Origin of the sequence: Paenibacillus sp. XY044, from assembly GCF_002257645.1 — a bacterium.
Lineage (GTDB): Bacteria > Bacillota > Bacilli > Paenibacillales > Paenibacillaceae > Paenibacillus_AQ.
Window position 1 is genome coordinate 508461 of sequence record NZ_NQMO01000002.1, and the last position, 57671, is coordinate 566131.

Genomic DNA, 57671 nt, shown 5'->3' on the forward strand with positions numbered 1-57671 from the left:
CTGGATGAAGCGGTATAGCGATATCATTATAATAACGTAAGCCTTGGTGCCCGAAATGGCCCCGGGCTTTTTTTGTATTCTGGAGGTCCTTCAGGTATCGTTTTCCATGCTTTAATTTTGCTGCAGAGCTGTATAAATTCCAGGGGTCTTCACATACTACACAAGGGCAAAGCGGTTGGAGAGATCCCAGCAGATTTGCCTGACAGACAAGCCTATAGGGAGGTGAACCTACATGGTGCAAAAGAAACAAAGCAGCAACTTTAAAACGCCAAACCAAAAGTTTGACGAGGAGTTTGCCGAAATCGGAAACGAAAGCGCAACTTCCACGCAAAAGCAAAAAACACAAAGCAGCAACTTCAAAACACCTAACCAAAAGTTTGACGAAGAATTCAAACAAAACGATCAACAATAATCATTCTTTCGTCAATTTTACTAAAGCACCCGCTGAGAAGCGGGTGTTTTAATTTATATAAGAAAGCATTTCGTTGCCTGTCTTCTAGAAATACATCGATGGACATTTCCTATGTGGAATAAATTGGAATATACCTCGGTCCAGGGACCGAGAACAGGATCATTCCGCCGCCGCTGTCGGCCAGGCCGCCTTTATTGTACACTGATATCAGATTCGCAAGCGATGCGAACTTGATGGGTATATGAACAATGGAGTTAAAGGAGATATGGTTATGCAAAAAAAATGGGTGGACCGCCTTTTTGGAGGCCTGGTGCTGATCGCCATCGGAGTTGTGTTCTTGTTGAACCAGCTCGGCTATATCGATGTCAGCTTCTGGGGGCTCATCGGAGACTACTGGCCAGTGATTCTGGTTGTCTTGGGGCTCAAAGAGCTGGCGAAGGGCCGGCGCTCGTTCTTTGGCGGAGCTATCATGCTCCTGATCGGGGCCTATTTCCTCGGCCGCAATCTGGGATGGCTCTGGATTTCGCCGGGCAATCTGTTTAAAATCATCATCCCTGCGCTGCTGATTATCGGCGGGTTGTACGTCATTTTCAAACCGAATGACCGGACCCCTCCGCCAGCCGGCAAACGCCGTCCCGAGGAGCCTGTGTTTACGCCGGAACCGCCGGTGCCGCCGGAGCCAGTGGAGCTTGACAGCTCGTCCCTCGACCGGCAGTTCGAGGAAAAATTCGGTATTCCGTACAGCAATGAGAAGGGACAGCAGGGCGTTCCGCCGAAATCCTCATATCATGAGGACATCGATATGGACGATTTTGATCCGGACGACGAGGACGACGATATGGACCGGATGAAAAAGCACTACAAGAACAAGTACAAACGCCACTACAGAAAATACTACAAGCACTACGCCAGAGAGGAAGCCCGCCGGGGCGGACCGTTCCGCGAACCGGAAGATCACGATTGGCACCATCACGGGCCTTTCGCCGAATCCGACCATGACGGGAAAATCAACAAGTCCTCTTTTATCGGGGACATTTACCTCGGACGCGATTCTTTCCAGCTGAAGCCGACCAACTTGTCCCAATTTATTGGAGACACGGTTCTGGATCTGACCCGCGCGCATATTCCTTACGGGGAGACCAAGATCAACATATCCGCTTTTATCGGCGATATCAAAGTGTACATTCCGGATGATACCGACCTGGGCGTCACGGTGAACTCGAACTCTTTTATCGGGGATATGTCGGTACTGAACGAGTCGCGGAGCGGATTTGCGGGGAACGTTTCGACGCGTACGCCGTATTACAAGGAAGCGCGCAAAAAGATCAAAATCAACGTCAGCGCGTTTATCGGTGATATTAAAGTAAGCAAAGTAGGTTGAGCGGATGAAAAGTATCATGAAAAATACCAAATGGATGCTGTTGTTTTACTTCCTGCTGACCGGCCTTCTGATGACGGCGATCTTCTACATCGGCAGCGACAGCGGATATCTAGTTATCAAAGGAACCTGGGTATGGATTTATTCCTGCCTGGGGTTTCTGCTGTTGTCGATCATCATCGGATACATGGCCGGACAGCGGATCCAGAGGCGGATCGATGTGCTGGAGTTTAACATGCTTCAGGTTTCCAAGGGGAATCTGTCGGTGCGAATCGGGGAAACCGATGACCCGACGTTTGCCCGGCTGTACCATGAATTCAACAACGTGATGGACTCCATAGAAAAGAAAATGGAGCTGCTGCAGCGGATGGGCGAGCAGGAAGTCATCGAAAAGGAAAAGGCTGCGGAATCGGCTGTCATCGAGGAGCGCCGGCGGATGGCCCGGGATCTGCACGATACCGTCAGTCAGCAGCTGTTTGCTATTCATATGTCGGCATCTTCGCTGCCGAGGGTGCTTGAACGGAATGAGGAGCAGGGCAAAGTGGTCATGGAGCAGCTCATTACGATGTCCCAAATGGCCCAGAAGCAGATGCGCGCGCTGATCGCGCAGCTCCGTCCCGTTGAGCTGGAAGGCAAGAGCTTGGCCGAAGCGCTGGAAATGTGGTTTCCGGACTACTGCCGCCAGAACAGCCTCAAAGGCATGAAGGAGGTCGAGCTGAAGGGAAGCCTGTCGGAAGCGATCGAGCATCAGCTGTTTCTGATTATTCAGGAAGCGGTGGCGAACATCGTGAAGCATGCCCATGCGAGACTGGTCAGCATGTCGCTTCGTGAGGAGAGCCGGCAGGTGGTGCTCAGCATCAGCGACGACGGCCAAGGCTTTGACAGTATTCCGCATAGACCGGGATCCTACGGACTGTCCACCATGCGGGAGCGGGCCGAAAAGCTGGGTGGTCAGGTTGAAATTATGAGCCGCCAGGGCTCGGGTACGACCATCCGGGTACATATACCTAAGTTTACTTAGAACGGATTATCAATACAGGCAGGGGGAAATGGAAATGGCAGAGAGCGTGAGGGTGGTCATCGTCGATGATCACGATATGGTAAGAATGGGACTGAAAACATACCTGATGCTGGAGCCTTCCTTTGAAGTGATCGGGGAAGCGGGCAACGGTAAAGAACTGCTGGACTGGCTGGACCAGCGGCCGCAGGAGGAGCATCCCGATCTCGTGCTGATGGATCTGATGATGCCGGTGATGAACGGCGCAGAAACGACGCGGGCCGTTCTTGCGAAATACCCTTCGATCAAGATCGTCATTTTGACGAGCTTCCTCGAAGACGATCTGGTGGTGGACGCGGTGGAGGCTGGAGCCGTCAGCTATGTGCTGAAGACCGTATCAGCCGACGAACTGATCTATGCGCTGCAAGGGGCGAACCGGGGCATGCCGGTCATGACGGGCGATGTTTCCCAGGCCCTGACGAGAGGCATCCGCCAGCGGACCGTCCAGGGAGATTCCACCGGGATGACCGAACGCGAGAAGGAAGTGCTGCTGCTCGTCGCCGAAGGCAAAAGCAACAAGGATATCGCCGAGGAACTGCATATCAGCATCAAAACGGTCAAGACCCATGTGAGCAATCTGCTGATGAAATGCGAGCTGGAGGACCGAACGCAGCTGGCCATCTACGCCCACCGCAAAGGGTGGGTGCAGCCATAGCCATTCACGCCATGTTTTATCTGCTTTTTAATTGTTTTTAATCTGTCATTAAGGTTTATAGTACATGATATAAACAGTTAAACAATATCCCTAACGGAACGCTATAAATCAGGGAAAGCAGGAGGCATGAATCACATGGACGAAAGAAACAGATTTGGCCAGCCGGAAGATTCGTTTGATCAGGAGCCAACAAAGCGTGAACAGCCATCTTCCGATTCGAATAATTCATCTTATTACTATTCCTATGGGCCGTTTAAGTCCCTTGGAAAAGACAACAATACAGAGCATCAAGGCAGCGAGTCCTCCGATAGGCCGCAAGCGGATGAAGTGGAGATCACTCCTCCGAATCCGGTCAGACAGCTTCCTGTAACTTCAAGCCAGTACCACAGCTCCGGAGACTCCGACAGCACTGGACGGAGCGGAGGTTCAGGTGGCGGAGGCGGCAACAACGGCGGTAACTGGCAGTTTAACCAGCGTCCGAAGACGTCGGTGAAAACGGTGCTGATTTCCTTCCTTGCCGGCATGGTTGTCATCACCGGGTTGATGTTTACGGCGGACCGTATGAATCTCTTTACCCCTAACACGTCGCTCACGTCCGAACAGCCTTCCACGACGGTATCGGCTGCAGCCGACAACAGCGACACGACCGGCAAGGCCAATACGACATCGCTTCCGCTCTCGAAGCCGACGGATGTATCCGGGGTGGTACAAGAAGCGGGACCGGCCGTCGTTAAAATCGAAACGCTCGTTAAACAGAGCAGCCGGAGCAATTCCCAAAGCAATCCGTACCTGAACGATCCGTTCTCCTACTTCTTCGGAGACCAGTTCGGCGGCGATTCGGGTTATGGCGGATCGGGATCGGATTCCCAATCCCAAGGCTCGGGTTCGGGTTCGAATTCTTCGCAGCTCGTTCCTTACGGCATCGGATCCGGCTTCATCTACAATAAGGAAGGTTATATCCTGACCAATGAGCACGTCATCGAGAATGCCGACGTCATTCAGGTAACGATCGAGAACGACGAAAAGACCTACGAAGCGAAGCTTCTGGGCAGCAGCAAGGATCTTGACCTTGCCGTTCTAAAAATCGAAGGCAACAACAACTTCCCGACGGTACCACTGGGCGATTCTTCGAGCCTGAAAGTCGGCGAGCCGGTCGTAGCGATCGGTAACCCGCAGGGCTTTGACCATACGGTAACGACAGGCGTACTGAGCGCCCGCGAACGTTCCATCGATATCAGCGAGGAATCCGGTAACGGCACCCGCAAATATCAGCATCTGCTGCAAACCGACGCATCGATCAATCCGGGTAACTCCGGCGGACCGCTGCTCAACCTGAGCGGCCAAGTGATCGGCATGAACGTGGCCGTCAGCGCCGATTCGCAAGGCATCGGCTTCGCGATTCCGACAAGTACGATCAAGAATGTCGTCGACAAGCTGGAGAAGAACCAGGAAATTCCGAAGGATCCGGTTCCGTTTATCGGAGCATCTCTGATGACGATGACCGAAGAAGTGGCGAAACAAATGGACTCCGATGTTAAAGAGGGCTCCGTCGTCGCCGAGGTCGTCTACAAATCCCCGGCTTACGAAGCGGACCTTCGCCCTTACGACATTATTACCGGCGTGAACGGTACGGCTTATAAAACCAATTCCGATCTGACTGCATTTATCCAGAAACAAAAGGTCGGCTCGAAAGTGACGCTGAACATCGTCCGCAACAACAAGAAGATGGATCTGCAGGTCACCATCGGCGACAAAAATAAATTCACGGACACCAGCTCGGTCAGCGGCCAGTAATCCATACGCTTAGAGATGACAGCGGAAGGGAACTCCCTTCCGCTGTTGTCGTACATTGGCGATGGTGCAAAGGAAAATGTTCACTGCTACAATAAGAAGCAGAGGCTTGTGCCATGATACAAGATAAAGAGATAAAGGAGTAGTCTGTGAATGCGATCGAAAATTTTGATTATTGACGATGATGAAAAAATCATTTCCATGCTGCGCCGGGGGCTGGCATTTGAGGGGTACGACGTTATTACCGCTAACAATGGGGCGGAGGGACTGAAGGTCATTCTGAACGGGGAGCCCGATATCGTCGTGCTGGACGTTATGATGCCGCAGGTGGACGGATTCGAAGTGTGCCGCAGGCTTCGGGAAGGCGGCAGCCAGGTGCCGATCCTGATGCTTACCGCCAAGGATGAAATCGAACACCGGGTCAAAGGGCTTGATCTTGGCGCGGACGATTATCTCGTCAAGCCGTTTGCGCTGGAAGAGCTGCTGGCCAGGGTGCGCGCGCTGCTGCGCCGGAAGCCGGGGCAGGAAGAGGCCGGCGATCACCGGTTGACCTATGAGGATATCGTGCTGGACGTCGACTCCCGGGAAGTGCTGCGCGGCGGCAAGCGCCTGGAGCTAACGGCTAAAGAATTTGAGCTTCTTCATTTGTTTATGCAAAATCCGAAACGGGTGCTGTCCCGCGACTTAATTATGGATAAAATCTGGGGTTATGATTACAGCGGTGAGTCCAACGTGCTGGAAGTGTACATTGCGATGCTCCGTCAGAAGACGGAAGAACACGGAGGGAAGCGTGTTATTCAAACGATCCGCGGCGCAGGTTACATCCTGAGAGGGGATTCATAAGAAATGTCCATAAGATTGCGCTTGACCGCCTGGTACACTGCCATCCTGGCCGTAACGCTGATCGTGTTCGGTTCGGCGGTGTACGGTGTCGTCCATTTTAATACGTATAATTCCGTGAGGGACCGACTGGCTCAGCAATATAATAAAATCAAGCCGACCGTGGTTTTGAACTGGAATGACCGCAGCGGTAATTATTTGAGTTTTTCGGCGCCTTCCGATTTGGCCTCGCAGACCTTCGTGCAGATGATTGATTACGTAAATAATAAGTTATCCGTGTCCGAAAACCTGGGGGCATTAAAGATTAAATTCCCTTATCCTGACTACGACCAATCGGTAAAACAGCAGGGTTTTAAATCTGTGTATATCCAGGGAAATCCTTTTTATCTATACCAGGGCACCATTACGGAAAGCAATACCGGCCAGGTGGTTGCATTGCTCCAAGTAGCCATTTATACGGGACATGAAGTAGAACTGCTTACCCTGCTACGGAATATTCTGGTCATCAGCGCAACGATCATGATCATTGTGGCCTCCTCGCTTGGCCTGTTCCTTGCCCGCAAATCGATGAGCCCCATCGGCAACGTCATCGAAGCGGCGAGCCAAATCCAAAACGGCCAGGATCTCAGCGTCCGCATCGATTACGATGGGCCACAGGATGAAGTCGGGCAGTTGATCGACACGGTCAACAGTATGCTGGGGCGCATGGAGGGCTTTTATAAAAATCTCGAGGAATCTTACGCGACGCAGCGCCGGTTCGTATCCGATGCTTCGCATGAGCTGCGGACACCGCTGACGACGATCCGCGGCAACGTGGACCTTCTGGAGAAGATGTGGTCAGACGAGGAAGGAGACCGTCCGAAGCTGGACGAAGCGGCGCTCAAGCAGATGACCCGGGAGGCCATCAGCGACATTGCCGACGAATCCAAACGGATGAGCCGGCTCGTCGGCGACATGCTCTCACTGGCACGGGCCGACACGGGGCGGACTTTTGACAAGCAGCCGATTCCGCTCGAAATCCTCGTAGAGGAAGTAGCCAGAAGGGCCCAATTCCTGCCGCGGCAGGCCGATTGGATTACCGGTGACTTTTCGATCCTGAACGGTGTATATGTCAACGGCAATAAGGACTATATGCAGCAAATGCTGTTCATTTTTATTGAAAACGCATTTAAGTATACGCCGGAAGGCGAAGTGACGTTTGACGCATTGCTGTATGAGGATCAGGTGGGCATCCGAATTGCCGATACAGGCATCGGCATGGATAAGGACGAGGTGCCGTATATCTTTGACCGGTTTTACCGGGCGGATCAGTCCCGCGGCATGACCGAGGGCATCGGGCTGGGCTTGTCCATCGCCAAATGGATTATCGAGGAGTTGAACGGCTCGGTCGAGGTCGTCACTCGCCAGGGAGAAGGCACCACCTTCATTATCTGGCTGCCGGTCGTCTTTCCCGTCCCTTTGGAATAGGGTATAATGGTTAGGTTAAGGCATGCCAGAGAAAGCAGGTGAAAGTCATGGAAGTGATTAAAATTTCGCCGCGGGGGTACTGTTACGGTGTCGTCGATGCCATGGTGTTGGCGCGCCAGGCAGCCCAGAACCTGGACCTCCCCCGGCCGATTTATATATTGGGCATGATCGTGCATAACAGTCATGTCACGAATTCTTTTGAAGACGAAGGGATCATCACGCTCGATGGACCGAACCGGATGGATATCCTGAAGCAGGTGGACAGCGGCACGGTTATCTTCACCGCGCACGGCGTCTCGCCGGAAGTCCGCAAGCTGGCCCGGGACAAAGGGCTTACGACCGTTGACGCGACTTGTCCGGATGTCACCAAGACCCACGATCTGATCCGCGAGAAGGTGGCGGAAGGATACGAGGTCATTTATATCGGCAAGAAGGGCCATCCCGAACCCGAAGGAGCCATTGGTATTGCGCCGGAGCATGTCCATCTGATCGAGAAGGAAGACGAGATTGCCAATCTGCACATATCTGCCTCCCGCATCATTATTACGAACCAGACGACGATGAGCCAATGGGACATTAAGGTCATTATGAAAAAGCTGCTGGAGCTGTATCCGTCCGCCGAGGTTCACAATGAAATCTGCCTGGCTACCCAAGTGCGGCAGGAAGCGGTCGCGGAGCAGGCCGGACAAGCGGATCTGGTGATCGTTGTCGGCGACCCGCGGAGCAACAACTCCAACCGGCTGGCCCAGGTTTCCGAAGAGATTGCCAACGTCAAGGCTTACCGGATTGCCGACATTACCGAGCTGAAACGCGAATGGCTCGAAGGCATATCCAAGGTGGCTGTCACATCCGGCGCGTCCACGCCGACCCCGATCACGAAGGAAGTGGTCGTATATCTGGAACAATACGATCCCGAGAATCCGGATACGTGGGAAATCAAGCGCACGGTCAATATGAAGAAGCTGCTTCCGCCCGTGAAGGCGGCAGGCGGCACCAAGGCGTAATGCCGATAAGATGAAGCAGGACTTCCGTTAATGGAAGTCTGCTTCTTTTTTTGCTTCTTACCCTTATTTCTGCTGCCGCTTAAAGCTCTGGATCCACACGGAAGAAATAGACCCGATGGGTATGGGGATGATGCCCATTTTAGATTGAGGGGTTGACGGGTGAGGGGATTTCCGATATAGTTACTTTAGTGGATAAAAGCTTAAAAGCGAAAACGCGTTTAAGCGTATTAGTAAGTGAGAGGCGAGAACGGTAGACCAAATAAAGATACCGGATCATTTGAAAATAGAATTGAAGCGTACGCAGGAGCGAGGCGCTTCATAGGAGGATGAAAAAGCCATGATCGTAATTACATCCAATACGACTCCGGAAGAACAAATTGCGGATATTGTGCGTGTGATTGAGAAGGAAGGACTGCAGGCTTCTGTTTCCAAAGGCGCAGACCGGACGGTCATTGGGCTGATCGGTCAGGTCAACCCGCAGCTTGCCGAGCATTTGCGTCAAATGAAGGGAGTAGAGAATGTAGTGAAGATTACGAAATCATACAAACTGGCAAGCCGTGATTTCCATCCGGAGAACACGGTGATCAAGATAAAAGGCGTGGAAATTGGAGGCGACGAGCTCGTCGTCATGGGAGGACCTTGCGCGGTTGAATCTCCAGAGCAGATCGACGAAATCGCAGGCCTGGTGAAGGCTGCCGGCGGACAGGTGCTGAGAGGCGGAGCCTTCAAGCCACGGACAGGACCATACAGCTTCCAAGGAATCGGCGTCGAAGGACTTATTATGATGGCTGAAGCCGGACAAAAGCATGGCCTCTTGACCATTACGGAAGTCATGACACCGGAATACGTAGACATCTGCGCCGAGTATGCTGATATTTTGCAGGTGGGCACACGGAACATGCAGAACTTTGACCTGCTTCGTAAGCTGGGAACTTGCGGTAAGCCCGTACTGCTTAAGCGTGGATTCAGCGCGACCTACGACGAGCTGCTGAATGCGGCCGAGTACATCCTTGCAGGCGGCAACCCGGACGTTATGCTCTGTGAGCGCGGAATCCGCACATTCGAAAGCTACACCCGCAATACGCTGGATTTGTCGGCTATTCCTGTGCTGCAGCAGTTGAGCCATTTGCCGGTCATTTCCGATCCGAGCCATGGCACGGGCCGCAGAGAGCTGGTTGAGCCTATGTCCAAAGCCTCGGTTGCGGCTGGTGCTAACGGCCTGATTATCGAGATGCATACGGACCCGGACAACTCGATGACCGGAGACGGCGTGCAATCGCTGTTCCCCGACCAATTCGCCGCTCTTCTTAAAGACCTGGAGAAGCTGGCGCCGATCGTTGGGCGCACGTTCAACACGTCCAAGGCGCCTGCTGAAGCTTTTAAAGTAGGGGTATAATATTTCCCTGGTAATACCGGAAAGACAACTAAGCCTGCCGGCTGATTTTCTAGTGAAAATCAGTCCGAGCGGGCTATTTGCAATTAGTGCAAATAATGTGTTGAAAAGTGTAAGGATACCTCACACCATTTTTAAAAATACCTTACATAGATATTGACGATGTCAGGTTTGAAGTTTTATAATGACGACATAAATCATTAGATACTGAACGTTTACGTTGTGAATGCGGGGAAATGTTCGGAAATTGGGAGGAAGAGAGCATGTCGGTTGAAAACGTATTAAAAACAATTCAGGAGAAAGCAATTGAGTGGGTGGATTTCCGTTTCGTAGATTTGGCTGGCCGTGCGCATCACATTTCTTTGCCTGCCTCTGAAGTGGATGAAGAAACGTTCGTGAACGGGGTTGCGTTCGACGGCTCTTCCATCGCCGGTTTCCGGGGAATCGAAGAATCCGATATGGTCATGATGCCAGATCCGGAATCGATTTTTATCGATCCATTTACCGCTCATCCGACATTGAACATCATGTGTAACATCAATACGCCGGACGGCGAGCGCTATGAGCGTGATCCACGCAGCATCGCAGCCAAAGCCGAAGAATATCTGCAGCATTGCGGCGTTGGTACGGCAGCATTCTTTGCGCCTGAATCCGAATTCTTTATTTTCGATGACGTCCGTTTCGAAAGCGGCATGAACAGCTCTTCTTACTTCGTGGATTCCGAAGAAGCTTCCTGGAACACGAACCGCAAAGAAGAAGGCGGCAACCTTGGCTTCAAAGTACGCGTTAAGGGCGGATACGTTCCTGTCGCACCTGTCGACACCCAACAAGACATCCGCAGCGAAATGTGTCGTTTGCTGGAAGAAGCCGGCCTCCGCATTGAGCGTCATCACCATGAAGTCGCCACTGCAGGCCAAGCGGAAATCAACTTCCGTTTCGATACCTTGAAGAAAACAGCGGATAACCTCTTGCTGTACAAATACATCGTTCACAACACTGCTCGTCAATACGGTAAAGTGGCCACGTTTATGCCAAAACCGATCTTTGGCGACAACGGAAGCGGCATGCACGTTCACCAGTCGATCTTCAACGGCGACGAGCCTTTGTTCTATGAAAAAGGCGCTTATGCGAACCTGAGCGAAATGGCGCTGAACTACATCGGGGGTATCCTTTACCATGCTCCGGCTCTGATCGCCATCACGAACCCGTCGACAAACTCCTTCAAACGCCTGGTTCCTGGCTACGAAGCACCGGTTAACCTCGTGTTCTCGAAAGGTAACCGTTCTGCAGCGATCCGTATTCCAGTCGCCGCTGTAACGCCTAAAGGCTGCCGCATCGAGTTCCGTACGCCGGACTCCACTGCTAATCCTTACCTGGCCTTCTCGGCCATGCTGATGGCCGGTCTGGACGGGATCAAGCGCAAAATCAATCCGGTTGAGCTCGGATACGGACCGATGGACAAAAACATCTATGAGCTCTCCGACGATCAAAAAGCGGAAATCCGCAGCGTACCGGGCACCCTGGATGAAGCACTGGACGCTCTGCAAGCTGATTACGAGTTCCTGCTGGAAGGCGACGTATTCACCAAAGAATTCATTGATAACTTCGTGAGCCTGAAGCGTGCTGAAGCGAAAGCTGTTTCGATCCGCGTTCATCCGCACGAGTACGGTCTGTACTTCGACTGCTAATTCGTATCAAGAAATGGCTGCCCTCTCCGGTCAGGAATGACTGGAGGGGCAGCCTCTTTGTTTGGGGGGACGCTGCGCGTACACCGCATTCTGAGGGACGCTCCGCAGCCACCGCATTCCTCCACTCGCGTGTTGGTGGGGGGACGCTGCGCGTACTCCGCATTCCTCCACTCGCTGTTGTTTTCCCGTTTCTTGAACTAGCCGCTATTTGCGGTAGAAACGGGAAAACAAAGGCGACCGCTGCGCTGTTCCGGAATTGCGGTGTCCGCTCCGCTAAGCAGAGGAGTAAGTGTTGGTTGTTCGGGGAAGCGGCTGGGTTGTTCAGGAAGGCAGGGCTGCAGGTAGCTCATGAAGCAACGCTGTCAGCAGCGCTCCGCAGCCACCGCATTCCTCCACTCGCGTGTTGTTTTCCCGTTTCTTGAACTAGCCGCTGTTTGCGGTAGAAACGGGAAAACAAAGGCGACCGCTCTGCTGTTCCGGAATTGCGGTGTCCGCTCCGCTGGGCAGGGAAGTAGTGTGGGCAGCTCAGGGAAGTAGTTGTGCTGGTGCTCAGGGAGACAACACGTCAGCAGCCTCTATGGAGAGGGGGATGTATCTGCCAAGGAGAGCCAAGCCTGCATGCGGCAGCATATGCCATGCCGTGCCAGCGTTCGCGTACATTCTGCGGGACGCTCCGCGTCCACCGCATTCCTCCACCCGCGTGTTGTTTTCCCGTTTCCTGAATTTAGCCGCTGTTTGCGGTAGAAACGGGAAAACAAAGGCGACCGCTGCGCTGCTCCGGAATTGCGGTGTCCGCTCCGCTGGGCAGGGAAGTAGTGTGGGCGGCGGCTAAGGGGAGCAATTGTGCTTGTGCTCAGGGAGATAACACGTCAGCAGCCTCTATGAAGAGGGTGATGTGTCTGCCAAGGAGAGCCAAGCCTGCATGCGGTAGCATATGCCATGCCGGGCCAGCGTTCGCGTCCACCGCATTCCTCCACTCGCGTGTTGTTTTCCCGTTTCTTGAACTTAGCCGCTGTCCGCGGTAGAAACGGGAAAACAAAGGCGATCGCTGCGCTGCTCCGGAATTGCGGTGTCTGCTCCGCTAAGCAGGGGAGTATGAATGGGCAGTTCGGGGAAGCGGCGAGCAAGAGTAAGACTGTTGGGAAAACTCCGGTGATGACGGCTAACGAGGTCCCCCTGGCTGGTACTGCGAATGCTGTCGATTTTTGATCTGCCATTCCCTGCGACGCTTTACTCCGCTAAATAAACTGTGTTAAAGTAAAAGATAAAAAACCAAACGTCCACAAGGCGCCATACTATGTGCTTTTTCGTACTTGATGGCCCTTGGGATTACTGCTATCATTGCCATATTATCATTCGCTATAAGAGAGAGGATGGGGAGTTGTTTTGACAAAGAGAGCATACAATTTTAACGCCGGCCCTGCCGCATTGCCGCTGGAAGTGCTGGAACGCGCACAAGCCGAGTTCGTGGATTTTCGGGGAACGGGCATGTCCATCATGGAAATGTCGCATCGCGGCAAAGTGTATGAGGAAGTTCACAACGAAGCGCAAAGCCGTTTGCTGTCTCTCCTGGGCAATCCTACGGGATACAAGGTGCTGTTTCTTCAGGGCGGTGCCAGCACTCAGTTCGCGATGGTGCCTATGAACTTTCTGACGGCCGGCAAAACCGGAAGCTACGTCCTGACAGGCAGCTGGGCCGACAAAGCGGTGAAGGAAGCGCGTTTGATCGGGGAGACGCATATTGCGGCCTCTTCGGAGAACACTAAATTTATGTCGATTCCTGATCTGAGCAGCATCGAAATTCCGGACAATGCCGCGTATCTGCATGTGACGTCGAATGAAACGATCGAAGGCAGCCAGTACCAGCAGTACCCGAATACAGGCAGCGTGCCGCTGATTGCGGACATGTCCAGCGACATCCTGTGCCGCGACTTCGATGTCAACCAGTTCGACTTTATTTATGCGGGGGCGCAAAAGAACCTCGGACCATCCGGCGTAACGGTCGTCATCGCCCGCGAAGAGCTGCTGGCCGAGTCGCCGAAGCACATTCCGACGATGCTGCGCTACAGCACGCATGCGGCGAGCAACTCTCTATACAACACCCCACCATCCTTTTCGGTCTACATGGTCAACGAAGTGCTGAAATGGATCGAAGAACAAGGCTCTCTGGCCGGAGTGGAGAAGATCAACCGGGAGAAAGCCGGCTTGATTTATGATACAATAGATAGCAGCGAAGGCTTCTACCGCGGACCGGTGGAGGCAGGCAGCCGCTCGATTATGAATATTACGTTCCGTCTTCCTTCCGAGGAGCTGGAGAAACAGTTTATTAAGGAATCGGAGCAGGAAGGTTTTGTAGGTCTGAAGGGGCACCGCAGCGTCGGCGGTCTGCGCGCTTCGATTTACAACGCCGTACCTTACGAGAACGTTAAAGCACTGGCCGATTTTATGAACCATTTTCAAAAGAATCATGGGTAATGAAATCTAACCATCCATGCGTGGAGCGCCTTTCGCCGTTTGTCGGCGAGAGGCTTTTTAAACTTGACTAGAATGTTGAATGGGAGTGAAAACAGATTTATGGCACTGCATATCGTACTTGTTGAACCTGAAATTCCTGCCAATACCGGCAATATCGCCAGAACCTGCGCTGCGACGGGAGCTCACCTGCATCTCGTGAAGCCGCTTGGTTTTCGCACCGACGACGCGACGTTGAAGCGCGCGGGCCTGGATTACTGGTATGCGGTTCATATTGAATATCATGAATCTTTTGCAGAAGTGCAGGAGATGTACGCTGGCCGACGTTTCTTCTATGCGACGACAAAAGCCGACAAACGGTACACGGACTTCCAGTTCCAGGACGAAGATTTTCTCGTGTTCGGCAAGGAAACGAAGGGACTTCCGGAGGAACTGCTTGCCGCCAACCCTGATACGTGTATGCGCATGCCGATGACGGACAAGGTCCGTTCGTTGAACCTGTCCAATTCGGCGGCGATCATCGTGTACGAAGCGCTGCGGCAGCTTGATTATCCGGGGATGGAATAAGGACTGTATTTGAATAAAATACACAGGAAAATACAGCTTCTAAAATAAAGTAATAAAATTTTGATCCGGAGCAGGATTCGACATCGTCACATCGAACTATTAGAAAAGACCCATATTTCTGGATTGGAAAGTATGAATATGATCACAGGGGGTACTTTCTAATCACTTAACATTCGATTAGTCATAGGGAGAGGTGTTGAAATGAAGCCTGCCGGTGTTGTACGCAAGGTAGATCAGCTCGGAAGAATCGTCCTGCCGAAGTCGCTTAGAAAACGTTATCAGATGAACGAAGGAGATCCTGTTGAAATTTTGGTGCAGGGAGACCACATCATACTTGAGCGTTACCGTCCGAAATGCGTATTTTGCGGTTCGATGGATGAAGTGACGGAGTTCAAAGAGCGGTATATTTGCGGCCAGTGTCAATCCGATATGCTGCAATTGCAAAAACATGCATAACTTTCATTTGGGCATCACGAATCTTCGTGGTGTTTTTCTTTTCCAAAACCTCGTCCTTGACAGGCCAGCCTTCCATGAAAAAAAGGCTCCCTATACAGGAAGCCTTTCCGGCCTTACAGTCCTTTAGTTTTATCATCGTTATACGCTGCGGTTAGGATGCCGACCAGGAACATTAGCAGCACCACCATACAAATCCAAAAAGTTAATGAGAACGACATTAAAGGCCACCTCCCGCTGAACTACCATTGCTCAATAAGCCTATTATACCCACACTTGCTGGAAAAATAAATGAATTCGTGATTTTGTTCATAATTTTTTTGGAGGTTAAGGATACCTTATTTATAAAAAAGAAAGTTGGTCGGCACCGGCCGCATGCTGCCGTCCGACGGGTGGTTGACTACCCTGCCGTTCAGCACCAGGGTCGAAGAGCCTCCGCCATCCAGATTAAAGGCGTCGATGACGCCAAGATGGAACATTTTGCTCTGCATCTCCTGGAGGGTGGCTCCCGAACTGCCGTTTTCATTGCGCCCGTCTATGACGATGATCAGCAGCTGATCGTCTTTGTAGCTCCCGATCACGGTCCGCGGCGCGCGGTTGGGAGACTGCTTCCACTTGAGCGGGATCTCTACGGGCTGGCCGTTCTTCAAGAGCACCGGCACGAAGGTCGCCCCGAATTTGGGCTGCAGACGGTCCAGATCAGATTGATTCTGGAACTTGCCGCCGATGAGCTTGCCGGTTTTGCTCAGCCCGACGAAGAACAGGTCCTTGAAGCTGGACTCGAATCCCGTGAGATACTGGCCGTTCATTACAGTGGTGCTGAGCGGATATCGCTTGCCGCTGTTGTCGGCAAATCCGCCAGCATTGATCCCGGCTACGGCGCCGTGCCGACTCACGGCCTGCAGCGTCGTTTCGGAGCTTCCCAGCTTGTCCTTGGCAAGGCTCATGCCCATAGCAGAGGGATCCTTGAGCTTCACCTTCATGGCATATCCTTTATACACTCCAGGGTTAACCTTGTAGAGCTCGATCCGGATTCGGTCACTTTCGACGCGTTCAAAAGGAACGCCGAGCTTGGACGTAATCCGCTTATTGTAGATGAGCTCGGGGCGTCCGGCTTGCGCCTGGGCCGTCGCTTCGATCGCATTCATCGCCGCGGTCGTCTGCTTGTACAGCTTGGACGTTTTGCTGATGGACGAAATGGTTACTTTCACCGTCTTGTCGGCCTTGTCCAGTTCTTTCATCAGCGAGTCGGTGTGCGGCTTGAGCGTTTCCGCCGGAACGTACTCCCCGGTATCAACCTGGATATGTAGGGGACTGAGGCTGAACAGCAAATAGATAAACAATCCAACGAACGGAGCGGTCACGAGCAGAAAAAAACGGTTCATCTGTTTCATGCTTACGTTCATTTGAGCAGATCCATCTTTTTCTGCAGCGCGTCCAGCTGTTTCTTCACTGCGTTCAGTTGGGTATACAGCTTGTTGCTGTTGTCGGTTTTGCTCGTGGCGTTATCTTTGGTGAACGTCAGCAGTTCGTTAAAGGACTGTACCTTGCTCTCCAGCTCTTTTACTTGGCCGGACAGTTCGTTAAACTGGGCCTCGTAACTCTTTTTCAAATCGTTCATTTGGCTTTCCGTACTTGCCTGAAGCTGCTTTATCATTTCCTGTTTCACATGATTGCTATATAAATAGGCAGCGCCGATGCCCAATACAATCAGCAGTATCCATATCAGCAGCACGAACTTGACGGAGGGTTGCTTTTCCCTCTTGGGCGGGTTTCCGAATGGTGCGGAAGGCCCTGTCGAAGTTTGCAATCTCATCACCTCGGTTAATGTTGATTTTTTTCCAGTCCCCATTCTATCATTACCCTATTATTTTCGCAAAAATGAATACAAGTCATAAAAATACCTAAAAATAGATTGCACGAAATAAGAGGGGTGCGATACAATCTGTTTAGACTGATAGATTTATATAATACATAACCGTTTAGCAAGCCTTGATATGAGAATAGAAACGTCTTAAAACAAGCGTTTAACGCGTTTGTGGGCGTGGGGAGAAACGCTGCTGTACTTTATATTCAATACGATCAGTACCGGGAGGTTACCATTGAAATGACGAGAGTTTGGCGGGTTGTGATTATCGATAGCCACCCCACAAGTATGCTGGGCACCAAGTTAATACTGGAGGAACGGGAGAATTTAAAGGTAACGGGGATGGCCTCAACCTGGGACGAAGGATTGGTGCTGGTGATCGAGCATCAGCCGGATCTGGTTCTGTTGGACTACCAGATGCCTGAAGGGACGGCGGAAGCACTGCTGGATAAACTGAAGAGCAGTTCTCCGGAGAGCCATATCCTCATCTTGACGGATCATGACGGCTTGAAGCTGCTGCAACCGATCATTCATCACGGGGGAAGCGGAATTTTGTCGAAGCAGGCCTCGGCCTCCCAGCTCATGCTGATGATCGACGGGCTGCGCGAAGGTTTTGCCGCCCTGCCGATTGAATGGCTGAAGCAGGGACTCTGGCAGGTGCAGGCGGCTCCTTCGACGGAAGGGGTGTTTGATCTAACCGAGACGGAAATTTTCATTATGGAACGGATCGTGCAGGGGATTACCTACGATAAGATCGCAACGGAAATTACCGTCAGCCGAAGATCCATCGATAACTATCTGCGCAAAATTTACGTCAAGCTGGGAGTGTCCACACGGGCCCAGGCGATTGAAAAATTTGCGCTGCATTCACGCCAGAAGCGAGCGGTGTACATTTGAATACGGCATAATTCCACGCGTCTGCGAATACATACTTTAGGGTTGTAAAATATATAGAGAAGACCGCACCCAATAAGTAATTAATGGGAGGAGAGACCATGCAGTATTCCTTTGCAGCCCGTACGGAGGTCATGCTGTCATCACCGCTTCATCTCATCCGGTCCTTGGCGAATCGGGAGTCCTTTATTTCTTTTGCGGAGGAGCTTCCGGCTGAAGAGCTGTTTCCCGTTTCTTCCCTGGAGGCGGCAGCGGCAGCAGTGATTTCCAATAGTCCTACGGCACTTCAGTATGGGGAGCCGCAGGGCTTTTTGCCGTTGCGCGAATGGTTGTCGGAGGACTGGAAGCGCACCAAGCAAATCGATGTCGGTCCGCAGCAGATTCTGCTGACGACCGGCGTGCAGCAGGCGATGGATCTGCTGGCCCGCGTTTACGTGGAACCGGGGGATCGCGTGCTTGTGGAAAGTCCGGCTTCGCCGGGATACTTGCAGGTGTTCAAAATGCAGGGGGCTGTTGTCATTCCGGTGGACAGCGACCAGGGCGGCCTGATTCCGGAGCATCTGCTGGAACAGATTGAACGGACGCAGCCGAAGCTGCTGGTAGCCTCACCGAATTTCTCCAATCCGACAGGGGTCCTTTGGGGCTTAGACCGGCGTAAGGAAGTGCTCGACCTGTGCAGAGAGCACAGCATATTAATTATAGAAGACAATTCTTACGGGGATCTTTATTTTGAAAAGCTATCCCAGCCGGAATTTACCAGCCAGTACCCCTCCCTGTTTGCACTGGACGGCTCGGGAAAGGGGCAGGGGGTACTCTATATCGGTTCGTTCAGCAAAACGATCGCCCCTGCTCTGCGTACGGGGTGGGCCGCCGGAAGCCGTCCGCTGATCGATATGCTTGCCGCTGCCAAGCAGCTGGCCGATTGGCAGTCCAGCACGCTGAACCAGCGCTTCCTGCACAACATGCTGGAATCGTCCGCCTTCGATATTCATGAGCATATCAAAATGCTGAACCGCGAATACGACACCCGCCTGAAGCTGATGAACGGGCTGCTGAAACGGCCGGCATGGCAGGATGCCAGCTACGTTATCCCTAAAGGGGGCATGTTTATCTGGCTTCAGCTGCCGGATGGGCTGGACAGCCTGGCCCTTTTGAAATGCGCCCTAGGCAAGGGCGCAGCCTTTCTTCCCGGCACGCTGTGCTACCCGGACGGACGGGGAAGCGGCTGGATACGGCTGAATTTCACCCATCCCGGCCGTGACGAGCTGCTGCTGGGAATGAGTCTGATCGGCGAAGCGATCGGCGAATTTACCGCGCGCAGCTAAGTCTTTTTGCGGCGTGAGGCACGCGCCGGCCTGGCCGCTTCCGCGGCGGAAGGTGAGCTGGAGGCGCCCGTTTCCAGGATGGCGGCATGACGCTCCAGATCGGCGTTGCCTGCCGGCGTCAGGAGGTAGCGGCCGCGGGAGATCCGCTGGAACCAGCCGTAATAGTTGTTCTGCAGGATGGCCGCCGCATTCGGCACGCCGCTCTTCTCCCGCAAGTGCGCGGGCGACACGCCGTCTTCCGGTGCGCCGGCGAGGGCGCTGGCCACACGAAGCGCTTTTTCCCGGTAGGCGGTCATCAGCTTGGCCCGGCTGGTGCCGCCGATGTTATAATCGCCGCTGCGTTCACGGAATTCATAGAGCAGCCGGGACTTCCGGACCTTCAACTTGCGGGTTGGGACGTAAGGCGTTCCCGGCTCGCAGAGCACTTCCACCAGCGGCTTCTTGGTTTTATAGAAGGTGACGGTAAGCAGGCCGACACCCAGCCGGCGGCATAAACCGGTGATGTCATCCCAGCGCTGGTTCACGGCACCCCGCTTGCTGCGGTTGCGTTCCACCGCTAAATATACTTGAGGGCTCAGCTTAAGGCGTTCAATTCCCTGCAGCAGCAGGGAAAGGTTGAACGTCTTTTTCATTTCCACGATCAGCGGCTCTTCTTCATCCGGATGCACGCCTACCAGATCACAGTGGCGAACTTCGCCTTTGACCTCGTAGCCCTGCCGCTCAAAAAAGGCCTTCAATGGCTCGTAAAGTTCGGTTTCATGCTGGATGGACATGTTCAGGCTCTCCTTCTGCGGGGATCCGCTTCTGAATTCTTTGTTCATTATATCATTTCATAAGGATAACCCGAATCGTAAGGGGCGGATGTACCACCCAAAAAGTCGAAGCGGCCTTGCTTTAATAGAAAAAGACAATCTGACATGGGCGAAAAAAGAGGTCAACTAATCCCACAATCCCGCATAGGTATGTAATACACTTTTTAAGAATCGATGGGAGCAGTTGACCCTTGACGCATTTTGTAGGAGTAGCTTGCGATTTCATAACCGAGTCATAGGAGGTACTTGCATGGATATTTTCGAACGCGTAGCGGCATATCGGGCAGAGAGCGATCAACTGGCATGGAATGGCACCTTTAAAGAATACATCGACCTTCTTCGTCAGGACCCATCACCGGCGATGACGGCGCATGCCCGCGTCTATGACATGATCAAATCATACGGCGTGGAAGAGGTCAACGGCCATAAACGTTATAAATTTTTTGAGCAGGAAATTTTCGGGCTGGATCGTGCCATTGAAAAGCTGGTGGAGGAGTACTTTCACTCCTCGGCCCGCAGGCTCGACGTCCGCAAACGGATTTTGCTGCTGATGGGCCCAGTCAGCGGCGGGAAATCGACGATCGTTACCCTGCTGAAGCGGGGACTTGAGAAATTTTCCAGAACGCCGCAGGGCGCGGTATTTGCTATTGACGGCTGTCCAATGCATGAGGAACCGCTGCATCTCATTCCCCTGGAACTGAGATCTGAGGTAGAAAAAGAACTGGGCGTCCGAATCGAAGGCAATCTATGCCCTTCCTGCCAGATGCGCCTGAAGACCGAATACGACGGCGATATCGAGAAAATGCCCGTAACCCGGGTGCAGATCTCGGAAGATAGCCGTGTCGGTATCGGTACATTCAGCCCTTCGGATCCGAAGTCCCAGGACATCGCCGACCTGACCGGCAGCATCGACTTCTCCACGATTACGGAATACGGCTCGGAATCCGACCCTCGCGCCTACCGGTTCGATGGAGAGCTTAACAAGGCCAACCGCGGTCTGATGGAATTCCAGGAAATGCTCAAATGCGACGAAAAGTTTCTGTGGAACCTGCTCTCGCTTACGCAGGAAGGCAATTTCAAGGCCGGCAGATTCGCGCTCATTTCCGCTGACGAACTGATCGTTGCGCACACGAACGAATCCGAGTACAAAGCCTTTATCGGCAACAAGAAAAATGAGGCGCTGCAGTCCCGGATGATCGTCATGCCGATTCCTTATAACCTGAAGGTATCGGATGAAGAGAAGATTTACGGCAAGCTCATTTCGCAAAGCGACATGAAGCATATCCATATTGCGCCGCATGCGCTGCGTTCCGCCGCGATCTTCTCTATATTGACCCGTCTCAAGGAGACGAAGAAACAGGGAATGGACCTCGTCAAAAAGATGAGAATGTACGACGGCGAAGAGATCGAAGGCTATAAAGAAGCAGATTTGAAGGAAATGCAGTCCGAATATTTGGAAGAAGGCATGTCTGGCGTCGATCCGCGGTATGTCATCAACCGGATTTCCAGTGCTTTGATTAAGCAGGACCTTCAATGCATTAACGCGCTGGATGTGCTGCGGGCCATCAAAGACGGCCTTGACCAACACGCCTCCATTACGAAGGACGAACGGGAGCGTTATCTGAACTTCATTGCGGTGGCGCGGAAAGAATACGACGAGCTGGCGAAAAAAGAAGTGCAGAAGGCCTTTGTCTATTCTTTTGAGGAATCGGCCAAAACGCTGTTCGAGAATTATCTCGATAACATCGAGGCGTTTTGCAACTGGACGAAAATCCGCGATCCGCTGACCGATGAAGAGATGAACCCGGACGAAAGGCTGATGCGTTCCATCGAGGAGCAGATCGGCGTTTCCGAAAATGCGAAGAAAGCATTCCGCGAAGAAATCCTTATCCGGATATCGTCTTATTCCCGCAAGGGCAAAAAGTTCGAATACCATAACCATGACCGTTTGCGCGAAGCGATCGAGAAGAAGCTCTTTACGGACCTCAAGGATATCGTAAAAATTACGACGTCGACCAAAACGCCGGATGCCGCCCAGCTTAAGCGGATTAACGAAGTGAGCAAACGGCTGATCGACGAGCACGGCTATTGCCCGGTATGCGCGAACGAGCTGCTGCGCTACGTGGGAAGTTTGCTGAACCGGTAATCAGCCCGGTCCCATAGTTTATTCCAGAGGCAAAATGGCTCCTGATCATATTCGGGGGCCATTTTTTTCTTTTTCATTTCAGGGACTTGAACCTCACGTAACGTTAGGAAGTATGATGTGGGGATATAACCATCGCTGAAAGGAATGTAGAGAATGAAGAGCAGCTGGATTGCAAAATCGATTGCGTTTGACGGAAAAGTGCGTATCATTTTTATGGATAATACCCATTTGCTCCAAGAAATCTTTAATAGAAGAAACATGAGCCCGGTTATGATGGAGGCATTGGGCAGAACGGTATCGGCGGCAGGGCTGATTGCAGGCCTTTTAAAAGATCCGCAGCATATGAGTCTGAAGATCCGTACAAGCAGCGCCGGCTTAAACATATTTGCGGATGCGGATGCAACCGGTAACGTTCGGGGATACCTGAGTGAAGAGTGGTCCCATTTGCCGACGGACCGCGTATCGCTTGGGGAGATTATTGGGAGCAGGGGTACCATGCACGTGGTGCAGGAAACAGGAATGAACCGTATGTTCACTGGAATTACGGATATGCCTTACGCCAATATAACGGACGATATTTCTCATTATTATGGCCAAAGCGAACAAACACCGACGTGGGTCACCTTAAACATTTGCATCGATCATCAGAAGCAGCGGGTAACGTCATCCAGAGGAATGCTGGCGCAATTGCTTCCAGGCGGGTATCCGGGTCTTATGCAGCAAGTTAAGGAAACGGTGGGCAGGAGCGACTTTATGCTGGGCAGCCACCAACAATATGAGGCGCATCATGAGCTGCTTCCAAGCCTGCCGGGTGGAGGGGCGATTCTGGAAACTAAATCTCTGCAATGGTACTGTGAATGTTCAAAGGAAATGCTTTGCGGCCTGCTGCTGAGCCTCGAACGGGAAGAGCTGATCAATTTCGTCCTGCAGGCTGAGCCGGCTGAAGTGGTCTGCAACCACTGCGGGGAAACCTATGAATTTAGTCCGACCGAGATCCAGAACTTGTTGAACACTTCGCAAGGGAGATGAAAGGCCCATGAATCGCTTATCAAACGTACAGAAAGGATCAAAACCATGAAAACCTGGAAAGTTGGGGAAATCGCCCACTTAACCGGCCTTACCGTCAGGACGCTTCACCATTATGACGAGATTGGCTTATTGCATCCGTCACTAACGTCGGAAAAAGGACACCGCTTGTACGTAGAGAACGATCTGATGCGGCTTCACCATATCATTTTGCTTAAACAATTGGGAATTTCGCTGGAGGAAGTGAAGCGATCGATCACCGATCCGGAATTCGACCCTTTACATTTGATTGAACACCAGCTTGCACGCATCAATGAACAAATACAAATACAGCTGGAATTAAGAGATCGGTTGAACGATATTTACAGCTTGATGCAGCACGGACAGCCTGTTGACTCCGCTCGGTTCACAGAAGTCGTGCAAATGATCAATATAAGCCGGAGCAAGCATTTTACCCGGGAGATGGCAGGGGAAATCCAGCGGAATTATACTTCTTTGAATTCAGAACAAATGAAGGAGAAGGATGAGGAATTCCGGACGCTGATTTCCGGGTTCCGATCCGAAATGGAGAAAGGAACGCCGGAGCGCGATCCTGTCGTTTTAGATCTTGCAAGACGATGGAAGAGCTGCATCCAGGATGCAGCGGGTGATTATGACCTGTTGAGCCGGTCGGCAGAAAGCTATTACCGGGAACACTCCAGCCAGGCCCTCCATTTTGGAATGGACCCCGAGTTATACCAATTTATTCGTAAAGCCGTACTAAATATATAAGTCGTACGCCCTATATTTTAGTTGTTTAGTCGTCGAAATAGACTATAATAGACAAAGTTAGATTTATAAAAATTGGTATAACCAGGGAATTTTAAAGGAGCCATTATACATGATTCAAGTATCGGAAGCGCGGCGCAAGCAGCTGAAATTTATTGGACTGACGGAAAAGGATTTGGAGATTTTGCGGGGACACCAGCCCGTATTCAGCAAGGTGGTCGATGAAGTCGTCGACCATTTTTATCGGCATATCACGTCGGAGCCGGAGCTTATGCGCATCATTGAACGGAAAACGACGATCGACAGGCTGAAGACGACCCAGCGGGAATATTGGCTGTCACTGGCCGAAGGGATGATTGACGAGCCGTTCCTGGAGAAAAGAATCGCCATCGGACTGGTGCACTCGCGCGTTGGCTTGAACACGGATTATTATCTCGGCAGCTACATGGTTTATTTGGATATCGCCGTGGAGCTGTTCAAGAAGACCATTCCCGATCGCTGGATCGAGGTGATCCATCCGCTGACCAAGATGTTCAACCTCGATTCGCAGTTGGTTCTGGAAGCTTACGATATGAAGGAAAAGGAAAAGATCCAAGAGCTTGCCGACGACCGGGAGCAGGTGCTCCGGGCGGTGACCGAAGTCGTTCAGCAGCTGACCGGCATGATCGCCGAGCTGAACGAAAGCGCCGGCCAAATCGCCGAGACGGCCAAAGTGACGGCGGCTTCCCAGGACATGGCCCATTCGCTGATGGACGAGCTGCAGGAAGACGTCACCCAAATCGAGAACATGGGCGGCCTGATCAAAGGCATCGCGGACCAGACGCATCTGCTCGGACTGAACGCGGCGATCGAGGCGGCGCATGCCGGGGATTCCGGCAGAGGCTTTGCCGTCGTGGCCGGTGAAGTGCGCAAGCTCGCGGCCCATTCGCAGGAGGCGCTGGAGACGATCCAAGATAAAGTATCGGGAATCATGGTAAGGCTGGAGAGCGTACAGCAGGAAACCCGGCAGACATCGGTTCATGCCCGGGCGCAGGCGGAGAGCTCCCAGGAATTGGCGGCTTTCGTGAAGACGATCGAGAAGCTGACGCTGGATCTGGCGGAAATTCAGAAGCACCAGTAAAGCGGAAAAACAGCCCTTGAGGAAGCTTATTTGTACCAGTACCTCATCATTCGCCATTCAGGTATAATAGATTCGTCATCATGAATATTAGAAATCTTAAATTTTTTGAATTGATTGGCAACTGATTTGTATTTGAGGTGATTGCATAGTGGCTTCCATTCATGATGTGGCGAAAGAGGCTGGAGTATCGGTCGCAACCGTTTCCAAAGTCATTAATCATTATCCGGACGTCAGTGATAAAACAAGGAAAAAAGTAAGATCGGCGATTGAGCTCCTTCGTTACCGGCCCAATGCCATTGCGCGCGGACTCGTGACCGGGAGATCATGGACCGTGGGGGTGCTGATCAACATTCCCTTTACGAACCCGTATGTGGCCGAGCTGCTGGAAGGCATCAAAACGGCGCTGGAGAACAGCGGTTACGATCTCATGAGGCTGTCTGCCCGACTTAACGATGACAATTATTCTTTTATCGACCACTGCGAGAGCAGAAACCTGGATGGAGTTGTCATCTTCGGCGTGGAGCAGGATCATCGGATTATCGGCGAATTGATCCGCTCCGATATCCCTACCATGTTTGTGGATACGGATGTGATGGGGAACCGGGTCGGAAATATTACATCGGATAACGTGAACGGCGTTCATATGGCCGTCTCCCATCTGTACGGGCTGGGTCACCGGGATATCGCCTATATCGCCGGAACCCTCGGTCATACAGTAGCCGAAAGGCGGCTTTATGGATACAAGCAGGGTCTTTCGGATTGTTCGATCGAATTCAGGGACAGGTATTTGGAAGTATGCGACTATTCTTTTGAAGGCGGCATAGTGGCCATGCGGAAGCTCCTTCATCTTCAGTTTCCTCCGACGGCTGTCGTATGCACCTCGGATATGGCTGCGATGGGGGCGATTCATGAGATTGAAGCATGGGGGTTATCCGTTCCCGGGGATATTTCGGTTGTCGGGTTTGACAACATTTTTGAGGCCAAGGTGTTTAAGCCGACCCTGACGACCATCAACCAGAACATTCATAATATCGGCGCCAGGTCGATTGAGCATTTGATTTCCATGATCGAAAATCCGGAGTACTCGCCGCCAGAAATTATGGAGCCGGCCAGCCTGATTATCCGCCAGTCGACCGGCAAAGTGAAGGTTTCTGAGGATCCATCGTGATAAAATAGGGGAAGGGATGTGCCGGGCAGGCATGTCCCTTTTTGCGTCCTGTCTGGTGATCTATGATTGCCGCTGACGTCCGAGTGATGAAAAGGGCAGAGGCCCTGCGTCAATAAATGTTGTGAATGGTGCACAATATCTTATAATGATAGGAAATCAGGCACCGCCATAATCAACGGATGAAAGTGACGTGATAGTCGATGGAGGAAAAGAGAGTTCTGGTAACCGACGATGAGCCGAGCATCCGCAGTGCGATTTCCTATGCGCTCAAACGGGAGGGGTTCGTAGTCGAGACGGCGGCGGACGGTGAGGAAGCGCTGCAAAAGGCGGACGCTTTCCGCCCGGATATGCTGGTGCTGGACGTCATGATGCCCAAGGCGAACGGCTATGAGGTATTGCGTAGGCTGGAAAACCGCAAGGGACTCGGCATTTTGATGCTGACTGTTAAAAACGATATCGTCGACAAGGTGCTGGGATTGGAGCTTGGGGCCGACGATTTCATGACCAAACCGTTCGATATCCGCGAGCTGGTGGCGCGGGTAAAATCAATCGTCCGCCGACTGGATAAAGTGGAAGAACCCGCGCCTGCGCCGGATGGAAAAAAAGCCGTGCTTGGGCAGCTGACCGTTCATGCCGCCAAACGTACGGCGGAGGTCGGCGGCAGACTGCTGGAGCTGACGCCGAAGGAATTCGATCTCCTGTCGCTGCTCGTGTTCCACCCTGGACGGGTGTACACCCGGGAGGATCTGCTGGATCTCGTATGGGGGATGGAATATGCCGGAGGGACCCGAACGGTGGACATTCATATCCAGCGGCTGCGGAAAAAGCTGGGCGACGCCCACTATATGCTGCAGACGGTATACGGAATCGGTTATAAGGCGCTGGAGGAAGGCACATGAGCCTCAGCCTGAAATGGAAGTTTCCGCTGTTCCTGGCGGTGCTGCTGGTGTTTACGACCGGCGTGCTCAGCTGGCTCGTGCTCAGCGGAATCCAGACCAATCAGCGCGAACAGATGGAAGAAAGCCTGCAGCGGCAGGCCGACGTGGCCGAAATGAGGGTCAAACAGGATTATTTGACGGGCGAGCGGCTGAAACCGGTCGATTTTATGGGAAAACAGGGGCAGGAACTGGCCGTGGATCTTGGCATTTCCACCAACATGCGGGTGATTCTGTACGACGCGAAGGGCCAAGAGGTGGGCAATTCCCTGCCCCTGGCGGAGAAACCGGATGTAGGGGATGCCCTGCCTTATGCACTGAAAGGTAAAATCGCCTACATTACCGAGGCGGACTCCCTGATCTATCTGGCCCCGATTCAGGGGCCAGACGGCATGCTGGGAGTTGTCCAGCTCCATACTTCATTGAAGGCGCAGCATGAATTTTATAACCGGATGGTGTACCGGTTAGTGTGGACAGGCGGCATTGTTTTGCTGCTGAGCTTCATTTTGGGATTTATTTATGTATACCGTCAGGTCAGGGATATTGTGAAGCTGAAGGCGGAGGCGGACCGGATCTCCCGCGGAGAGTATCCGGAGCACTCCCCGCTCCGGCGGAAAGACGAACTCGGGCAGCTCGGAACCGGCATTCTGCATATGAGTCATGACATCAAAGGGCATATGGCCGCGCTTCAGGAGGAAAAGCAGCATCTGCAGCTGGCGGTGGAGAAGCTGCAGGCGCTCGAGCAGCAGCAGAAGCAGTTTATCAATAACGTGAGCCACGAGTTTAAAACGCCGCTGACGTCGATCCAGGCATATACGGATTTGCTGGGCATGTACGGCGACGATCCGCAGCTGATCGATGAAGCGCGCGGCGCCATCGCCAAAGAATCCGAGCGGTTGTATCAATTGGTCGAAGACGTATTGCGGCTGTCTCTGCTGGAGAAGTACGATTTTGAATCCCAGGCGGAAGAGGTGGAGCTTGCGGATCTGCTGCGGGATGTCGTATCCCGGATCAGCGCCAAGGCCACCAAATACGATTTAACGATACAGACCGATCTCGTGCCTGCCCGGCTGTGGGGAGACCGGGATCATTTCATTCATATATTTATGAATCTGCTGGATAATGCGATCAAATACAACCGGCCCGGCGGCCGGATTGTCATTCAAAGCCGGGCTCCGGGAGATGAAGTGAGCGTATCGGTCCGAAACACGGGACGGATCATTCCGCGGGAATGGTGGGCGCATCTGTTCGAGCCGTTCTCCACGCTGCATCAGGACCGCGCCCGCTCCACCGGCGGAACGGGCCTCGGCCTACCGCTGGCTTCCCAGCTTGCGGAGAAGCAGGGGGGCCGGCTTGAAATTATCCGCTCGGATCCGGAGGAAACCGAATTTACCGTTACGTTTCCGCGGCATTCCAGCCGGGAGACCTAGGAGAACATAAGCCGATGTTCCTCCCCCAGGGGATTAACCATGCTTTTAGCTGAAGCGTATTTTTATATAAGTTTACAACTTGGAAACATTTTGACGTATGTCTGACATTATTGGGGTGTAGGATGGGGGTAAGAAATCAGGGAAGGGATGAAACTCCAAATGAAACGACATAAACTACTTCCTCCAGTGATCGGCGTGATGATGGCAGGTGCGCTTTTGGCCGGATGCGGTTCTCCGCAAAACGATGCAAGCCGGGAGGTCATCGACAAACCGGGCAAGCAGATCACTGTCATTGATACGGCGTCCGAGGGCCGGAAGAATACCGGGGAAGTCCAGGTAGAACAAATCGAAAAACTCAAAGACGTGTACGGTCGAACTTGGTTGTCGGACCACGAAGCCATCGTGGAACGAAACAATGTGCTGATGATCCATGACTTTGAATCCAATATTGAACGCAAGTTGACGGAAAACCCGGGCACGGCCGGTCAATATTTGGCCGCGGCATCGCCGGATGGGGCGCATGTCTTTTTTACGGGAGGTAACCCTAAAGACAAGTACGATATCGGGGGTTATCTTCTGGATGCGGCTGCCGGAAAGGTAACGAAAACGGGAGCGTTCTCCATGCTGTCCGATATGTTCTGGACCGATAACGATCATGTCCTTGTCAGCACGGATGACAGCAAGCTTCAGCTGATCGATCTTCAGGGTAAGCGCACTCCGGTCAAATTCTCCGATCCGGAGCTGTCCGACAACGTGCCGGGCATGGCCAGCAAAGCGGGGGACCGTTACTATTATTTGGGCGTCCACGAAGGCTACTCCGTGTTGAAGTCGTTCACGGCATCCGCGCCTGAGGCCAAGACGATCCAGGAAGGCGTCGTGACGTTCAGCCTGTCGCCGGACGGCAGCGCGATCGCCCTGGAGAAACGTGAGTGGAACACGACCAAGGACGCTGAGCTTCAGCTCATCGATGCCAGCGGCAAGAAGCTTGGAACCGTGGCCAAAGGAACGCTCCTCGGCCGGCCGAGCTGGTCGCCGGACGGCAGCAAAATCGCCTTCTCGGTGTACACCGAAGGCGAGCAGGGCATGAAAGGCATGTACGTGTTCGACAAGGCGAGCGGCAAAACGACGCCGCTGTCTACGGAGATCCAAGCCTATGACTCCCCGGCCGTCTGGAGCCCGGACGGCAAGTCGCTGATGGTGTACCAGACCGTGAACGAAGGCGAAAAGTCGTATAACGTGACGTACGTCATCCATTTGAAGTGATCGCCGCGGTCAGCGGCGGAGCGGGTGCGTGCAATGCGTGCTGCTAAGCCCGCTGCGCGTGCGGATCATGCCTCCGATCGCTGTTGCCCCCGAATTTTTGGGGAATGGGGTAGAAGGTAAAAATTCGGGGACAAAGGCGACCGCTAACGCTTCTCCGGCATGATTCCGCCCGCTCCGCTGCTGCCAGCGGCGAGTGGGGGAGTAAGGTCCTGGCGGTGGCTGTGCATCACCGCCAGGACGTTAGTGGGTGCGGGTAAGTGCTCCGATGCAGGGCAACGCTGGCCGTAGGAACCAGGGACGTCGCTGGGGCGGGCTGCTGAGCAGGCTTCGCAGGGCGGCGTTGCTTCTAAGCAGAACTACGCGCACAGAGCGTTCGGCGGATGAGTGCATGCGTGCTGCTAAGCCCGCTGCGCGTACGGATCATGCCTCCGATCGCTGTTGCCCCCGAATTTTTGGGGAATGGGGTAGAAGGTAAAAATTCGGGGACAAAGGCGACCGCTAACGCTTCTCCGGCATGATTCCGCCCGCTCCGCTGCTGCCAGCGGCGAGTGGGGGAGTAAGGTCCTTGCGGTGGCTGTGCATCACCGCCAGGACGTTAGTGGGTGCGGGCAGTACTTCGATGTAGGGCAAAACGCTGGCCGTAGGAACCGGGGACGTCGCTGGGCGGGCTGCAAGGCGACGGAGCTCATATTTAGAAATAAGCCACCACTCAATGTGGTGGCTTTTTTTGTATAGTTAGCGAATCCCACCGCCTGGAGAACTTCAATGAATGGAAGTAGACTGGTTCTTGAAATTGTTGAGGAAAAAATAGGGGAAATGACTTGACCTTGGAGGCTGCTCCAATGTTATTTTGAATTCATGGAAAAACTTTATTCTATACAAGAAGTTTCACGGATACTTGGAATCCCGAAGGATACGCTCCGCTACTATGACCGTATTGGAATTGTCACGCCGTCTCGGGAACACAATCGATACCGGAGGTACTCGAAGAACGACCTCATCGACTTGATGAACATTCAAATTATGCAGTATGCAGACTTTTCTCTTGACGAAATCAAGGGGAAGTTTGGGTTTCACAGGATGGAGACAGTAGACCCTGCATACTGCCAGGAAGTTGCGGCGTTCCTCGATGCCAAGAATGCAGAGACGCGTAAAAAGATTGACCATCTTCAGAAGGTCAGTCAGCTGCTCGACGTAGCTGCCGAAACGTTAAGAGACTTCAACCACGAAAGAGACCAGCGGCTGGCAGAGATCGTTCGCGAAATTTACCAGGATATCCGTAAGAAGGAAACGGAAATTTTCGAGGAGGGATGTGATGGGCATCAGGGTTAGCAATGTTTATTACTTGATTGCAGGCATTCTTGCGGTACTGTTTGCCGTTACGCACGCATGGAACGGGCAATCCGCTGTTCTTCCGACGCTCGAGGTAAATGCAATAACCATGGATACACGGACGGTATTCATGTATGTTTGGCATATCATCACGGCGGAAAATCTGGTCTTCGGGATCGTGTTCATTCTGATGTCATTCCAAGGCGATCGAGCAAAGGTCCGGTTTACTGCATGGATGATCGTGTCGATTCTGATTGTCCGGCTGATGGTCATTCTTGGCATAACTGCATTTCAAAACGCTTCAGCTCTTATGGATACGTTAATCGATTCGATTGCCATCGTAGTTTATGTCGCCTTCATCATCCTAGGTATACGGATGAAGCCGAAAAAAGCTCGAAGGTCAGACGCTACATTTCAGTAGGGGGACTGAGGAGTAAGGTCCTTTATGTGGCGGTGCTGCGGCACCAGGACGTTTACAGGCACGGGATTATGCTGAGGATGCAAGAGCCATTGGTGAATGCGTTGTAAGCAGTATCGGTTAGTTTAGCGTCGGGGCATCACCAAGTAAGCTTCCTAGCACGGATAGCTGACGCTATGTAGAACGAACTGCAAGGTGTTAATGGGTTCGTGCATGTTGCCTGACGCTACCGGAAGTGTGCATGCCGTGTGTCGGACGAAATTACCCCGAATGAGTATCAAGGGTGTTCGGACTATTCCTTACAAATCAAAAAAGCCTCTCAAGCGTGCATGGCAGAGTTTACCATGCAGCTCGGGAGGTTTTTTGCCGCAGAGGTTTCTATTGAGAGGTATTGGATGTTATTCACACATACCGGGATTACACACGCACCGGGATTGCACGCACCAGCGGAGAGGACGGAATCGTTCTGGAGAAGCGGCAGCGGTCGCCTTTGTCCCCGGATTTCCACCCTGGCCTGTTACCGATCGGGAAATCTGGGGGCAACAGCGATCGGAAGAACGATCCGGCATCGGAGCGGACTCCGAGGCTCAACGTTTGCATTTACAAGATCTGCCTCTATGAGCGGCTTAAATGTTCCCTCACACGAACCGCCGATGCAGCTTCTTACCGTCGTAGGAGAACATCACCTTTTTGTCCTCGACGATGGTCTCCAGATGCGCGGTGCGGCCCCACAGCTGGTACACGTATGGCAGCGTGCGCTCCATGTACTTCAGGTCAAGCTCGATGCCTTCATACATGTGCTTGATCACCATCTCCCCGGTCCGCAGGTAATCGCCGTCCTCGACGACGAGGTAAGGGCTGCCGCCGTTTACTCTGGCGAAGACGAGCTGGTCGCGGATGCTCTCCCAGCTTTTGTCGGTGATTTTCCACTCAGGGCCCTTTTTCTCGAAGACATACAGGTCCAGATCCTCGGTCAGCTGCTTCGTCATGTAGTTACGGATAAAGGAAATGTCGGAGTCGAATTCGCGTACCTCAAACATTTTCTCACGGCCCTGGCCGGGCTTGCGGCCGCTGAATTCGATTTCCTCCTTGGTCGGATGGTCCCAGCGGCGCTCGATGTCCTCGAAAATTTTCAGCCCCAAATAGTATGGATTCAGGCTGTGCCGGGACGGCTGCACGACGGAAGAGTTGAGCTTGGCGAATTCGATCGTCTCGTCGCTCGTCAGGTCCAGCTCGCGGATGATCCGCTGATGCCAGTAGGAAGCCCAGCCCTCGTTCATGATTTTGGTCTCCATCTGCGGCCAGAAATAGAGCATCTCGTCGCGGAGCATGGTCATGATGTCGCGCTGCCAGTCCTCGAGCACTTCGGAAAATTCCTGGATGAACCAGACGATGTCCTTTTCAGGCTCGGGTGGGAATTTGCGGCTCAGCGAAGCTTCCTGGGGCTCCGTCTCCGGCTTGTGATCGAGACTCCACAAGTCGTCGTACTCGCCGGGCTGGGTCTGGACTTTGCCGGACTCTTTCTGCGCTTTCAGCTTCATTTCCATGTAGCGCTGCTTATCCAGGTGCTGCGGCTTGATCAGCTGCGGATCGACATGCTCCTGGATGGCCAGCACGGCATCGATGAAGCGCTCCACGACCTCGGTGCCGTGCTCGAGCTCGTATTGGCTGATCCGCTCCGCGGTGGCCGACATGCTCTCGACCATGTTGCGGTTGGTGGCGGAGAAGCGGTAGTTATTTTTGAAAAAGTCGCAGTGCGCCAGGACGTGGGCCACGATGAGCTTGTTTTGGATCAAGGAGTTGCCGTCAAGCAAAAAGGCGTAACACGGATTGGAGTTGATGACCAGCTCGTAGATTTTGCTCAAGCCGAAATCGTATTGCATTTTCATCTTGTTGAACGTCTTCCCGAAGCTCCAGTGCGAAAAACGGGTAGGCATCCCGTAAGCACCGAAGGTGTAAATAATGTCCGCCGGACAAATTTCGTAACGCATTGGATAATAATCCAGGCCGAAGCCGTCAGCGATCTCCATAATTTCACTAATGGCATATTCCAGCTGGTTGATCTCGTCGCTCATTCGATCATTGCTCCTTCCCTTCTGCGGAAGAATAAAATATGATATCGGTACTATATTCCAATATATTCAGCAGCGCCCCAAGTATGAACTGACATCTCCGGGCGAATGAACGGTTTCTGACGCCGGATTGAGGTTTTTGGCAAATCCCAGCAGCCCGGAACTTATTGCAGTCTTCATGTCGATTTATGTTAGAATATAAGAGCATGAGTCCTTAGTTTCCTATTTACGAAAGCGTTTTATATTTTTGCGGGCGGTGACTGCGTTACCATGTGGAAGTACTTTGTGCAAGCTACCAACAACATGAGGATCCGGAATAAATTGATCTTTTCCTACCTGTTCGTCGTCATGATCCCCGTGCTGATCGTGGGGGGCATCATAACCGCCTATTTCAGACAGGATGCACTGAACAATGCCATAGAGCAGACATCCAACGATGTGGATAAAATCAAGAGCCAGCTGTCCACCATGCTGTCCGTTCCGATCTCGATTTCCAACAAGCTGTACCTGGACGATAATCTGAAGGACTTGGTCAATACGAATTACACGACCATTCTGCAAATGGTTCAGGCCTATTCGAAGTACAACGATTTTGATGAGCTTCCGCGGCTCTATAACGAGATCAGCAACGTCCGCTTCTACCATTACAACAAGACGATGATCAACAACACCCAGTTTATTAACGTTACCGCCAAAATCGAGGGCGAAGAATGGTTCCAAACGGCCATGAACAACCCGCGGATCGGCTGGTTCTTTATGGAGGGCAGCGACATCGGCAACGAGAAGAAGCTGAGCCTGGTGCGCCGGATCAAGTTCAAGGATTACCGAACCCCGGGAGTGCTGGTCATTACGCTCAACCAGAGCATGCTGAACTCGATCCTAAGCAAGGAAACGTTTAATACGCTCATCGCGGATGACAGCGGATACATCGTGGCCGCCAAAAATCCACAGAACGTCGGTAAAACGCTGAAACAGCTGGATTTGAACATCGATATGCACCAAGGACCGGAACAGACGATCAGCCGGCGCGTCAACGGGGTCTCCTCCAACATTATCGTGGACAAGCTGACCCCGCAGACGAGTTTGAACGGGCTCAGCGTCGTATCGGTCTTTTCGACCCAGGGCATTGTCCAGGACGCCAAAAAGGTCGGATGGATCGGCATGGCGCTGGTGATCGGCGTGCTGATTCTGGCGCTCACGCTGATATTCGTCGTATCCAAGCTGACGACCAACCGGCTTCTGCACTTGAGCAGACAGCTGAACAAGGTGGCCCGGGGGAACTTCGACACAATTTCCTTCCTGGACGGCAACGACGAAATCGGGCAGCTCTCCCGCCAGTTCAATTATATGGTCCGAAGCATCAACGACCTGCTGAACCAGGTGTATGAGAGCAATGAGAAGAACACTAAGCTCGAGGTTGCGCAAAAGGAAATCAAGCTCAAAATGATGGCCAGCCAGATCAATCCGCACTTTTTGTTCAACGCTCTGGAATCGATCCGGATGAAGGCGCATTTGAACGGGGAGAAAGAGATCGCCAACATCGTGCGGCTGCTGGGCAAGCTGATGCGTAAAAACCTCGAAATCGGCAGTGTCAAAAAAACGCTGAAAGAGGAAATGGAGATTGTCCGCGCGTATTTGGAAATCCAGAAGTTCCGCTATGAGGATCGCTTGAATTACGAGCTGATTGTCGAGCCGGAGACCGAACGGGTGCTGCTGCCGCCGCTGATCATTCAGCCGCTGGTGGAGAATGCCATTATCCATGGCCTGGAGTGCAAGGAAGTGGACGGAATGCTGCGCGTGCGCTGCTCCATGAAGGAAGATATGCTGCATGTCGAGGTTATCGATAATGGGGCCGGCATGTCGGAGGAGCGGAAGCAGTTTGTGCTGTCGACGCTGGATGCGGAAGAGGAGGAAGGCAACCGCATCGGCTTGCGGAACATCCATCAGCGAATTAAGCTAACCTATGGAGACGACTTCGGACTGCATATTACGAGCATCCCGGGACAGGGAACCAAGATGGAATTCATGATACCAACAGGGGGAGAAATGCATGTTTAACGTTTTGATTGTGGATGACGAACCGATGATCCGCGAAGGCCTCAAGACGATTATCGACTGGGAGAGCTTCGGGTTTACGGTGGTAGATACGGCAGCGAACGGCCGGGATGGGCTGGATAAAATTAAAGAGCTGAGGCCCGATCTGACCATCATCGATATCCGCATGCCGGGCATGACCGGCCTGGAAGTCATCGAAGAGGCCCGGGCGGCCATGATCTCGACGCATTTTCTAATCTTGAGCGGATATGCCGATTTTGATTATGCCAAGCGGGCGATCGGCTACGGCGTAAACGGATACTTACTGAAGCCGCTGGATGAGGATGAGCTCGGGGAGGAGCTGCAGCGGATCGGTGCCATGCTGACACGGGAGAAACAATCCCACCGTTCCATGGAAGAGGATCATGTTTTCCGTGAGCACCTGCTTGAATCCTATCTGCTGCAGGAAGAAGCCCTTCGGGATCCAGCGGTAGTGATGCAGTTGGGCTTGGACTGGCCGAGGTATCAGATCGTCCTGCTCGAAATCCATGGATCGGCGGACGATGCGCCCATGGCTTCCTTGCGACGGAAGCTGTCGAACCATTTTGGCGACGCGGAGCGCGTCATTGTGTTTCCAGCGGGGCCCTTCGCGGCTGTGCTATGGGACAGAGGAGTGTCCCGGGAAGACGAGGCTTCCCGCTGCTATACGGAATGGAGTGCCCTGCTGCCGGACAACAAGGGATGGTTTGCCGCTGCCGGGGGAGCCGTCGCCGATATTTCGCTCATTGGGCAATCGTATACGGAGGCCGCCGAGCTGCTGCACCATCGTTTTCTATTCCATGAAGAGCGCTTGATGCTGCCCGGGGATTTGGCTCGAATGGCCGAGGAGTACCCGGAGAAAGCGCCGCTCGATCCATCCGGAGAAATCGAATTGTCGGATATGCTGTACTACGCGCTGGACATCCGCAGCATGGAATCCATCGGCCGCTTCTTTGACGAGCTGCAGGAGCGGGTCGTCGGTGTCGGTCAGGGCGAGCAGACCGTGAAGTCGGCGGTGACCCATATATTGACGATGGCCATCAACAAGCTGTCGGGACAGAACCAGGCCTTGTATCCGCTGCTGCAGGATGCGCCGCTGTTTAATACGGAGGTTTTCCGCCAGCCGACATGGGAGCAGCTTAGAGCGGTATCGGTCGCCCATTTGAGCAGCCTGATCGAACGGATTGGCGGCGGTAGCAAAGATGCCGTGCTGAAGCAAATGATCGATTTTATTCACCGGAACTATAAGGAAAACCTGAAGCTGGAGCTGCTGGCCCAGGTGTTTAATTACAATAGCGCTTATTTGGGGAAAATGTTCAAAAATTACACGGGCGAAAACTTCAATGCTTTCCTCGACAACGTACGGATTGAGCATGCGAAAGAGCTGCTATCCCAGGGACTAAAGGTGCATCAAGTAGCGGCATGCGTCGGATATGCGAATGTAGACTATTTTCATAGCAAATTCAAGAAGTACGTGGGAGCGTCTCCGTCGTCTTTCCGGAAAAAGGAGCCGTCCGAGTAGATACTTGACTTTCATGATTTGCGGGACATGTTCGGTTGTGCGGATGACCAAAAACGTTTTCGAGGCGAATTTTCCCCTGAAAATTAGATTTTTAGGGGGATTTTTATGAAAAAGTTATGTTATTTTTCGATCATGAAAGCGTTATATCTAATTTTTATATGATTTTAGGTGAAATCCGATGGGTATTTTTATAAGCGCTTCATTTAGTAAGATGAAGGTATCAATTAGAGGAGGGGTTATTGAATGGAAGCGCTCACACCTAACACCATTCCCCGCGGCGGTCAAGATACTGCTACCAAAGCACCAAAGCCCAAACGAAAAGGCGGCTTCTGGAGTACGATGCTCCAGCAAAAATATTTATATTTAATGTCGCTCCCTTTTGTCATTTGGGTGTTCGTGTTCAGTTACCTGCCGCTTTGGGGTTGGACGATGGCCTTTCAAAACTACAAACCGGCCAGATCCTTCTCCGAGCAAAAATGGGTAGGATTTAAATATTTTCAAGAGCTGTTCCATGATGACCGGTTTTATCTGGTCCTGCGAAATACGCTGGCGATGAGCTTCATGAGTCTCATTCTGGGATTCGTGGTTCCGATCTTCTTCGCGATTCTGCTCAATGAACTGCGGGGCATGTTCTTCAAGCGGTTCGTGCAGACGGTTTCTTACCTGCCGCACTTTGTATCGTGGGTCGTCGTAGCAGGTATTGTGACGAAAATGCTTTCGATTGACGGCGGCGCGGTCAACCAAATTCTCATGGCGCTCCATCTCACGGACGAGCCTATACAGTTCATGGCGAAGGGGAGCTGGTTCTGGTACATTGTAACCGGTTCCGACGTGTGGAAGGAAACAGGCTGGAATACGATCATCTATTTGGCAGCGATTACAGGCATCGATCCGGAGCTGTACGAAGCATCCCGCGTTGACGGCGCGAGCCGCTGGAGACAGATGTGGCACATTACGCTGCCGGGCATCCGCTCGACGATCTCGGTACTCCTGATTATGTCGATTGGCCACTTGATCAGCATCGGATTCGAGAAACAGTTCCTGCTGGGCAACAACCTGGTGACGGATTACTCGGAAGTTCTCGATCTGTACGCACTGAATTACGGTCTGAATATGGGCAGGTTCTCATACGGTACCGCCATCGGCATATTCAACTCCGTAGTCAGCATCATCCTGTTGTTTGCGGCTAACGGCATTTTCAAAAAGGTTACGAAAGAAAGCATTATGTAGGAGGCGAGAAGTCGAGATGCCAAACAAAGCGTTTAATGCGACCAGATCCGAAAAGATCTTCGATATATGCAACACCATCTTCATGGCGATCGTGCTGATCGTTACCCTGTATCCGTTCCTGAACGTGCTCGCCATATCGCTGAACGATTCCATCGATACGGTACGCGGAGGCATTACCATCTGGCCGCGTGCGTTCACATTTGAAAACTATAAGACGATATTTGCTTATGACACCTTGCTTCAAGGCTTGAAAATTTCCATTTTGCGTACGATCGTCGGTGCTGTTCTGGGACTGCTCAGCGCATCGATGCTGGCCTATACGCTCAGCCGGCCTGATTTCCAGGCCCGGAAATTCGTATCGACGTTCCTGGCGATGACGATGTACTTCTCCGGCGGCCTGATCCCGGGATACATCCTGATGCGCGACCTGAACCTGATCGGCACGTTCTGGGTATATGTTCTGCCGGGTCTCGTCAGTGCATTCAACGTGTTTATCGTCCGTTCCTTTATCGACGGCTTGCCTTATGCCCTTCAGGAATCGGCCAAGCTGGACGGAGCCAACGATTTCACGGTATACTGGCGCATTATCCTGCCGCTTTGTAAACCGGTTCTTGCGACGATCGCGCTGTTCCTCGCCGTAGGTCAGTGGAACTCCTGGTTCGATACGTACCTGTACAACGGCAGCAACAGCACCTGGACCACCCTGCAGTACGAGCTGATGAAGGTGCTGCAAAGCACGCAGCAGGGCGGCGGAGCGATCAACGCCAACGACATGGCCAAACAAATGGCCCAGATTTCGCCAGAATCGATCAAGATGGCCATTACCATCGTCGTGACCGTACCGATCCTGATCGTTTATCCGTTCCTGCAGAAGTATTTTGTCAGCGGGATGACGCTGGGCGCAGTCAAATCGTAAGAAGCAGCTTTTTCAATAATCGAATTCTCATATAGAGGTATCAGCAGGCCAGCCTGTTATACAAAATAGATAAAGAAAAAGATTAGACACCATGGGGAGGGTTTACGCAATGCCTAAGAAAGCGTTCAAGGTAACCGCGATTTCTCTGATTATCGCATCGATGCTAGCGGTTGCGGGCTGCGGCGGAGGCAAGGAGGATACCGCGGCCAAAGATACAGGCGATACGACTTCGCCAATCACCTTTAGTTTTTTCGGTGCGGATGCGAGTCCGAACTGGAACAAAATGCAGGATGAAGTCGGCAAGGAAATTACAGCGAAGACAGGGGTTACAATCAATGCCGAGTATGCCGTATCCGGCGGCGGGCAGGATAAAATTTCCCTGATGGCTGCCAGCGGCGACTATCCGGACCTGATCTTTGCGAAAGGCGATGTCAACAAGCTGGTGGATGCCGGCGCGATGCTCGACCTGACCGATCTGATCGACAAGTACGCGCCAAACCTGAAGAAGGTATATGGCGACTACATGGACCGTCTGAAGTACAGCAATGATGACCAAGCCATCTATGTGCTGCCGACCAATGCGGCGGTGAACCAGCAGTATTTTGACGCCGGCGGCGGCTTTGAAATCCAGAATGCCGTGCTGAAAGAGCTGGGATATCCGGAAGTAAAAACCCTCAAAGATTTTGAAAATGTGCTGAAGGCTTATAAAGAGAAGCATCCGACGATTGACGGCCAGCCAACCATTCCGTTAACGCTGGATGCGGACGACTGGAGAATCATGATCACCGTAACGAACCCGGCGTTCCTCGCAACGGGAGCACCGGACGACGGCGAGTATTTCATCAATCCGCAAACCTATGAGGCTCAGCTGCACTACAAACGTCCGGAGGAAAAAGAGTACTTCCGCTGGCTGAACCATATGTACAACGAAGGCCTGCTGGATAAGGAAACGTTTGTGCAGAAGAGCGACCAGTACAAGTCCAAAATTTCGAGCGGACGCGTGCTTGGCCTGATCGACCAGGAATGGGGTTATTCCGACGCTGAGAACGCGCTGAAATCTGCTGGCAAGGATGAAAGAACTTACGCTCACTTGCCGGTAACCTTGTCCGAAGAATATAAGGATCACTCCTTCCAGGACACAGGCTTTACATCCGGATGGGGCATCGGCATCACGAACAACTGTAAGGATCCGGTTCGGGCGATTAAATTCCTGGATTGGCTCGCTTCCGACGAAGGGCAAGTATTGATCAACTGGGGCATTGAAGGCAAGCACTACAATGTTGTGGATGGCAAGCGCGTCATTCCTCAAGAAATTCAGGATAAGAAAATCAAAGACGCTTCCAACTTTACGAAAACATCGGGCATCGGCCTGTACACGACCTTCTCCGCTCACTATGGTGACGGCGTGAAAGATCCATCCGGCAGCTACTATACAACAAACTTCCCGGATCAAATCGTAGCCAGCTACACGCAAGCCGAGAAAGAAACGCTGAAAGCTTACGGCGCTACGACCTGGAAGGACCTGTTCCCTTCCGAGAAGGATTTCCCGGTTAAGCCATGGGGAGCAGCGTATAACATTTCGGTTGAAGAGGGTTCTGATTATACCGTAATGTACCAGAAAACGCAGGACATTATCCGCAAGCGCATTCCGGAAGCCATTCTGACCACGCCGGAGAAATTCGACGCAGTCTATGACAACATGATCAAGGAACTGAACGCGGCCGGTGCGGAAAAAATGGAACAGCAGTACACCGAGTTGGTCAAAGACCGTGTCGAGCTGTGGGGCGGAACGACCGAAGCGAAGTAATCCGAAATTTTAAAAAATGGCATAAAGTTCATCCAATAGGGCCTGCTCATAGCAGTAGGTCCTATTTCTGATGGATTTTTATGACTTTTGTTGTCTTTATACCTATATAATATAATAAGGGAAAATAGACTGTTATATCAGTATTTTTGCGTTAATTATTGATCGAATTGTACTCGAAAATTAATTTTTATAATATGTATAAAAATGACTTGACAGTCGATTTTAAATCTTTTATGATTCAAATATGAAAGCACTTTCATTACACATTTTCCCTACAAGCTGTTTTCGAAAACGTTTTAACAAAGAGGTGGAGTCGAAGAAGAAACCAGAGATGCTGAAGTGAGGAAGTTAAGTTATCCGAGTTTTGCAAACGTATACATCTAGGTTTCGGCACAACATTTGGCGGTGTCGGCGCGGTTAGGCGCTGATGCAATGCCGGCTCTTGAATGCAGCACGAAGTTATTCCATTAGTAATGAAGGGGGATATGATTCACATGAAGGGAAACACAAAGAAGAAGTTTGGAATGCTGCTCCTCGCCAGTATGCTGCTCGTTTCCGCAGGCTGCAGCAGCTCAGGGGGCGACAGTAAGTCCGCCGATTCCGGAAGCTCGTCTTCCAATGCGGCGCAGGATGCGAAAGCTGACGATACGAGCCCGATCACGTTCTCGTTCTTTGGCGCTGACGCCAGCCCGAACTGGAACAAGATGCAGGATGAAGTCGGTAAAGAAATCACGAAGAAAACTGGCGTAACCATCAACGCGGAATATGCCGTATCCGGCGCAGGAACAGATAAAATTTCTTTAATGGCCGCGAGCGGCGACTATCCTGATTTGATTTTCGCCAAAGGCGACGTCGACAAACTGGTCGAAGCCGGCGCGATGATCGACCTGACCGACCTGATCGACAAGTACGCACCGAACCTCAAGAAGGTATATGGCAAGTACATGAACCGTCTGCCGTACAGCAATGAAGACAAATCCATCTATGTGCTTCCGACGAACGGAGCGGTGGATCAACAGTACTTTGACGCCGGCGGCGGATTTGAAATCCAGAATGCCGTGCTGAAAGAGCTTGGCTATCCGGAAGTGAAAACCGTTAAGGATTTTGAAAACGTTCTCCAGCAGTATAAAGACAAACATCCAACGATCGACGGCAAGCCGACGATTCCACTGACGCTGGACGCGGATGACTGGAGAATCATGATCACCGTAACGAACCCGGCCTTCCTAACGACAGGCGCTCCGGATGATGGCGAGTACTTCATTAACCCAGAAACCAACGAAGCTCAGCTGCACTACAAGCGTCCGGAAGAGAAAGAATACTTCCGCTGGCTGAACCATATGTACAATGTGGGTCTGCTGGATAAGGATACGTTCGTGCAAAAGAGCGACCAATATAAATCCAAGATCGCCAGCGGCCGCGTTCTGGGTCTGATCGACCAAGAGTGGGGATACTCCGATGCCGAGAATGCGCTTAAAACCGCAGGCAAAGCGGACCGCACTTACGCTCACTTCCCTGTAACGCTGAGTGATGAATACAAAGACCATTCCTTCCAGGATACAGGATTTGTAGCCGGCTGGGGCGTAGGCATTACAACGGCTTGTAAAGATCCGGTTCGTCTGATCAAATTCCTTGATTACCTTGCTTCGGACGAAGGCCAAGTATTGCTCAACTGGGGTATCGAAGGCAAGCACTACAATATGGTTGACGGCAAGCGCGTCATACCTGATGATGTACAGGACAAGAAAGTCAACGATAACACCAACTTTACGAAAACGTCCGGCATCGGACTGTACACGACCTTCTCCGCTCATTACGGCGACGGCGTGAAAGATCCATCCGGCAACTACTACACGACGAACTTCCCGGATCAAATCGTTGCTTCCTATACGCAGCCGGAGAAAGACACCCTGAAAGCGTACGGCGCAACGACCTGGAAAGACCTGTTCCCGTCTGAAAAAGATTTCCCTGTCAAGCCTTGGGGCGCAGCCTACAACATGGCGACTCCTCAGGACGGCAATTACAACGTCATCTACCAAAAAACGCAGGATATTATCCGCAAACGGATTCCGGAAGCCATCCTGGCGAAACCGGAACAGTTCGACAGCATTTATGACAACATGCTGAAAGAGCTGGATGCTGCAGGTGCTAAGGATATCGAAGAACAATATACGGAACTGATCAAGGAAAGAGTCGAGCTGTGGGGCGGAAGCGGTCAATAAGCTCAGTCTGATCAGAGGAACAAGGGTCCCGGGATTTATGCCGGGGCCCTTTTTTTTGTTTTTTCAAAAAAACCATTGCTTACAGGGAACCATCCTGTTAATATTTAAACAACGAATTGATAATATCAATTTGATATTATTAAAAAACATTACCGTCATCAGTCACGGTGATTTGTGATGAAGTAATGGAGCAGCTGGGGGGATGGGCAATGGGAAAGTGGTTTAAAGGCTGGAGCGCATACGAGATGGTATGGCTCGGATTATTTTGCGGCATTGCGGTCGTACTGACGTTGATCATGAGGGACAGCCTGTTCGGTTTTACCGTGTTTTTGACCGGCGTGCTCTGCGTGGTGCTGGCGGCGAAGGGCAACCTGATGAGTTATGTGTTCGGCATGTACAACACGTTCGGGTATGCTTACCTGGCTTATACGAACGGAATTTATGGGGAGATGCTGCTGAATCTGCTGTTCTTTGTTCCGATGAACGTGGTCGGTTTCATCTTATGGCGGAGGCATCAGGATGGCGGCAAACTAGAGATGCGACGTATGCATCTCCGGGGTGTTCTGCTGACCGGAGCCGCCTGCGTGCTCGGCAGCGTGATCATCGGTTTTTTCCTGTCGCTTATACCGACCCAGAACTCGCCGTATATCGATGCGATCACCAATGTGTTATCGATCGTCGCAACCTTCCTGATGGTATGGCGTTATAAAGAACAGTGGCTGGTGTATATCGTGCTGAATGCTTTTACCGTGCTGCTGTGGGTGCTGCGCACCTTGGACGGCAGCCATGACGGACTGCTCATGATCGTCATGTGGAGCGCGTACCTCATCAATGCGGCGTATGGCTATTACACCTGGAACAAAGGGGCAAAGGAGGCTTACCGAGATGAAAAAACGGGGACTGACCTTGGGGAAATTCGCCCCTTTTCATAAAGGGCATCAATACATGGTGGAGACGGCACTGAAAGAAGTGGATGAACTGATCGTGGTCATTTACGACACGACGGTCACGACCATTCCGCTGCATATCCGCGCCGGCTGGATCCGGAAGCTGTATCCGGGCGTCAGGGTGATCGAAGCGTGGGATGGTCCGGACGGCTATTCGAATGACCGGGAGCATGAAATCCGGGAGGAGCAGTATATTCTGGGGCTGCTTGACGGCGAGCAGGTCACGCATTTCTATTCCAGCGAGTTTTACGGCGAGCACATGAGCAAGGCCCTCGGCGCCGTGGACCGGCGCGTCGATGAGGCGAGAAGCGTGGTGCCGATTTCGGCGACGATGATCCGGGAAGCCCCGTATAAGCACCGGCCATTTGTAAGCGACCTCGTATACCGTGATCTCATTACGAAGGTCGTCTTCGTAGGGGCGATGTCGACCGGCAAATCGACGCTGACGGAGGCGCTGGCCAGCAAATACAACACGACGTATGCCAGCGAATACGGACGGGATTATTGGACGGAGCATCAGGTGGACCGGCGGATCGGCCTTGATGCCTTTGACGAGATCGCGATGGGGCATATCGAGCGTGAGGAGAAGGCGCTCCTGGAAGCGAACCGGTATCTATTCGTGGACACGAACGCCATTACGACGTATATGTATGCCCTGGATTATCACGGCCGGGCCCCGGAGCAGCTGACCCGGCTGGCGCTGGAGAACGCCGGCAGATACGACCTCTTTTTCCTGTGCGAAGACGATATTCCATACGACGATACGTGGGACCGCAGCGGGGACCAGAAGCGGCAAGTGTTCCACAAGCAGATTATCGCCGATTTGAAGGAGCGCAGAATCCCTTACATCCCGTTGCGGGGATCGCTGGAGGAGCGGATCAAGCGCGTGGAAGAAGTACTTAAGGCGTTTGTGCCGTACAGTAATTATTTTGGAAGCCTTGCTTGAACCAGGGAAGGCGGATACGGATGAGGGATCTAAAGCTCATCGATAGCGATCAGGAGGAGATGTCATGCATACCTTGGAAGAACTCCGGAATGCATTCCGGAAAGGGGGGCAGGACCAGGAGGGATAAGATTTGGCGGTCATCAGGAGGCCACGCAAAGAAAGTCGTTGCCGGTTACTTGGCGTAAGCGGACAACGACTTTTTAGATACCGCAAAATGCTGCGTTTGAAGAGACGGCCCTTAGGTCAGCGCGCCTTCCTGCTTTTTGAAGAACGTCCGCAGCGCCTGGTAGACTTCGCCCTTTTCCTTGATCACGTAATACATGAACTGGTCGAGTTTGATATTCCGGTACGCGGACATCAGCGTGCTGCTCCGGTTGTACTGGTTGACCTCCCCGTAGCCGAACATGTTGCTGACTTTGAGCAGCTCGCCGATCAGTCGCACGCAGCGTTCGTTATCGGATGTCAAATTGTCGCCGTCCGAGAAATGAAACGGATAAATGTTGTACTTGGCGGGCGGGTAGCGCCGGTCGATGATTTCCAGCGCCTTCTGGTAGGCGGACGAGCAGATCGTTCCCCCGCTCTCGCCCCGGGTAAAGAAATCCTCTTCGGTGACTTCCTTGGCTTCCGTATGATGGGCCACAAAGACGATGTCGACCTTTTCGTACTGGCGGCGCAGGAAACGGGTCATCCAGAAGAAAAAGCTGCGCGCGCAGTATTTTTCAAACGTGCCCATGGACCCGGAGGTATCCATCATTGCAATGATGACTGCGCTGGAGTGGGGAACGACGATATCCTCCCACGTTTTGTAGCGCAGATCGTCGGGGCTGATATGGTGAATTCCCGGCTTGCCGCTGGTGGCGTTCCGCCGAAGATTTTCCAGAATCGTCCGCTTCTTGTCGATATTGGACTGCATGCCCTTTTTGCGGATGTCGTTGAACGTGATCGATTCGGTTTCGACATCCTGCTGTTCTTTCGGTTTCATATTCGGCAGCTCCAGCTGGTCGAACAGCATGTTCTCCAAGTCCTCGATGCTGATCTCGGCTTCCATAATGTCCTGGCCGGGCTGGTCGCCGGCTTTTTCGCCTTGACCCGGCTTTTGCACCGGATCCCTGCCCAGCACGTCTCCCACCTGACTGTCGCCGTCTCCCTGACCGACATGCTTTTGCTTCTGGTAGTTATAAATGAAACGGTATTCATCGAGGCTCCGGATGGGCACCTTGATGATTTGCTTACCGTCCGACATCACGATGTTTTCTTCGGTGATCAGGTCGGGCAGGTTCTGCTTGATGATTTCCTTAACCTTCTCCTGATGGCGGACCTGATCCTGGTACCCTTTTCGGTGCAGTGACCAGTCCTCCTTGGACACCACAAACAGCGAATGATCGTCTGATGGCATGTTCAGGCACCTCCCATGTTCGCATACTCAGCACAAACTTTGGCTTGTTAAACATTTATATTCACGGGCGGGGATGATATGTGATGACGCGAGAGATAAAATAAGAAGTTTGCCGCATCCCAAAATATGAAATTTTGCGAGAATCGTTTGTATGGATGAGATAGGCGTTCCGATACCCGGTGACGCTTCCTGGCCTATTGCCAAATGTCGGCCGTTTGGGCTATAGTGGTTGTGAAATTAAATAGGAATGCGGGTGCTGGATGAAGTCCGGCTGAGATGGCAGCCTTATGCTGCGGACCGTTAATCTGATCCAGGTAATGCTGGCGTAGAGAATATCATTCGAATTGCAATGCCATTCGTGTATTTTCTCGAATGGTTTTTTTGTGTTGAGCGGGTAAGAGGACGTTTTCGCGGACTGAAGGCTTACCCTTCGCGATGATAGAGGCCGGCATGAAATGGAGGGAAAAGCAAAGGAAAAGAGAGGAGCAGCAGTCATGGTCGATTTTCGTTTGTATGCGATCACCGGCGAGACGTTCCATCCGGGACGCCGGCTGGTGGACGTGATGGAGCAAGCCATTCGGGGAGGCGCGGATATCGTTCAGTTCCGCGACAAAACGAGCGGCAGGGAGGAGCTTCTGCACAAGGCGGCGGAGCTGCGGGTGCTGACCCGCCGCTACGGCGTTCCGCTCATCGTGAACGATCATGTCGATATCGCGATGGAGGTGGACGCGGACGGGATTCATCTCGGACAGGGCGATATGCCGATCGCCGAGGCCAGAAGGCTTGTCGGCTCCAAGATCGTCGGCATATCCACCCATGCGATTTCGGAAGCGAAGCGAGCCGAAGAGGATGGGGCGGATTATATCGGCGTCGGGCCCATCTATGCGACGGCTACGAAGGCGGATGTGGTGGATCCGGTCGGTCTTTCGTACATTCGGGAAGTCGCCGGGATCATCCGGATTCCGTTTGTGGCGATCGGCGGCATCAAGCTGGGCAATGTGGATGAAGTGATCCAGGCCGGTGCAAGCCGCGTATGCGCGGTCAGCGAAATCGTAGGCAGCCCTGACCCGGAAGCGGTGTGCCGGGCGTTCATTCACAAGCTGGAGCGCAAAGGAGGAGCGGTGGATGGAGCTGGTCATTAACGGAGCACCAAGGGAGCTCGCGGCCGAGACGGTAGCCGATGTGCTTCGTCTTCTGGGGCTTTCCGGCAGGCCGGTCATGGTGGAAGCGGACGGACGGGTGCTGAGGATCGAGCAGTGGGAGACGACGCCGGTCGTGCCCGGGATGAAGCTGGAACTGGTCCATTTTGTAGCGGGAGGTTGAAGAAAAGAATGAGCAGAGATACTTGGCAAGTTGGAGGACAGGAATTGTCATCGCGGTTGTTTCTGGGTACCGGGCTGTTTCCCGATCCCTATGTGCAGATGGAGGCGATCAAGGCTTCGGGATCCGAGGTGCTGACGTTCGCCATCCGCCGCATCCATCTAGATTCGGTGGAAGATGACTCGATTCTGCAGCATGTGGAGCCCCAGAAGTACATTTATCTTCCCAACACGTCGGGGGCGAAAACAGCCGATGAGGCGGTCCGGATTGCGCGGCTGGCCCGGGCGTCGGGACTCAGCGACTGGATCAAGGTAGAGATCAGCGCCAATAAGCGCACGCTCCTGCCCGACCCCATTGAAACGTTAAAAGCAACGGAAATATTGGTCAAGGAAGGCTTTACGGTGCTGCCGTATATTTCCGATGACCCGGTGATCTGCAAAAAGCTGGAGGAGGCCGGGGCAGCCGCGGTCATGCCCGGCGCGGCGCCCATCGGCACCGGCCTCGGCATTCTGAATCCGTACCACCTCGGCTTAATTGTGGAGGAGCTGTCTGTTCCTGTTATTGTGGATGCGGGGCTGGGGACGGCCAGTGACGTGGCGTTGGCGATGGAGCTTGGGGTCTCCGGCGTTCTGATGAATACCCCGGTCGCCAAAGCCAAAGATCCCGTGATGATGGCCCGGTCGATGAGGCTTGCGGTTGAGGCGGGGCGTTTGGCTTACCTGTCCGGGCGGATTCCGAAGAAAAAGTATGCCTCGGCCAGCAGCGGCCTGGAGTCGCTCGTGATCGAATAAAAAAAGATTACAGGGGGCTGTAACAATGAACGGAGACATCATCGTCATGGGCGGCGGCATCATCGGATTATCCTGCGCGCTGGAGCTGCGCCGCCGGGGCCTGAACGTCACACTCCTCGAAAAGGGGCACTGCGGCGGGCAGGCTTCCGGCGCGGCGGCAGGGATGCTCGCTCCGTATTCGGAGAACGTGGAATCGCCGGACGAGTTCTTCCGGTTGTGCCGCGAGAGCTTGTCGCTGTATCCGCAGTGGCAGCAGGCGGTGAAGGACATTTCCGGCGTCCCTTTCGAATATGCGGAAACCGGCAGCTTGTACATCGCGAGGCACGAGGCGGATTTGCTGGCGCTGGAGAGCCGGCTGGAATGGCAGCGGAGATGGGGCTCCGGGGGCGAGATATTAACGGGGAGCGCGCTGTTCGATGCCGAACCGGGGCTGGCGCAAGGCGCAGTTGCCGCGCTGCGGACACCGGCGGAGAGCCATGTGTATGCCCCGGACTTAACGGAAGCGGTCAAACGGGCATGCCTGGTTTCCGGCGTGCAGATCCATGAGTATCTTGGCCGGATCGAGCTGACTGAATGCCAAAAGGGAGTCGCGCTGTTGGCCGGTAATGGAGAACGGTTCGTTGGGGATCAGCTCTTAATCAGCACAGGTGCGTGGATTCAGGAGTTGTCTGAGACCCTCGGTATCCGGATTCCCGTCTATCCGATCCGGGGTCAAATATGCGCCTACGCCTGGGGTGAGGAGCGGGAGCCGCTTCGTCATCTCGTGTTCACCAGTCAGGGGTACCTGGTCCAAAAAGCGAACGGAACGCTCGTATGCGGCGCCTCGGAGGATATCGCCGGATTCGATACGACCGTCACGGACAAAGGCATCCGGCGGCTGACGGAGTGGAACAAACAGGTGCTGCCCGCGCTTGGTGAGGTACAGCCGTTTCACCGCTGGGCGGGACTGCGCCCGGCGGTTCTCGACGGCAGGCCGTTGATCGGGCGGCTGGACGATGCCGGCCATATCTTTGCGGCCGCCGGTCACTACCGCAACGGCATCCTGCTCAGCCCGGTAACGGCCGCGCTGATTGCCGATAGCGTGGAGGGCAAGCAGCTGCCGGAATGGTTTGGAGCGTTCCGGCCGAACCGGTTTGGTGAGGTGCAGGCGGGCGCTTTTTCGTAAAACATAAGGATTGCCGCCGAAAAAGTGGATTGTAGAAAAGGCGGGAGCGCGGTTCGTGCCGTACAGTTAATAGGTCTGGCATGGAGCACTGGCAAAGCAGGAATGCATTTCTGCTTTGCCTTTTTGTATTTTGTGATGTAAGTGCCTTTCGCGAAAAGGGTATCTGATACATCCATTGTATCCATATAATAGGAGATATTCGTTTTAGTGACAATTAATGACAAATTTTGCGAAAATGCTGTAGTATACTGCAAGTAGTCCTATGACAAATAGGACAGAAGTTTCACAGGAATACATAAGGAGGTGCGGCTGCTTAGGGCCACGCGTGGGCAAGCAGTCCCGTCGGTTAAGGAAAACATACTTTTTTAGCAAGAGGGTTTAGGTTCAGAGCAACAAAGGAAGCAGCAGCTCAGACGATATCGGGAAGTATTAGGGAGCTAGATGTAACAGTTGTCAGAAAGAATCAGGAAGTTAATGAATTTAAGAGGAATTAGGAAATTGAAGAAGGTGCATATTTTAAAAGATTGGAGCGGAAGAAGCATGTTCAAAGCAATGTTGATGACCATTTTAGCCGGGGCGATGATCCTCGGAGCGGCAGGAGCGATCGAACAGCCGGTGCCTGCAGCCGCGGCTGCGGCCTTTAAGGATGTACCGGCGTCCCATTGGGCCTATCAGGCCATAAACGATGCGGTGTCCAAGGGTTACTTGAAAGGAGACGGCAGCGGCAAATTCAGACCGAGCGACCCGGTCACGCGGGCCGAATTTGCGGCGATTCTGGCCAGGGTTTCGACGAACGAAAACGCTGGCGGAGCAGCAGCTTTTTCTGATTTGGCCGGGCACTGGAGCGAGAAGGAAGTGAGCGAGGCGGCGGGGAAAGGCTTTTTCAGTCCGGCCGATTATGCAAACGGCTTTAAGCCAGGCACTCCGCTGACACGGGTGGAAATGGCGAAGTGGATGGCCTCGGGATTGGCGGCCCGTGACGGGGAGTACAAGCAGGCGCTCGAGGATACGAAGGGCACGATCGTTCCGGTGACGGAGTATTATAAGGGCGGTTTGAACAAAGCCGGCTATCCGTACGTGTCGGTCATGCTGGGCACGGGACTCATGTCCGGGTATCCGGACGACAGCTTCGGTGGCGACAAAACGACCACACGCGCGGAGGTGGCGGTGATCATCCAGCGTTACGAAACGACGCAGACGAAGGCACCAAGCGCGTTTAAGGGATTGAACGAGCTGCGGGAAGTGGGGACGACGGGGACGAATCATTTGACGGTTACATCTTATATTGATCCCCCAAACGAACATACACTGCAATCAATTTTAAATAAAAACACTAGCTTGCGTAATGGGGCTGGCAAGGTGAAAATTCATCATTATATCTTTTTAGGTGGTACAAGTTCAGATCAGCCTGGAAGTATATATGGTCAAATGTTTGCCGATAAGGAAACTTTATTTTTAGATGACTCTTATCTTGTATTTATAGATTCATCAGTTTCTCCATTAACCGACTCCTTTAAATTGGCACATTACTCGAACGGGATGACGTCCTTTCTACAAGGTGGAATTAGGGTTTATGGACAAGGCCCAACAAAGTTTGGCTATAAAACATTACCTAATGATGGATCAAAGTTCTTTGTGAAAGGCAAGGAGACAAGGTTTTGGAGCTATTCTGTAGTTCCAAGATATGTAACCCACGGGGATAGTGTCCTCAGAAATATTGTTGCTGATGATGGATCGTACGGAGGCATTATCCTACGGAAGTAGGCTAGGGAGGAAATAGAATGAGGACTCGGTTGAAGACAACACTTCTTTTGTTCCTAATTTTATTACTACTTATCGGTGGGTACCCTTCCAAACCTAACGAAGTAAGAGCAGCTAGTGATGCGAGTTATCCATCCGATAGCACTGTCACCCCTTTGGGACCAACAAATCGACAAGTCGTTACTAAAAAAGTTTCAGCAACTGCACCAGGTAATCCAGGAGTGTATTGGTATCAATTAGACGATGGCTCTTTTAGGGCTGATCGAAATGACAATGGAATAACTGATGACTCGCCAATGGCTGGTACAGATGTCGCTCCTTATCCGGCTGAAAAGGAAACTGGTGTAAAAATAAATTCACTAGATTATTCTCCTGGTAATTTTTTTGATGCAGATAATTCGAAGGTACCCAAGGCCGCAATAGAGGATATAAAAATAGTGAAAGAAGAGACAGAGTTTACCTATTTCAGAAACTTTAAGGCGGGGACAAGCCATATTCCTAACATAGAAACATTAAGCGATAATATAAGTTTGATGCTTTGGGTGAAGACGGGCGGGAGCATACCTTTCACAGAACGAAAGGAGCTTGATATTAAACATAGACCGAATGGCTATCCCAAATTTCAACTCAGGTATGATGTCACAGTAAATCTTTCATGGACCGGGATAGCCAAAGAGCTCAAGGAAATACGAGTAACACCTGGAAGTGCTTCGATGAAAAAGGGAGAGGATAAGACATTTAAGGGAGAAGTTCGTACTAAACCCTTTGAAGTTAAGGGGAACACAAACTTTGGTGATTATGTGGATGTATCATCAAGAACAGAAACCACTTGGAGTTCGGATAACAAGGCTGTTGCTACAGTAGATAATAATGGTAAAGTGCATGCTGAGGGCAAGGGAACCGCGAAAATAACAGCGGTATGGAAAAGTGGGCTTTATTATCTTATGGGCACAGCCACTGTCACCGTCGGCGATGGGGGCGGGGACGGACCGCCGCCGGTCGATCCCCCGGATCCCGGGGTAACCTGCACCGAGCCGGCGCCGGATCAATCGATGACCGGCAAATACATGGACCCGGTCGTTACGGCTAAAATCCGCGCGGATACCCGCGGCAGCGAACGTTTTGACGTGCTTCAGGGCATTCCGACCTCCGAGAGTTTATACGGTAATGTGCTCGCCCGGAATCATTTGGTTCAGGACAAATTCGTGCAAATGACCGGGACATGCACGTATACGGTCAATGTGACCAAGGAGTATACGCTGAACTGGGACCCGGGCAAGGAAGTGCCGAACGCGGACGGCAAAGGAACGCATACCGAGCCGGATCCGCAGAGCGAGACCGAAAGTAAAACCTACTCTTACCAGATTGAGCGGCGGTATGCTTTCTGGAAAATCGAGAATCTGGAGGTCTACCAAATCCGCGAAGCGATTCTTGACAATTACGCCCTGCCGGGCGGACGAATAGCCATACAGCCTAGCGGGTACAGCGCACCGTATTATGCCGCCGCCACGAACGGAAATTACGATCCGCCTGCTCCGCCCGGGGAGCTTACGGCTGCCGGGCAGACACTGAACGGGGGCAAGTCCAAACCATCGGTGCCGAATGACGAAGGCGCCTTGAAGGGAGAAGCGGAGAAAGCCGTCGGCAAAATCCAGGTGGCCAATGACTCGCTGGTCTTTAACGGGCAGACGATCATGAACAGCCAGAAGGTTGAGGAGTCGGGCCCGTCGCCGACGCAAATTCCCGAGCCGCCCCAGATCGGTGAAAATGTGCTGTATAGCCCGGGAAATATGATCGATCGCAGCAAAACCAATAAACAAGATACGCCGAGCGCGGGCAAAATCGGATATGACCTGATGCCTGGCAATATTAACGGCGGGCAGAACCAGGAATATCCGATCTACGGCATCAACACCGTGACGGTCCATACGCCGGTGGTCAACTATTCTTCGGTGTCGGACGATGCGGCGCACAACCAGAAAACAATTCCGGACGCCAGCCGGTCCGCCCTGATTCTCGAGCGTCCGTTCACGGTCCGGATTCCGACGAGCGGCCAGCATGTCAGCTACCCGGGCTACGGTAACCGGGATTACGCCAAGTATTTCCGCATCAAGCAGGTCAAGTTTCCATTTGATGTCTACGATGGAACCCGGACGGCGTTTATTCCGAAAAATACGTGGGTGGACATCCCGGTCGGCCAGCTGGACACGACCTTTTATTTACCGGTATGGGTGGACGAAGGTCCGTACCAGATCGCCTTTCGTAATATTGCCGAAAATGCCCCTGCAGACTATACGCAGCAAAATGACGCCAATACCAGCCTGGTGCATCACGCCGCATATGACGAGGTGGCGGTTGACGTCATTGGAAGGCTGTACGATTTTCACGTGACCGATATCGCCGATTACAACTGGGAGACCGTGTTCCGGTCTCAGAAGGGCAGCGCGGTCCAGACGGGCGTCACCTACTGGGTCGGTCAGAAAGGGATCGATGGCGATCTGCGGGGCAATGCAGCCCTCTTTACGCTGCCGATCCGTCCGGGAAGCAGTCCGCTGCAGGGATTCAAGAACGTGTCCATCAAGACCGGATACCACTTCAAGTTTGATTTCAAAACAAAAGGGAACATGTTCGGTTCACTGGACGGGATCCGCATCACGCCAACCTTCTATTACGTCAGAAAAGACGGGAAGGCCATCAACAGCCGCGGCGACACGCGGATTCCGGTGGATCTGTACTACAGCACAAGCTCGAAGCATTTTGTGAAAATCGGATCGTCCGAAGATCATGTGCAGCGTTACGTCATCTTGAATGACCGGCTGCGGAACGTGCCCGCACAGGAGCTGCGGGATACGGCTGGCTACAAGTTTAATCATGGCGGCACGACGGGGAGCCAGCGCCGGAACGAGTACATCGACAGCTATGTGAACAAGTACACCAAGCAGAAAACGCCGGTCGGAAGCTACAGCCTCTTCATTCTGCCCGAGCAGCTGCGGACGTTTCTCAGCCTGAAGGATCCGGTACCCGAGTCGGTGGACCGTGAACGGGCTGACGTCTCGATCCAGAAATGGTACGGCGAGTACAGCCTGCCGGCCGATCCCTATGTGGTCGAAGCGGGGACGAATGTGGCGGAATACGGGCGCACGCACGGAGGGCTGGACGAGAAGTCCCCCATTTTTCTGAAGAACGGCTATATCGTCGTGAACTTCAACCTCGAGTCCATCCAGGCGGGCGACCTGAACAAGCCGCATCTGCAGTACATTTACGGCCCGCTGATGAATCAATGGCAAATGGAAGGCTTTAACCGGAACATCCAGGACGCTTATGGGAACCGGTTTGTGCTAAGAGACGGCGATGTCGTATTTTACCAGACCGATCAGTCCAGCAGGGATGACTTCAGCAGCCAGGTACCGCATTAATGTGAAGCCATTCAGCAAGCGACCAGACCTCATGGTACGTGGACAACGCACGCTTCACTTTAAGATCCGCCAAAACCAAAAAGGAGTTAAAACGAGGAGGCTATCCCGGGAGTAGGTTCCGCTAAAACAGCCTGAATGACGGCGTTAGGGATACGGTCCCTGCGCCTCCATTTCATTAAAAGAGAGGCTGCCCTTAGGTCGGTTTGTGACCTTTTGGGGCAGCCTTTTTTTGTGTGTGCCTAACGTATCAGCCTTTGACCGACCCGGCGGCGATACCCTCCACGATCCGGTTGCTGAGCACCAGGAAGATGACGAGGATCGGCAGGATGCTGATCATCAGCGTCGCCCCGATGGCACCCCAGTCGGTCGTGTACTGTCCTACGAAGTTCTGAACGCCGACCGTCAAGGTCTTCAAGTTATCCGAGCTGATGAAGGTGTTAACGAAAATAAACTCGTTCCAGTTATAAATCATGTTGATGATCGCAGCCGTGGCAATGACGGAGAGCGTCATCGGCATCACGATCCGGAAGAACATGCGGTTCACGGAGCAGCCGTCCATAATGGCGGCCTCTTCCACTTCGCGCGGCAGCGCGTAATAGAAACCGAGCAAAATCATGATCGTAATCGGCAGGTTAAAAGCGGTGTAGGACAAAATGATGCTGAGCTGGTTGTCCGTCAGCCCCACCTTTTGAAACAGGATGAACAAGGGGATCAGGGTCGAATGCACCGGGATCATCATGCCCACCATGAACAGTCCGAGGACGAGAGAGCTGAGCTTCCAGCGCATCCGGGTAATCGCAAAGGTCACGAAGCTGGCCAGCAGAATCGTCAGCACGACGGCAATGACGGTGATCAGGACGCTGTTCATAAAGTAACGGCCGATATTTCCCTGCTGCCACACGGTTTCGTAGTTTTCCCATTTCGGATGCGCAGGCACGGCGAAGGGGGGAAGATTGAACACTTCCTGATTGTCTTTTAAAGAAAACAAAAGCAGCCACACCAGGGGCAAAATTTGCAGGATCGCTCCCGCAATCAGCACCACATAGAGCAGCCCGGAGCCGATTCTGGCACCGACAGGCCGGGAAGACCGCATCACGGGAACGGATACGGCCGGACTTGCGGTTCTCATCATAAGCACCTCCCTATATCAGGAATATTGAATCGTGTCTTTGGAGGCGGTTGCCTTACGGATCGCCCATGTCGCGACCATGCAGATGATCAGCAGGAAGAAGCCGATGGCACTGCCGTAGCCGAAATCGAATCCGCGGAACGCCTTTTGGTACATGTAGGAAGCCATCACCTCACTGGATCCGTTCGGTCCGCCGCTGGTCATGACATAGATCAGGTCAAAATATTTCAGCGAACCGACCACCGCCAGCACGATCGTCACTTTGACGACTTCGGATACGAGCGGCAGCTTGATCCGCAGGGCGATTTGCCACGGGTTCGCGCCGTCAATTCGGGCCGCTTCGATCAGCGAAGCCGGAATATTCTTCAGGGCGGCATAGTAGATCAGGATGTAAAAGCCGGCGTACTGCCACAGTATCGGAACGAACAGGGCGTACAGCACCAGCTTCGGTTCCGACAGCCAGGCAGGCGGGTCGTCAACGCCAACCGAGATCAGGAACGTGTTTAGGATGCCGCTCGTCGGATGGTAAATTTTGAGCCACAGCTGGGCGATGGCGACGGAAGAGAGCAGCATCGGGATCAGGTAGATTTTGCGTAGCAGTCCCGCACCTTTAATGCTGCCGGCCAGAATCAGGGCGATAATCATGTACACGGCCAGACTGATGGTGGATAACACCGCGAATAACAACGAATGGTACACGCTGCTCCAGAACGCTTCGTCCTTCATCAGGGTTACGTAATTTTCCAGCCCGATAAAGGTCATGCTGCTGACGCCGTCCCATTTCATCAGACCGTAATAACCAGTGAGCACGATGGGAAAATAGATGATGGCCAGGATCAGAAGCAGAGCCGGCAGCACGTAAAGTGCGATGACCCTTTTGTTCGACATCACTTTGTCCATAACTAGGAAGCCTCCTTACGATGCTAGTCGGATACGAGAAAAGGACGCCCCGTCGGAGCTCGCCGGTTCGTCCTTTAATCCCTAACCGTGACATTTACTTGCCGGTCTTCAGAACCTCTTCCTGCTTCTTGGCGAACTCCTCAGGCGTAACGGCATTGCCCAGCAGTGCCTGAATTAGGTTGTGGTGCTCCTCGGAGGCAACCGGTTTCATCTGCACGTCGAGGTACAGAATGACTTTACTCGCGTTGTTCAGCTCGTTCAGCACGTCAATGAACATTTGCGGCAGCTTCACGCTGGACGTATCGACTTTAGTGCCGGGTATGATGCCCGCTTCGGTCACGGAGAGCTCTCCCCATCGTTTCACGAAGAAGTTGACG

48 protein-coding genes and 1 riboswitch (2 of these 49 cut by a window edge) are annotated in these 57671 nt (G+C 52.7%); of the genes, 40 read left to right on the top strand and 8 right to left on the bottom strand.

Annotation, left to right across the window (positions count from 1 at the left end):
- The 14 genes from CJP46_RS37380 to CJP46_RS10830 all read left to right on the top strand — a co-directional run.
- A protein-coding gene (locus CJP46_RS37380; protein WP_094596136.1) for a 3D domain-containing protein crosses the window boundary here: on the top strand, positions 1–18 show its 3' portion. Its footprint begins 528 nt before the window's first position; the window shows 18 of its 546 coding nt (coding positions 529–546); its start codon lies off the left edge, out of view; its stop codon occupies positions 16–18.
- A 214-nt stretch (positions 19–232) separates the two neighbouring features.
- Positions 233–412: a hypothetical protein gene (locus tag CJP46_RS10765; protein ID WP_094595595.1), complete on the top strand. Its 180-nt coding sequence runs from the start codon at positions 233–235 to the stop codon at positions 410–412.
- 271 nt (positions 413–683) lie between these two features.
- Positions 684–1793 (top strand): cell wall-active antibiotics response protein LiaF, encoded by a 1110-nt coding sequence (gene liaF / locus CJP46_RS10770; protein ID WP_256992295.1) that lies wholly within the window; start codon positions 684–686, stop codon positions 1791–1793.
- A gap of 4 nt (positions 1794–1797) precedes the next feature.
- Positions 1798–2811, top strand: coding sequence for a sensor histidine kinase (locus CJP46_RS10775; RefSeq protein WP_094595597.1), 1014 nt, complete (start codon positions 1798–1800; stop codon positions 2809–2811).
- Positions 2812–2845: 34 nt separating this feature from the next.
- Positions 2846–3502: a response regulator gene (locus CJP46_RS10780; RefSeq protein WP_094595598.1), complete on the top strand. Its 657-nt coding sequence runs from the start codon at positions 2846–2848 to the stop codon at positions 3500–3502.
- A gap of 135 nt (positions 3503–3637) precedes the next feature.
- Positions 3638–5296, top strand: a complete 1659-nt coding sequence (locus tag CJP46_RS10785; RefSeq protein WP_094595599.1) for a S1C family serine protease — start codon at positions 3638–3640, stop codon at positions 5294–5296.
- A gap of 150 nt (positions 5297–5446) precedes the next feature.
- Positions 5447–6136, top strand: a complete 690-nt coding sequence (locus tag CJP46_RS10790; protein WP_076170639.1) for a response regulator transcription factor — start codon at positions 5447–5449, stop codon at positions 6134–6136.
- A gap of 3 nt (positions 6137–6139) precedes the next feature.
- The gene (locus CJP46_RS10795; protein ID WP_094595600.1) at positions 6140–7600 is read left to right on the top strand and encodes a sensor histidine kinase; all 1461 of its coding nucleotides are present in this window, start codon (positions 6140–6142) and stop codon (positions 7598–7600) included.
- A 47-nt stretch (positions 7601–7647) separates the two neighbouring features.
- Positions 7648–8604 carry a 4-hydroxy-3-methylbut-2-enyl diphosphate reductase gene (locus CJP46_RS10800; RefSeq protein ID WP_094595601.1) on the top strand — a complete coding sequence of 319 codons (957 nt, stop codon included), beginning with the start codon at positions 7648–7650 and terminating at the stop codon, positions 8602–8604.
- Between the two features lie 337 nt (positions 8605–8941).
- Positions 8942–10000 carry a 3-deoxy-7-phosphoheptulonate synthase gene (aroF, locus tag CJP46_RS10805; protein WP_094595602.1) on the top strand — a complete coding sequence of 353 codons (1059 nt, stop codon included), beginning with the start codon at positions 8942–8944 and terminating at the stop codon, positions 9998–10000.
- A 260-nt stretch (positions 10001–10260) separates the two neighbouring features.
- Entirely contained in the window at positions 10261–11685 is a 1425-nt protein-coding gene (gene glnA, locus CJP46_RS10810; RefSeq protein ID WP_094595603.1) for a type I glutamate--ammonia ligase, read from the top strand.
- 1386 nt (positions 11686–13071) lie between these two features.
- A complete protein-coding gene (gene serC, locus CJP46_RS10820) occupies positions 13072–14160 on the top strand; it encodes a 3-phosphoserine/phosphohydroxythreonine transaminase (protein WP_094595605.1) in 1089 nt (362 codons plus the stop codon).
- A gap of 99 nt (positions 14161–14259) precedes the next feature.
- Positions 14260–14724: a tRNA (uridine(34)/cytosine(34)/5-carboxymethylaminomethyluridine(34)-2'-O)-methyltransferase TrmL gene (gene trmL / locus CJP46_RS10825; protein ID WP_076170633.1), complete on the top strand. Its 465-nt coding sequence runs from the start codon at positions 14260–14262 to the stop codon at positions 14722–14724.
- Positions 14725–14925: 201 nt separating this feature from the next.
- Positions 14926–15180 carry an AbrB/MazE/SpoVT family DNA-binding domain-containing protein gene (locus CJP46_RS10830; RefSeq protein ID WP_076170632.1) on the top strand — a complete coding sequence of 85 codons (255 nt, stop codon included), beginning with the start codon at positions 14926–14928 and terminating at the stop codon, positions 15178–15180.
- A 335-nt stretch (positions 15181–15515) separates the two neighbouring features.
- Here the strand turns inward: CJP46_RS10830 and CJP46_RS10835 are convergent, their stop codons facing one another.
- Positions 15516–16583: a phosphodiester glycosidase family protein gene (locus CJP46_RS10835; protein WP_094595606.1), complete on the bottom strand. Its 1068-nt coding sequence runs from the start codon at positions 16581–16583 to the stop codon at positions 15516–15518.
- Positions 16580–16987, bottom strand: a complete 408-nt coding sequence (locus tag CJP46_RS10840; RefSeq protein ID WP_256992296.1) for a hypothetical protein — start codon at positions 16985–16987, stop codon at positions 16580–16582. The genes CJP46_RS10835 and CJP46_RS10840 overlap by 4 nt, the downstream gene beginning before the upstream one ends.
- A 297-nt stretch (positions 16988–17284) precedes the next feature.
- On the opposite strand from CJP46_RS10840, the gene CJP46_RS10845 reads away from it, so the two are divergent.
- Both CJP46_RS10845 and CJP46_RS10850 read left to right on the top strand, forming a co-directional pair.
- Positions 17285–17941, top strand: a complete 657-nt coding sequence (locus tag CJP46_RS10845; protein WP_094595607.1) for a response regulator transcription factor — start codon at positions 17285–17287, stop codon at positions 17939–17941.
- Positions 17942–18039: 98 nt separating this feature from the next.
- The gene (locus tag CJP46_RS10850) at positions 18040–19263 is read left to right on the top strand and encodes an aminotransferase-like domain-containing protein (RefSeq protein WP_094595608.1); all 1224 of its coding nucleotides are present in this window, start codon (positions 18040–18042) and stop codon (positions 19261–19263) included.
- Here the strand turns inward: CJP46_RS10850 and CJP46_RS10855 are convergent.
- Complete coding sequence (locus CJP46_RS10855) at positions 19260–20036, bottom strand: DUF2161 domain-containing phosphodiesterase (protein ID WP_094595609.1); 777 nt, start codon at positions 20034–20036, stop codon at positions 19260–19262. The genes CJP46_RS10850 and CJP46_RS10855 overlap by 4 nt on opposite strands.
- A 289-nt stretch (positions 20037–20325) precedes the next feature.
- Here CJP46_RS10855 and CJP46_RS10860 point away from each other — a divergent pair, with 289 nt between their 5' ends.
- The 10 genes from CJP46_RS10860 (at position 20326) to CJP46_RS10905 (ending at position 31684) form a co-directional block, all read left to right on the top strand.
- The gene (locus CJP46_RS10860) at positions 20326–22221 is read left to right on the top strand and encodes a PrkA family serine protein kinase (protein WP_094595610.1); all 1896 of its coding nucleotides are present in this window, start codon (positions 20326–20328) and stop codon (positions 22219–22221) included.
- Positions 22222–22374: 153 nt separating this feature from the next.
- The gene (locus CJP46_RS10865; protein ID WP_094595611.1) at positions 22375–23250 is read left to right on the top strand and encodes an Hsp33 family molecular chaperone HslO; all 876 of its coding nucleotides are present in this window, start codon (positions 22375–22377) and stop codon (positions 23248–23250) included.
- Positions 23251–23295: 45 nt separating this feature from the next.
- Complete coding sequence (locus tag CJP46_RS10870) at positions 23296–24018, top strand: MerR family transcriptional regulator (protein ID WP_094595612.1); 723 nt, start codon at positions 23296–23298, stop codon at positions 24016–24018.
- A 109-nt stretch (positions 24019–24127) separates the two neighbouring features.
- Positions 24128–25135: a globin-coupled sensor protein gene (locus CJP46_RS37385; RefSeq protein ID WP_094595613.1), complete on the top strand. Its 1008-nt coding sequence runs from the start codon at positions 24128–24130 to the stop codon at positions 25133–25135.
- A 148-nt stretch (positions 25136–25283) separates the two neighbouring features.
- The gene (locus tag CJP46_RS10880; protein ID WP_094595614.1) at positions 25284–26303 is read left to right on the top strand and encodes a LacI family DNA-binding transcriptional regulator; all 1020 of its coding nucleotides are present in this window, start codon (positions 25284–25286) and stop codon (positions 26301–26303) included.
- Positions 26304–26503: 200 nt separating this feature from the next.
- Complete coding sequence (locus CJP46_RS10885; RefSeq protein WP_094595615.1) at positions 26504–27202, top strand: response regulator transcription factor; 699 nt, start codon at positions 26504–26506, stop codon at positions 27200–27202.
- Entirely contained in the window at positions 27199–28668 is a 1470-nt protein-coding gene (locus CJP46_RS10890) for a sensor histidine kinase (RefSeq protein ID WP_094595616.1), read from the top strand. Before CJP46_RS10885 ends, CJP46_RS10890 begins: the two co-directional genes overlap by 4 nt.
- A gap of 159 nt (positions 28669–28827) precedes the next feature.
- The gene (locus CJP46_RS10895; RefSeq protein WP_179281124.1) at positions 28828–29931 is read left to right on the top strand and encodes a PD40 domain-containing protein; all 1104 of its coding nucleotides are present in this window, start codon (positions 28828–28830) and stop codon (positions 29929–29931) included.
- 858 nt (positions 29932–30789) lie between these two features.
- Positions 30790–31263: a MerR family transcriptional regulator gene (locus tag CJP46_RS10900; RefSeq protein ID WP_094595618.1), complete on the top strand. Its 474-nt coding sequence runs from the start codon at positions 30790–30792 to the stop codon at positions 31261–31263.
- Positions 31247–31684 carry a hypothetical protein gene (locus CJP46_RS10905; RefSeq protein ID WP_179281125.1) on the top strand — a complete coding sequence of 146 codons (438 nt, stop codon included), beginning with the start codon at positions 31247–31249 and terminating at the stop codon, positions 31682–31684. Before CJP46_RS10900 ends, CJP46_RS10905 begins: the two co-directional genes overlap by 17 nt.
- A gap of 635 nt (positions 31685–32319) precedes the next feature.
- On the opposite strand, the gene CJP46_RS10910 is transcribed toward CJP46_RS10905, so the two are convergent.
- A complete protein-coding gene (locus CJP46_RS10910; RefSeq protein ID WP_094595619.1) occupies positions 32320–33756 on the bottom strand; it encodes a SpoVR family protein in 1437 nt (478 codons plus the stop codon).
- A 267-nt stretch (positions 33757–34023) separates the two neighbouring features.
- Here CJP46_RS10910 and CJP46_RS10915 point away from each other — a divergent pair, with 267 nt between their 5' ends.
- The 8 genes from CJP46_RS10915 (at position 34024) to CJP46_RS10950 (ending at position 45416) form a co-directional block, all read left to right on the top strand.
- Positions 34024–35811 carry a sensor histidine kinase gene (locus tag CJP46_RS10915; protein WP_094595620.1) on the top strand — a complete coding sequence of 596 codons (1788 nt, stop codon included), beginning with the start codon at positions 34024–34026 and terminating at the stop codon, positions 35809–35811.
- Entirely contained in the window at positions 35804–37348 is a 1545-nt protein-coding gene (locus CJP46_RS10920; protein WP_094595621.1) for a response regulator transcription factor, read from the top strand. The genes CJP46_RS10915 and CJP46_RS10920 overlap by 8 nt, the downstream gene beginning before the upstream one ends.
- 243 nt (positions 37349–37591) lie before the next feature.
- Complete coding sequence (locus CJP46_RS10925) at positions 37592–38578, top strand: ABC transporter permease (protein ID WP_094595622.1); 987 nt, start codon at positions 37592–37594, stop codon at positions 38576–38578.
- 16 nt (positions 38579–38594) lie between these two features.
- Positions 38595–39494, top strand: coding sequence for a carbohydrate ABC transporter permease (locus CJP46_RS10930; protein ID WP_094595623.1), 900 nt, complete (start codon positions 38595–38597; stop codon positions 39492–39494).
- A 109-nt stretch (positions 39495–39603) separates the two neighbouring features.
- Positions 39604–41301, top strand: coding sequence for an ABC transporter substrate-binding protein (locus tag CJP46_RS10935; protein WP_094595624.1), 1698 nt, complete (start codon positions 39604–39606; stop codon positions 41299–41301).
- A gap of 494 nt (positions 41302–41795) precedes the next feature.
- Positions 41796–43523: an ABC transporter substrate-binding protein gene (locus tag CJP46_RS10940; RefSeq protein WP_094595625.1), complete on the top strand. Its 1728-nt coding sequence runs from the start codon at positions 41796–41798 to the stop codon at positions 43521–43523.
- 209 nt (positions 43524–43732) lie between these two features.
- The gene (pnuC, locus tag CJP46_RS10945; RefSeq protein ID WP_094595626.1) at positions 43733–44455 is read left to right on the top strand and encodes a nicotinamide riboside transporter PnuC; all 723 of its coding nucleotides are present in this window, start codon (positions 43733–43735) and stop codon (positions 44453–44455) included.
- Positions 44409–45416 (top strand): AAA family ATPase, encoded by a 1008-nt coding sequence (locus CJP46_RS10950; protein ID WP_094595627.1) that lies wholly within the window; start codon positions 44409–44411, stop codon positions 45414–45416. The genes pnuC and CJP46_RS10950 overlap by 47 nt, the downstream gene beginning before the upstream one ends.
- Positions 45417–45654: 238 nt before the next feature.
- Here the strand turns inward: CJP46_RS10950 and yhbH are convergent, their stop codons facing one another.
- Entirely contained in the window at positions 45655–46812 is a 1158-nt protein-coding gene (gene yhbH / locus CJP46_RS10955) for a sporulation protein YhbH (protein WP_094595628.1), read from the bottom strand.
- Between the two features lie 239 nt (positions 46813–47051).
- A riboswitch (TPP riboswitch) is annotated at positions 47052–47161 on the top strand.
- Positions 47162–47306: 145 nt separating this feature from the next.
- Between yhbH and thiE the strand changes: the two genes are divergently transcribed.
- The 6 genes from thiE to CJP46_RS10985 all read left to right on the top strand — a co-directional run bounded on the left by thiE (position 47307) and on the right by CJP46_RS10985 (position 55265).
- Complete coding sequence (gene thiE / locus CJP46_RS10960; RefSeq protein ID WP_094595629.1) at positions 47307–47954, top strand: thiamine phosphate synthase; 648 nt, start codon at positions 47307–47309, stop codon at positions 47952–47954.
- The gene (thiS, locus tag CJP46_RS10965; RefSeq protein ID WP_094595630.1) at positions 47938–48135 is read left to right on the top strand and encodes a sulfur carrier protein ThiS; all 198 of its coding nucleotides are present in this window, start codon (positions 47938–47940) and stop codon (positions 48133–48135) included. The genes thiE and thiS overlap by 17 nt, the downstream gene beginning before the upstream one ends.
- 8 nt (positions 48136–48143) lie before the next feature.
- Complete coding sequence (locus tag CJP46_RS10970) at positions 48144–48923, top strand: thiazole synthase (protein ID WP_094595631.1); 780 nt, start codon at positions 48144–48146, stop codon at positions 48921–48923.
- A 25-nt stretch (positions 48924–48948) separates the two neighbouring features.
- Complete coding sequence (gene thiO / locus CJP46_RS10975) at positions 48949–50088, top strand: glycine oxidase ThiO (RefSeq protein WP_094595632.1); 1140 nt, start codon at positions 48949–48951, stop codon at positions 50086–50088.
- Positions 50089–50628: 540 nt separating this feature from the next.
- On the top strand, positions 50629–51852 hold the full coding sequence (locus tag CJP46_RS10980; RefSeq protein WP_179281126.1) for an S-layer homology domain-containing protein: 1224 nt from the start codon (positions 50629–50631) through the stop codon (positions 51850–51852).
- A gap of 530 nt (positions 51853–52382) precedes the next feature.
- Positions 52383–55265 carry a DUF5704 domain-containing protein gene (locus CJP46_RS10985; RefSeq protein WP_256992332.1) on the top strand — a complete coding sequence of 961 codons (2883 nt, stop codon included), beginning with the start codon at positions 52383–52385 and terminating at the stop codon, positions 55263–55265.
- Positions 55266–55512: 247 nt separating this feature from the next.
- Here CJP46_RS10985 and CJP46_RS10990 read toward each other — a convergent pair whose 3' ends face one another.
- The 3 genes from CJP46_RS10990 to CJP46_RS11000 form a co-directional block, all read right to left on the bottom strand.
- Positions 55513–56358, bottom strand: a complete 846-nt coding sequence (locus tag CJP46_RS10990; protein ID WP_373557988.1) for a carbohydrate ABC transporter permease — start codon at positions 56356–56358, stop codon at positions 55513–55515.
- A gap of 54 nt (positions 56359–56412) precedes the next feature.
- Positions 56413–57294 carry a carbohydrate ABC transporter permease gene (locus CJP46_RS10995; protein ID WP_094595636.1) on the bottom strand — a complete coding sequence of 294 codons (882 nt, stop codon included), beginning with the start codon at positions 57292–57294 and terminating at the stop codon, positions 56413–56415.
- 94 nt (positions 57295–57388) lie between these two features.
- Positions 57389–57671 carry the final stretch of an extracellular solute-binding protein gene (locus CJP46_RS11000; protein ID WP_094595637.1) on the bottom strand. It continues 1055 nt past the right edge of the window, so 283 of the gene's 1338 nt are visible here — the last part of the coding sequence; the start codon falls outside the window, past its right edge; the stop codon is at positions 57389–57391.

Coding starts and splice junctions, on each gene's coding strand:
- CJP46_RS10765 (WP_094595595.1), top strand. CDS start 233: ATGGTGCAAAAGAAACAAAGCAGCAACTTTAAAACGCCAAACCAAAAG.
- liaF (WP_256992295.1), top strand. CDS start 684: ATGCAAAAAAAATGGGTGGACCGCCTTTTTGGAGGCCTGGTGCTGATC.
- CJP46_RS10775 (WP_094595597.1), top strand. CDS start 1,798: ATGAAAAGTATCATGAAAAATACCAAATGGATGCTGTTGTTTTACTTC.
- CJP46_RS10780 (WP_094595598.1), top strand. CDS start 2,846: ATGGCAGAGAGCGTGAGGGTGGTCATCGTCGATGATCACGATATGGTA.
- CJP46_RS10785 (WP_094595599.1), top strand. CDS start 3,638: ATGGACGAAAGAAACAGATTTGGCCAGCCGGAAGATTCGTTTGATCAG.
- CJP46_RS10790 (WP_076170639.1), top strand. CDS start 5,447: ATGCGATCGAAAATTTTGATTATTGACGATGATGAAAAAATCATTTCC.
- CJP46_RS10795 (WP_094595600.1), top strand. CDS start 6,140: ATGTCCATAAGATTGCGCTTGACCGCCTGGTACACTGCCATCCTGGCC.
- CJP46_RS10800 (WP_094595601.1), top strand. CDS start 7,648: ATGGAAGTGATTAAAATTTCGCCGCGGGGGTACTGTTACGGTGTCGTC.
- aroF (WP_094595602.1), top strand. CDS start 8,942: ATGATCGTAATTACATCCAATACGACTCCGGAAGAACAAATTGCGGAT.
- glnA (WP_094595603.1), top strand. CDS start 10,261: ATGTCGGTTGAAAACGTATTAAAAACAATTCAGGAGAAAGCAATTGAG.
- trmL (WP_076170633.1), top strand. CDS start 14,260: ATGGCACTGCATATCGTACTTGTTGAACCTGAAATTCCTGCCAATACC.
- CJP46_RS10830 (WP_076170632.1), top strand. CDS start 14,926: ATGAAGCCTGCCGGTGTTGTACGCAAGGTAGATCAGCTCGGAAGAATC.
- CJP46_RS10835 (WP_094595606.1), bottom strand. CDS start 16,583: ATGAACGTAAGCATGAAACAGATGAACCGTTTTTTTCTGCTCGTGACC.
- CJP46_RS10845 (WP_094595607.1), top strand. CDS start 17,285: ATGACGAGAGTTTGGCGGGTTGTGATTATCGATAGCCACCCCACAAGT.
- CJP46_RS10850 (WP_094595608.1), top strand. CDS start 18,040: ATGCAGTATTCCTTTGCAGCCCGTACGGAGGTCATGCTGTCATCACCG.
- CJP46_RS10855 (WP_094595609.1), bottom strand. CDS start 20,036: ATGTCCATCCAGCATGAAACCGAACTTTACGAGCCATTGAAGGCCTTT.
- CJP46_RS10860 (WP_094595610.1), top strand. CDS start 20,326: ATGGATATTTTCGAACGCGTAGCGGCATATCGGGCAGAGAGCGATCAA.
- CJP46_RS10865 (WP_094595611.1), top strand. CDS start 22,375: ATGAAGAGCAGCTGGATTGCAAAATCGATTGCGTTTGACGGAAAAGTG.
- CJP46_RS10870 (WP_094595612.1), top strand. CDS start 23,296: ATGAAAACCTGGAAAGTTGGGGAAATCGCCCACTTAACCGGCCTTACC.
- CJP46_RS37385 (WP_094595613.1), top strand. CDS start 24,128: ATGATTCAAGTATCGGAAGCGCGGCGCAAGCAGCTGAAATTTATTGGA.
- CJP46_RS10885 (WP_094595615.1), top strand. CDS start 26,504: ATGGAGGAAAAGAGAGTTCTGGTAACCGACGATGAGCCGAGCATCCGC.
- CJP46_RS10890 (WP_094595616.1), top strand. CDS start 27,199: ATGAGCCTCAGCCTGAAATGGAAGTTTCCGCTGTTCCTGGCGGTGCTG.
- CJP46_RS10895 (WP_179281124.1), top strand. CDS start 28,828: ATGAAACGACATAAACTACTTCCTCCAGTGATCGGCGTGATGATGGCA.
- CJP46_RS10900 (WP_094595618.1), top strand. CDS start 30,790: ATGGAAAAACTTTATTCTATACAAGAAGTTTCACGGATACTTGGAATC.
- CJP46_RS10905 (WP_179281125.1), top strand. CDS start 31,247: ATGGGCATCAGGGTTAGCAATGTTTATTACTTGATTGCAGGCATTCTT.
- CJP46_RS10910 (WP_094595619.1), bottom strand. CDS start 33,756: ATGAGCGACGAGATCAACCAGCTGGAATATGCCATTAGTGAAATTATG.
- CJP46_RS10915 (WP_094595620.1), top strand. CDS start 34,024: ATGTGGAAGTACTTTGTGCAAGCTACCAACAACATGAGGATCCGGAAT.
- CJP46_RS10920 (WP_094595621.1), top strand. CDS start 35,804: ATGTTTAACGTTTTGATTGTGGATGACGAACCGATGATCCGCGAAGGC.
- CJP46_RS10925 (WP_094595622.1), top strand. CDS start 37,592: ATGGAAGCGCTCACACCTAACACCATTCCCCGCGGCGGTCAAGATACT.
- CJP46_RS10930 (WP_094595623.1), top strand. CDS start 38,595: ATGCCAAACAAAGCGTTTAATGCGACCAGATCCGAAAAGATCTTCGAT.
- CJP46_RS10935 (WP_094595624.1), top strand. CDS start 39,604: ATGCCTAAGAAAGCGTTCAAGGTAACCGCGATTTCTCTGATTATCGCA.
- CJP46_RS10940 (WP_094595625.1), top strand. CDS start 41,796: ATGAAGGGAAACACAAAGAAGAAGTTTGGAATGCTGCTCCTCGCCAGT.
- pnuC (WP_094595626.1), top strand. CDS start 43,733: ATGGGAAAGTGGTTTAAAGGCTGGAGCGCATACGAGATGGTATGGCTC.
- CJP46_RS10950 (WP_094595627.1), top strand. CDS start 44,409: ATGAAAAAACGGGGACTGACCTTGGGGAAATTCGCCCCTTTTCATAAA.
- yhbH (WP_094595628.1), bottom strand. CDS start 46,812: ATGCCATCAGACGATCATTCGCTGTTTGTGGTGTCCAAGGAGGACTGG.
- thiE (WP_094595629.1), top strand. CDS start 47,307: ATGGTCGATTTTCGTTTGTATGCGATCACCGGCGAGACGTTCCATCCG.
- thiS (WP_094595630.1), top strand. CDS start 47,938: ATGGAGCTGGTCATTAACGGAGCACCAAGGGAGCTCGCGGCCGAGACG.
- CJP46_RS10970 (WP_094595631.1), top strand. CDS start 48,144: ATGAGCAGAGATACTTGGCAAGTTGGAGGACAGGAATTGTCATCGCGG.
- thiO (WP_094595632.1), top strand. CDS start 48,949: ATGAACGGAGACATCATCGTCATGGGCGGCGGCATCATCGGATTATCC.
- CJP46_RS10980 (WP_179281126.1), top strand. CDS start 50,629: ATGTTCAAAGCAATGTTGATGACCATTTTAGCCGGGGCGATGATCCTC.
- CJP46_RS10985 (WP_256992332.1), top strand. CDS start 52,383: ATGCTTTGGGTGAAGACGGGCGGGAGCATACCTTTCACAGAACGAAAG.
- CJP46_RS10990 (WP_373557988.1), bottom strand. CDS start 56,358: ATGCGGTCTTCCCGGCCTGTCGGTGCCAGAATCGGCTCCGGGCTGCTC.
- CJP46_RS10995 (WP_094595636.1), bottom strand. CDS start 57,294: ATGGACAAAGTGATGTCGAACAAAAGGGTCATCGCACTTTACGTGCTG.